At 55.2% G+C, this 57,671-nt stretch carries 50 protein-coding genes (2 of these 50 only partly in view); 24 read left to right on the forward strand and 26 right to left on the reverse strand.

The window, feature by feature from the left end; all coding sequences use genetic code 11:
• The 3 genes in view from kdpC to HZZ01_RS17195 are tightly spaced (at most 54 nt apart) and all read left to right on the forward strand, a layout consistent with a single transcriptional unit that may run on beyond the window.
• Positions 1–5, forward strand: partial view of a potassium-transporting ATPase subunit KdpC gene (gene kdpC / locus HZZ01_RS17185; RefSeq protein ID WP_179898737.1) — the final stretch only. Its footprint begins 562 nt before the window's first position; 5 of the gene's 567 nt are visible here — the last part of the coding sequence; the start codon falls outside the window, past its left edge; the stop codon is at positions 3–5.
• 16 nt (positions 6–21) lie between these two features.
• The gene (gene kdpD / locus HZZ01_RS17190; protein WP_179898738.1) at positions 22–2,697 is read left to right on the forward strand and encodes a two-component system sensor histidine kinase KdpD; all 2,676 of its coding nucleotides are present in this window, start codon (positions 22–24) and stop codon (positions 2,695–2,697) included.
• 54 nt (positions 2,698–2,751) lie between these two features.
• On the forward strand, positions 2,752–3,255 hold the full coding sequence (locus HZZ01_RS17195) for a TIGR00645 family protein (RefSeq protein WP_136199029.1): 504 nt from the start codon (positions 2,752–2,754) through the stop codon (positions 3,253–3,255).
• A gap of 34 nt (positions 3,256–3,289) precedes the next feature.
• On the opposite strand, the gene HZZ01_RS17200 is transcribed toward HZZ01_RS17195, so the two are convergent.
• Complete coding sequence (locus HZZ01_RS17200; protein WP_179898739.1) at positions 3,290–4,258, reverse strand: LysR family transcriptional regulator; 969 nt, start codon at positions 4,256–4,258, stop codon at positions 3,290–3,292.
• Between the two features lie 93 nt (positions 4,259–4,351).
• On the opposite strand from HZZ01_RS17200, the gene HZZ01_RS17205 reads away from it, so the two are divergent.
• From HZZ01_RS17205 to HZZ01_RS17220, 4 genes are all read left to right on the forward strand, one after another.
• A complete protein-coding gene (locus HZZ01_RS17205; RefSeq protein WP_179898740.1) occupies positions 4,352–5,554 on the forward strand; it encodes an MFS transporter in 1,203 nt (400 codons plus the stop codon).
• A 61-nt stretch (positions 5,555–5,615) separates the two neighbouring features.
• Entirely contained in the window at positions 5,616–6,962 is a 1,347-nt protein-coding gene (locus tag HZZ01_RS17210) for a sodium:proton antiporter (RefSeq protein ID WP_179898741.1), read from the forward strand.
• Positions 6,963–6,984: 22 nt separating this feature from the next.
• Entirely contained in the window at positions 6,985–7,329 is a 345-nt protein-coding gene (locus HZZ01_RS17215; RefSeq protein WP_179898742.1) for a hypothetical protein, read from the forward strand.
• Positions 7,330–7,497: 168 nt separating this feature from the next.
• A complete protein-coding gene (locus tag HZZ01_RS17220) occupies positions 7,498–8,394 on the forward strand; it encodes an alpha/beta hydrolase (RefSeq protein ID WP_179898743.1) in 897 nt (298 codons plus the stop codon).
• A gap of 147 nt (positions 8,395–8,541) precedes the next feature.
• Here the strand turns inward: HZZ01_RS17220 and HZZ01_RS17225 are convergent, their stop codons facing one another.
• The 7 genes from HZZ01_RS17225 to HZZ01_RS17255 all read right to left on the reverse strand — a co-directional run bounded on the left by HZZ01_RS17225 (position 8,542) and on the right by HZZ01_RS17255 (position 15,599).
• The gene (locus HZZ01_RS17225; RefSeq protein ID WP_304622177.1) at positions 8,542–9,621 is read right to left on the reverse strand and encodes a porin; all 1,080 of its coding nucleotides are present in this window, start codon (positions 9,619–9,621) and stop codon (positions 8,542–8,544) included.
• A 193-nt stretch (positions 9,622–9,814) separates the two neighbouring features.
• The gene (locus tag HZZ01_RS17230) at positions 9,815–10,561 is read right to left on the reverse strand and encodes a glycerophosphodiester phosphodiesterase family protein (RefSeq protein ID WP_179898744.1); all 747 of its coding nucleotides are present in this window, start codon (positions 10,559–10,561) and stop codon (positions 9,815–9,817) included.
• Between the two features lie 37 nt (positions 10,562–10,598).
• Positions 10,599–11,702 (reverse strand): extracellular solute-binding protein, encoded by a 1,104-nt coding sequence (locus HZZ01_RS17235; RefSeq protein ID WP_179898745.1) that lies wholly within the window; start codon positions 11,700–11,702, stop codon positions 10,599–10,601.
• A 31-nt stretch (positions 11,703–11,733) separates the two neighbouring features.
• Positions 11,734–12,570, reverse strand: coding sequence for an ABC transporter permease (locus HZZ01_RS17240; RefSeq protein WP_179898746.1), 837 nt, complete (start codon positions 12,568–12,570; stop codon positions 11,734–11,736).
• The gene (locus tag HZZ01_RS17245; RefSeq protein ID WP_179898747.1) at positions 12,567–13,436 is read right to left on the reverse strand and encodes an ABC transporter permease; all 870 of its coding nucleotides are present in this window, start codon (positions 13,434–13,436) and stop codon (positions 12,567–12,569) included. The genes HZZ01_RS17240 and HZZ01_RS17245 overlap by 4 nt, the downstream gene beginning before the upstream one ends.
• Positions 13,433–14,533 carry an ABC transporter ATP-binding protein gene (locus HZZ01_RS17250; protein ID WP_179898748.1) on the reverse strand — a complete coding sequence of 367 codons (1,101 nt, stop codon included), beginning with the start codon at positions 14,531–14,533 and terminating at the stop codon, positions 13,433–13,435. The genes HZZ01_RS17245 and HZZ01_RS17250 overlap by 4 nt, the downstream gene beginning before the upstream one ends.
• A gap of 292 nt (positions 14,534–14,825) precedes the next feature.
• Positions 14,826–15,599 carry an inositol monophosphatase family protein gene (locus HZZ01_RS17255; protein ID WP_179898749.1) on the reverse strand — a complete coding sequence of 258 codons (774 nt, stop codon included), beginning with the start codon at positions 15,597–15,599 and terminating at the stop codon, positions 14,826–14,828.
• 300 nt (positions 15,600–15,899) lie between these two features.
• On the opposite strand from HZZ01_RS17255, the gene HZZ01_RS17260 reads away from it, so the two are divergent.
• Positions 15,900–17,030, forward strand: coding sequence for an ROK family transcriptional regulator (locus tag HZZ01_RS17260; protein WP_179898750.1), 1,131 nt, complete (start codon positions 15,900–15,902; stop codon positions 17,028–17,030).
• A 69-nt stretch (positions 17,031–17,099) separates the two neighbouring features.
• Here HZZ01_RS17260 and gorA read toward each other — a convergent pair whose 3' ends face one another.
• Complete coding sequence (gene gorA / locus HZZ01_RS17265) at positions 17,100–18,452, reverse strand: glutathione-disulfide reductase (protein ID WP_179898751.1); 1,353 nt, start codon at positions 18,450–18,452, stop codon at positions 17,100–17,102.
• Between the two features lie 127 nt (positions 18,453–18,579).
• Here gorA and rnz point away from each other — a divergent pair, with 127 nt between their 5' ends.
• Complete coding sequence (gene rnz / locus HZZ01_RS17270; RefSeq protein WP_179898752.1) at positions 18,580–19,491, forward strand: ribonuclease Z; 912 nt, start codon at positions 18,580–18,582, stop codon at positions 19,489–19,491.
• Here the strand turns inward: rnz and HZZ01_RS17275 are convergent.
• Both HZZ01_RS17275 and HZZ01_RS17280 read right to left on the reverse strand, forming a co-directional pair.
• A complete protein-coding gene (locus HZZ01_RS17275; RefSeq protein ID WP_179898753.1) occupies positions 19,488–20,306 on the reverse strand; it encodes a CPBP family intramembrane glutamic endopeptidase in 819 nt (272 codons plus the stop codon). The two genes, rnz and HZZ01_RS17275, sit on opposite strands and share 4 nt — an antisense overlap.
• Positions 20,307–20,312: 6 nt before the next feature.
• Positions 20,313–21,155 carry a 23S rRNA (adenine(2030)-N(6))-methyltransferase RlmJ gene (locus tag HZZ01_RS17280; RefSeq protein ID WP_179898754.1) on the reverse strand — a complete coding sequence of 281 codons (843 nt, stop codon included), beginning with the start codon at positions 21,153–21,155 and terminating at the stop codon, positions 20,313–20,315.
• A 418-nt stretch (positions 21,156–21,573) separates the two neighbouring features.
• Here HZZ01_RS17280 and prlC point away from each other — a divergent pair, with 418 nt between their 5' ends.
• Positions 21,574–23,616: an oligopeptidase A gene (gene prlC / locus HZZ01_RS17285; RefSeq protein WP_179898755.1), complete on the forward strand. Its 2,043-nt coding sequence runs from the start codon at positions 21,574–21,576 to the stop codon at positions 23,614–23,616.
• Positions 23,617–23,624: 8 nt separating this feature from the next.
• The gene (gene rsmJ, locus HZZ01_RS17290) at positions 23,625–24,371 is read left to right on the forward strand and encodes a 16S rRNA (guanine(1516)-N(2))-methyltransferase RsmJ (RefSeq protein WP_179898756.1); all 747 of its coding nucleotides are present in this window, start codon (positions 23,625–23,627) and stop codon (positions 24,369–24,371) included.
• Positions 24,372–24,427: 56 nt separating this feature from the next.
• Here rsmJ and uspA read toward each other — a convergent pair whose 3' ends face one another.
• Positions 24,428–24,865, reverse strand: coding sequence for a universal stress protein UspA (gene uspA / locus HZZ01_RS17295; RefSeq protein WP_010253396.1), 438 nt, complete (start codon positions 24,863–24,865; stop codon positions 24,428–24,430).
• Between the two features lie 413 nt (positions 24,866–25,278).
• Between uspA and uspB the strand changes: the two genes are divergently transcribed.
• Positions 25,279–25,614: a universal stress protein UspB gene (uspB, locus tag HZZ01_RS17300; protein WP_179898757.1), complete on the forward strand. Its 336-nt coding sequence runs from the start codon at positions 25,279–25,281 to the stop codon at positions 25,612–25,614.
• A 37-nt stretch (positions 25,615–25,651) separates the two neighbouring features.
• On the opposite strand, the gene pitA is transcribed toward uspB, so the two are convergent.
• Complete coding sequence (gene pitA / locus HZZ01_RS17305) at positions 25,652–27,154, reverse strand: inorganic phosphate transporter PitA (RefSeq protein WP_179898758.1); 1,503 nt, start codon at positions 27,152–27,154, stop codon at positions 25,652–25,654.
• Positions 27,155–27,396: 242 nt separating this feature from the next.
• Here pitA and HZZ01_RS17310 point away from each other — a divergent pair, with 242 nt between their 5' ends.
• Positions 27,397–28,581: an NAD(P)/FAD-dependent oxidoreductase gene (locus HZZ01_RS17310; protein WP_179898759.1), complete on the forward strand. Its 1,185-nt coding sequence runs from the start codon at positions 27,397–27,399 to the stop codon at positions 28,579–28,581.
• A 7-nt stretch (positions 28,582–28,588) separates the two neighbouring features.
• Here HZZ01_RS17310 and HZZ01_RS17315 read toward each other — a convergent pair whose 3' ends face one another.
• Positions 28,589–29,575: an aldo/keto reductase gene (locus tag HZZ01_RS17315; RefSeq protein WP_179898760.1), complete on the reverse strand. Its 987-nt coding sequence runs from the start codon at positions 29,573–29,575 to the stop codon at positions 28,589–28,591.
• A gap of 292 nt (positions 29,576–29,867) precedes the next feature.
• Here HZZ01_RS17315 and HZZ01_RS17320 point away from each other — a divergent pair, with 292 nt between their 5' ends.
• Together HZZ01_RS17320 and HZZ01_RS17325 are read left to right on the forward strand one after the other, a co-directional pair.
• Positions 29,868–30,065 (forward strand): hypothetical protein, encoded by a 198-nt coding sequence (locus HZZ01_RS17320; protein WP_179898761.1) that lies wholly within the window; start codon positions 29,868–29,870, stop codon positions 30,063–30,065.
• A gap of 1 nt (position 30,066) precedes the next feature.
• Complete coding sequence (locus HZZ01_RS17325; RefSeq protein ID WP_179898762.1) at positions 30,067–30,894, forward strand: hypothetical protein; 828 nt, start codon at positions 30,067–30,069, stop codon at positions 30,892–30,894.
• 55 nt (positions 30,895–30,949) lie between these two features.
• On the opposite strand, the gene HZZ01_RS17330 is transcribed toward HZZ01_RS17325, so the two are convergent.
• A complete protein-coding gene (locus tag HZZ01_RS17330; RefSeq protein WP_179898763.1) occupies positions 30,950–31,969 on the reverse strand; it encodes a LacI family DNA-binding transcriptional regulator in 1,020 nt (339 codons plus the stop codon).
• A gap of 229 nt (positions 31,970–32,198) precedes the next feature.
• On the opposite strand from HZZ01_RS17330, the gene HZZ01_RS17335 reads away from it, so the two are divergent.
• The gene (locus HZZ01_RS17335) at positions 32,199–32,876 is read left to right on the forward strand and encodes an SDR family oxidoreductase (RefSeq protein ID WP_179898764.1); all 678 of its coding nucleotides are present in this window, start codon (positions 32,199–32,201) and stop codon (positions 32,874–32,876) included.
• A gap of 15 nt (positions 32,877–32,891) precedes the next feature.
• On the opposite strand, the gene HZZ01_RS17340 is transcribed toward HZZ01_RS17335, so the two are convergent.
• Complete coding sequence (locus HZZ01_RS17340) at positions 32,892–34,280, reverse strand: sugar porter family MFS transporter (protein ID WP_179898765.1); 1,389 nt, start codon at positions 34,278–34,280, stop codon at positions 32,892–32,894.
• Positions 34,281–34,552: 272 nt separating this feature from the next.
• On the opposite strand from HZZ01_RS17340, the gene HZZ01_RS17345 reads away from it, so the two are divergent.
• The gene (locus HZZ01_RS17345) at positions 34,553–35,212 is read left to right on the forward strand and encodes an epoxyqueuosine reductase QueH (RefSeq protein ID WP_179898766.1); all 660 of its coding nucleotides are present in this window, start codon (positions 34,553–34,555) and stop codon (positions 35,210–35,212) included.
• On the opposite strand, the gene HZZ01_RS17350 is transcribed toward HZZ01_RS17345, so the two are convergent.
• Positions 35,194–35,712, reverse strand: a complete 519-nt coding sequence (locus HZZ01_RS17350; RefSeq protein ID WP_179898767.1) for a helix-turn-helix domain-containing protein — start codon at positions 35,710–35,712, stop codon at positions 35,194–35,196. The two genes, HZZ01_RS17345 and HZZ01_RS17350, sit on opposite strands and share 19 nt — an antisense overlap.
• A 343-nt stretch (positions 35,713–36,055) precedes the next feature.
• On the opposite strand from HZZ01_RS17350, the gene HZZ01_RS17355 reads away from it, so the two are divergent.
• A complete protein-coding gene (locus HZZ01_RS17355; protein WP_179898768.1) occupies positions 36,056–37,078 on the forward strand; it encodes an alpha/beta fold hydrolase in 1,023 nt (340 codons plus the stop codon).
• A 26-nt stretch (positions 37,079–37,104) separates the two neighbouring features.
• On the opposite strand, the gene HZZ01_RS17360 is transcribed toward HZZ01_RS17355, so the two are convergent.
• The 5 genes from HZZ01_RS17360 to uxuA all read right to left on the reverse strand — a co-directional run bounded on the left by HZZ01_RS17360 (position 37,105) and on the right by uxuA (position 44,320).
• On the reverse strand, positions 37,105–38,073 hold the full coding sequence (locus tag HZZ01_RS17360) for a sensor domain-containing diguanylate cyclase (RefSeq protein ID WP_179898769.1): 969 nt from the start codon (positions 38,071–38,073) through the stop codon (positions 37,105–37,107).
• Between the two features lie 102 nt (positions 38,074–38,175).
• Complete coding sequence (hemB, locus tag HZZ01_RS17365; RefSeq protein ID WP_179898770.1) at positions 38,176–39,153, reverse strand: porphobilinogen synthase; 978 nt, start codon at positions 39,151–39,153, stop codon at positions 38,176–38,178.
• 127 nt (positions 39,154–39,280) lie between these two features.
• Entirely contained in the window at positions 39,281–40,786 is a 1,506-nt protein-coding gene (gene proP / locus HZZ01_RS17370; protein WP_179898771.1) for a glycine betaine/L-proline transporter ProP, read from the reverse strand.
• A 450-nt stretch (positions 40,787–41,236) separates the two neighbouring features.
• Positions 41,237–42,850, reverse strand: coding sequence for an EAL domain-containing protein (locus tag HZZ01_RS17375; protein ID WP_179898772.1), 1,614 nt, complete (start codon positions 42,848–42,850; stop codon positions 41,237–41,239).
• Positions 42,851–43,135: 285 nt separating this feature from the next.
• The gene (uxuA, locus tag HZZ01_RS17380; protein WP_179898773.1) at positions 43,136–44,320 is read right to left on the reverse strand and encodes a mannonate dehydratase; all 1,185 of its coding nucleotides are present in this window, start codon (positions 44,318–44,320) and stop codon (positions 43,136–43,138) included.
• A gap of 148 nt (positions 44,321–44,468) precedes the next feature.
• Here uxuA and HZZ01_RS17385 point away from each other — a divergent pair, with 148 nt between their 5' ends.
• The gene (locus HZZ01_RS17385) at positions 44,469–45,146 is read left to right on the forward strand and encodes a FadR/GntR family transcriptional regulator (protein ID WP_179898774.1); all 678 of its coding nucleotides are present in this window, start codon (positions 44,469–44,471) and stop codon (positions 45,144–45,146) included.
• Here the strand turns inward: HZZ01_RS17385 and HZZ01_RS17390 are convergent.
• A complete protein-coding gene (locus tag HZZ01_RS17390; RefSeq protein ID WP_179898775.1) occupies positions 45,135–46,190 on the reverse strand; it encodes an AI-2E family transporter in 1,056 nt (351 codons plus the stop codon). The two genes, HZZ01_RS17385 and HZZ01_RS17390, sit on opposite strands and share 12 nt — an antisense overlap.
• A gap of 278 nt (positions 46,191–46,468) precedes the next feature.
• Here HZZ01_RS17390 and HZZ01_RS17395 point away from each other — a divergent pair, with 278 nt between their 5' ends.
• Positions 46,469–47,692 carry an MFS transporter gene (locus tag HZZ01_RS17395; protein ID WP_179898776.1) on the forward strand — a complete coding sequence of 408 codons (1,224 nt, stop codon included), beginning with the start codon at positions 46,469–46,471 and terminating at the stop codon, positions 47,690–47,692.
• A gap of 75 nt (positions 47,693–47,767) precedes the next feature.
• On the opposite strand, the gene HZZ01_RS17400 is transcribed toward HZZ01_RS17395, so the two are convergent.
• Positions 47,768–48,583 (reverse strand): TIM barrel protein, encoded by an 816-nt coding sequence (locus HZZ01_RS17400; protein WP_179898777.1) that lies wholly within the window; start codon positions 48,581–48,583, stop codon positions 47,768–47,770.
• 419 nt (positions 48,584–49,002) lie between these two features.
• Here HZZ01_RS17400 and HZZ01_RS17405 point away from each other — a divergent pair, with 419 nt between their 5' ends.
• Positions 49,003–50,508 (forward strand): CoA-acylating methylmalonate-semialdehyde dehydrogenase, encoded by a 1,506-nt coding sequence (locus HZZ01_RS17405; protein WP_179898778.1) that lies wholly within the window; start codon positions 49,003–49,005, stop codon positions 50,506–50,508.
• A gap of 119 nt (positions 50,509–50,627) precedes the next feature.
• Positions 50,628–51,446 (forward strand): 5-deoxy-glucuronate isomerase, encoded by an 819-nt coding sequence (iolB, locus tag HZZ01_RS17410; protein WP_179898779.1) that lies wholly within the window; start codon positions 50,628–50,630, stop codon positions 51,444–51,446.
• 82 nt (positions 51,447–51,528) lie between these two features.
• On the opposite strand, the gene HZZ01_RS17415 is transcribed toward iolB, so the two are convergent.
• Both HZZ01_RS17415 and iolC read right to left on the reverse strand, forming a co-directional pair.
• Entirely contained in the window at positions 51,529–52,377 is an 849-nt protein-coding gene (locus HZZ01_RS17415) for a MurR/RpiR family transcriptional regulator (RefSeq protein WP_033784214.1), read from the reverse strand.
• Between the two features lie 491 nt (positions 52,378–52,868).
• Entirely contained in the window at positions 52,869–54,782 is a 1,914-nt protein-coding gene (gene iolC / locus HZZ01_RS17420) for a 5-dehydro-2-deoxygluconokinase (RefSeq protein ID WP_179898780.1), read from the reverse strand.
• 545 nt (positions 54,783–55,327) lie between these two features.
• On the opposite strand from iolC, the gene iolD reads away from it, so the two are divergent.
• Both iolD and HZZ01_RS17430 read left to right on the forward strand, forming a co-directional pair.
• Positions 55,328–57,268, forward strand: coding sequence for a 3D-(3,5/4)-trihydroxycyclohexane-1,2-dione acylhydrolase (decyclizing) (iolD, locus tag HZZ01_RS17425; protein ID WP_179898781.1), 1,941 nt, complete (start codon positions 55,328–55,330; stop codon positions 57,266–57,268).
• Between the two features lie 62 nt (positions 57,269–57,330).
• Positions 57,331–57,671 carry the 5' end (the start) of a Gfo/Idh/MocA family protein gene (locus HZZ01_RS17430; protein WP_013359358.1) on the forward strand. Its footprint extends 670 nt past the window's final position, so only the first 341 of its 1,011 coding nucleotides appear in the window; its start codon is at positions 57,331–57,333; its stop codon lies beyond the right edge, outside the window.

The following is a 57,671-nucleotide window of genomic DNA, read 5'->3' on the forward strand; positions in this document are numbered from 1 at the left end:
TGTAAGGGTGTTAAGGAAGCGATGAACCACGAACCCCAGCGTCCCGATCCCGACGCACTGCTGCAGGCTAACCGCGAAACACATCGCGGCCAGCTGAAAATTTACTTTGGTGCCTGTGCTGGCGTGGGCAAAACCTACGCCATGCTGCAGGAGGCACAGCGGCTGCGTGCGCAGGGTCTGGATGTACTGATCGGCGTGGTAGAGACGCATGATCGGCCGGAAACCGCACAGTTGCTGACAGGATTAACCCTGCTGCCGCGTCGCGCGACCGGCCGTTCGCGTCATGCGGAGTTTGATCTCGATGCCGCACTGGCCCGCCATCCGGCGGTGATCCTGATGGATGAACTGGCGCACACCAACGTAAAGGGCTCACGCCATCCCAAGCGCTGGCAGGATATCGAGGAGCTGCTGGAAGCAGGCATTGATGTCCTGACCACCGTCAACGTTCAGCACCTGGAGAGCCTCAACGATGTGGTTGGCGGCGTCACCGGTATCCAGGTACGCGAAACCGTGCCCGACCCCTTTTTCGATAGCGCCGATGAAGTGGTGCTGGTCGATCTGCCGCCCGACGATCTGCGGCAGCGACTGAAAGAAGGCAAAGTGTACATTGGTGACCGCGCGGAGCGCGCCATCGAAAACTTTTTCCGCAAAGGTAACCTATTCGCCCTGCGTGAACTGGCTCTGCGCCGCACCGCCGACCGGGTCGATGATCAGATGCGCGCCTGGCGCGATCAGCAGGGACGGGAGCGCGTCTGGCACACCCGCGATGCCATTCTGCTCTGCATTGGTGACGACAGCGGCAGTGAAAAGCTGGTCCGAACCGCTGCCCGGCTGGCGGCGCGACTCGGCAGTGAATGGCACGCGGTCTATGTCGAAACGCCCCGGCTCAACCGGCTGCCGGAAGCGCGGCGACGGGCGATTCTGCGCACCTTACAGCTGGCGCAGGAGCTGGGCGCGGAAACGGCCACCCTCTCTGAACCGGATGAAGCGGAAGCGGTACTGGGCTATGCCCGCGAACACAATCTGGGCAAAATCGTCACCGGCCGTCGCCCGCTGCGGCGCTGGCGGCGTGACAGTTTTGCCGAACGGCTGGGCCAGCTGGGTCCGGATCTTGACCTGCTGGTCGTCGCGCTGGATGAACCGCTGAAGGATGCGCCGCATCCGCTGCCGGATGGCCGTGTTACCAGCGAAAAATGGCGTATTCAGCTGCGCGGCGTGATGATGGCGCTGGTGCTCTGCATCGTTGTCACCGCAGCCGGACAGTCGGTGCTGATCAATTTCGATCCCGCCAACTGCGTGATGATCTATCTGCTTGCAGTGGTGATCGTGGCGCTGCGCTATGGCCGCTGGCCGTCGGTGATCGCCACGGTGATGAATATCATTGCCTTCGATCTCTTCTTTGTGGCGCCCACCGGCACGGTGGCCGTCTCCGATCTGCAATATCTGGTGACCTTTGGTGTGATGCTGGCTGTAGGTGTCATTGTCGGCAATCTCACGGCAGGCGTACGCTATCAGGCGCGGGTGGCGCGCTACCGCGAGCAGCGGGCGCGCCAGCTCTATGAGATGGCGAAATCGCTGGGCAGCGCGTTAACGCCGCAGGATATTGCCGCCACCAGCCAGCGGGTGCTCGACGCCACGTTACAGGCGCGCTGCCTGTTGCTGCTGCCGGATGATGAGGGCGAGCTGAAGCCGGTGGGTGATGCGTTACCGGCCAGCGAGCCGGATCGCGCGATTGCGAAATGGAGTTACAGCAAAGGCCAGCCTGCGGGCGCGGGCACCGATACCTTACCGGCGGTGCCTTATCAGATCCTGCCGCTGAAAAGCGGCGCGCACTGCCGGGGTTTACTGGTGGTGGAGCCGCAGAACCTGCGTCAGCTGATGATCCCCGAACAGCAGCGGCTGGTAGAGACCTTTACCGTATTGATCGCCAACGCCCTGGAGCGGATAGCGCTGTCGCACAGCGAGGCGGCCTCCCGTCTCTCGGCTGAGCGTGAACAGCTGCGCAATGCGCTGCTGTCGGCGCTGTCTCACGACCTTCGCACGCCGCTGACTGTGCTATTCGGCCAGGCGGAGATGCTGATGCTCGACCTGGCCAGCGACAACTCAAAATATGTGCCACAGGCGAGCCAGATCCGCGAGCAGACGCTGAGCACCATCCGGCTGGTGAGCAACATGCTGGATATGGCGCGCATTCAGTCGGGCGGCCTCAATCTGCGGGAAGAGTGGCTGGCGCTGGAAGAGGTGATCGGCGGCGCGCTGAGCAGCATGGCTCCGTCGCTGAAAGGGCATGAGGTCCAGCTCGATCTGCCGGATGATATCGTGCTGATCAAAGGCGACAGCACACTGCTGGAGCGGGTCTTCACTAACCTGATTGAAAACAGCCTGAAATATGCCGGTAACAGCGCACCACGCGGCATCCGCGCCTGGCGGGCAGCAACACGGCTGGAGATGGCGGTCTGGGACAGCGGGCCGGGCATTGCCGAAGACGACTTAACCCGGATATTCGATAAGTTCTGGCGCGGCAATAAAGAGTCGGCGGTGCCGGGCGTCGGGCTGGGTCTGGCGATCTGTAAAACCATTATCGAGAGTCACGGTGGCCAGATCTGGGCCGAAAACCGGCCCGAAGGTGGCGCCGCATTTCGTCTCTCGCTGCCGCTGCCGCCCGCCCCTGAAATTTCTGACGAAGGGCTGAAATAACTTCACAGTTGATCGGTTATACTGCCGGACCTGTTTGATTATTCGTGGGATTGTATGGAACGTTTTACCGAAAACCTGATGTATGCATCGCGCTGGTTGCTGGCCCCGGTTTACATTGGACTTTCGCTGGGATTGCTGGCGCTGACCATTAAATTTTTCCAGGAAATTTTCCACCTGCTGCCCAACATTTTCAGCATTGCGGAAAACGATCTGATCCTGCTGCTGCTGTCGCTGGTGGACATGACGCTGGTTGGCGGTCTGCTGGTGATGGTGATGCTGTCGGGTTATGAAAACTTTATCTCTAAGCTCGATATCGACGAAGACAAAGAGAAGCTGAGCTGGCTGGGCAAGATGGACTCCGGCTCGCTGAAAAACAAAGTCGCTGCCTCCATTGTCGCCATCTCCTCGATTCACCTGCTGCGGGTGTTTATGGAAGCGCGCAACGTCGAAAACGACAAACTGATGTGGTACGTGATTATCCACCTGACCTTTGTGCTCTCTGCCTTTGTCATGGGCTGGCTGGATCAAATGTCGCGCGCCGACAAAAAACCGAAGTAACCCTTCTGGCTGCCCGCTGACGCGGGCGCCTGCTTTATCCTTTCCGTTCTGATCCCCCCGAATGACCTTCCGGCTTCGAGGCCGGGCGTGTGCCCGCCAGTTGCGGCATGACCTCTTTAATCATGGCAAAGAAGTGTTGCAGCCTGGCCGGGTAGTAACTCGCCCAGGGATAGGTCAGCCACACCGGCAGCGGCGGTGCCTGCCACGCAGGCATCAGCTGAACCAGGCCGCCATTCGCCAGATCTTCCTGCACCGCCCAGGACGAGACGATCGCAGCACCCATCCCCGCCAGTGCCGCTTTGCGCACCGCATATAAACTGTCGCTGCTCAGCCGGGGGGTAATCGCCAGATTCACCGGCTGGCCATCGTCAATCTTCTGCAACGCCACTTCGTTACGGTAAAAACTGGTCAGTGCCAGCCACGGCAGATCGCGCAGCTGTTCAATCTGCTCTATGGGCGGATGCTGCGCCAGCAGGTGCGGGGCCGCCACCACAATGCGCGGCACTTCGGCCAGCAGAATCGCCACCACTGAGGGATCGGTGGGTGCGCCGACCTGGATAGCGCAGTCGACATTCTCCGCCATAAAGTCGGGCGTACGGTCATTCAGCATCCACTCAATGTTGAGCCGGGGATAGCGGTGCAGGTAGTCCACCAGCGGGGCGATGAGCTGATCCTGACCAAAGGCGTGCGGGGCACGAACCCGCAGCGTACCGACCGGATCGGCGCTGGCACCGGTCAGTTCATCTTCCAGCGCATGCCAGGTCGCCAGCAGCTGTCGCGCCTGGGCGTAGCAGCGTTCGCCATCATCAGTGAGCTTCAGCGCATGCGTGGTGCGCAGGATCAGCTTCAGCCCCAGCCGCTGCTCCAGGGTCTGTAGCCGACGGCTGACGGTGGGCTGTGTCGTACCGAGCTGGGCGGCAGCGGCGGATAAGCTGCCGCTCTCGACGATACGGATAAATGTCTGCATCAGGTCGATGCGATCGCTGCTGTTAGGGTTGTTCATACGTACCACGCATAATGGTTTTGCCTGATGTTAGTCTACCGCGTATAACCGCGATGCGCTTTAATGGTGGTACGAATTGATGAGGATTACAGCATGTCAGCCATACAAACCCAGACTCAAAATGAAACGCTCTCTACGCCACTGGTGTTTACTCTGGCCGCCGGTGCCGGACTCAGCGTTGCGTCGATTTACTACAGCCAGCCGATGCTGGATATCATCAGCAAGCAGTTTAATGCCGGCATTGGCGCAGTTGGCATGGTGCCGATGCTGACCCAGGCGGGCTATGCGCTGGGTATTCTGCTGCTGGCCCCGCTGGGCGATCGCCATGACCGCCGCACCATTATCTTTATTAAAGGCTTATTGCTGGTAGCGGCGCTGCTGCTGTGTGGTTTTTCCGGTGGACTCAGCGCGCTGCTGGTTGCCAGCTTTATCACCGGCCTGACCGCCACGGTGGCGCAGGATATTGTGCCCGCGTCGGCGGCCCTGGCCCCGGAACGCAGCCGGGGTAAAATAGTCGGCACGGTGATGACCGGGCTGCTGGTCGGCATCCTGTTATCGCGGGTGGTCAGCGGAGTGGTGGCGGAGTATTTCGGCTGGCGCACCATGTACATGATCGCCGCGCTGGCGGTGCTGCTGATTACGCTGACGCTGTGGCGGGTCCTGCCGCGCTTCGCACCCGGCACCTCGGTGAGCTATCCGCGGCTGTTGCTGTCGCTGGTGCATCTGTGGCGTCACCATCAGACGCTGCGCCGCGCCGCGCTGGCTCAGGGGCTGCTCTCTGTGGCCTTCAGCGCCTTCTGGTCGACGCTGGCGTTAATGCTCAGCGACCGCTTTCATCTGGACAGTGCGGTGGCCGGCGCCTTTGGTTTAGCCGGTGCAGCGGGTGCCATGGCGGCACCGCTGGCAGGCAGCTTTGCTGACCGCATTGGTCCGGCAAGGGTTACGCAGGCCGGTGCCGCGCTGGTGACAATCTCCTTTGCGCTGATGTTCCTGCTGCCGCTACTGCCGATGCCGGCGCAGCTGGCGCTGATAGTCGTTTGTACCATCGGCTTTGATTTAGGCGTACAGGCCACGCTGGTGGCGCATCAGACGCTGGTTTATGGCCTGGCGCCGGAAGCGCGCAGTCGCCTGAATGCCCTGCTGTTTACCGTGGTGTTCATCGGTATGGCCACCGGTGCGGCGCTGGGCAGTCTGGCGCTGGCTCACTGGGGCTGGAATGGTGTGGTTGCGCTCGCCACCTTAGCCGGTGCAGCTGCTCTTGCGGTCCGCTTCGCCAGCCGTCACCTGAAAAACTGACACCTCGCCCGTCAAAAAATGTGCCAGGCTTATTCATAAACCCAAAATATTGTGGAGTATTATGAACTTTTTAGCCTGGACAGCAGCGACGGGCGGCCTCCTGCTGCTGATGTCGCTGGCTTCCGGTTGGATTCACCGGGGGCCAGTGACCTCATTTGGTCTGTTCCTTATCGCGGGCATGCTGTGCGGCCCGTGGGGATTTGATGTTATCCACCTTGATATCGTCACCCATTCCGAAGCCGTGGCCCATATTACTGAAATCACCATGGCGGCCTCGCTGTTTATCACCGGCCTCAAGCTGCGTCAGCCGCTGCAGAACAACTGCTGGCACACCGGGCTGAAACTGGCTTTTCCCGCCATGCTGCTCACCGTCGGCGCAATGACCCTGCTGGCACACTTCCTGGTGGGATTAGACTGGCCGATAGCGCTGGCGTTTGGGGCGATTGTCGCGCCGACCGATCCGGTGCTGGCGAGTTTAATCTCGGTCAACGATGCGCAGGATGATGATTCGCTGCGGGTGGCGATCTCCAGCGAGGCGGGCATGAACGATGGCTCCGCATTACCCCTGCTGATGCTGGCGCTGCTGCTGTTCAATGGTGAAAGCCTGAGTGGGGCGATGCTGGCCCACTGGGGTGCAGTCGAGGTGCTCTGGGCAATTGGTGGCGGTCTTGTTATCGGGTTTGTTCTGGGACAGTTAATCGGCATGCTGGCAACCCGACTGCGCAATGCTAATGGCGACGTTGCGCCCAATGATTTTCTGGCGCTGGCGCTGATTGCGCTAAGTTATGCGCTGGTGGAATACCTGGGTGCCTCCGGCTTCCTGGCCGCCTTCGCCGCCGGACTGGGGTTACGCCGTGCCGAGCTGGGCGTGTTTCGTCGCCATCAGCCTGACGATCTCTCTGACGACGAGCGTGTGTTGCCGTCTGAGGCGCTGGTGAATCCTAACAAACGACTGGCGCATCAGGGCGACAACAATATGGTGAAGTCGATTGGGTTTGTAGTAGGCGACGCCCTCTCTTTTGGCGATACTATTGAACGTTTACTGGCGGCTGGCATGATGGTGGTGCTGGGCGTCACACTGGCGCAGCACTGGAATATCTATGGCGTGCTGATTGGCCTGGTGCTGTTTGCGGTGGTGCGACCGCTGGCCGTGTGGCTGGTGACAGTACGCGCCGGACTCCCGCTGGGGCAGCGTCTGCTGATTGGCTGGCTGGGTATCCGGGGAATTGGCAGCCTGAACTATATCGCCTATGCCTGGACGCACGGCATGCAAGGCCCGCAGATGGAAATCATGACGAATATGGCGTTAACGCTGGTGGTCTGCAGCGTGGTGGTTCACGGCACCACCGTGACGCCGCTGCTGAACTGGCGTCAGAAGCGCCTTGAAGCCCTTCAGCGCAAGGTATAACCCGAACAAACAGGAGTTAAGAATGAAAGTGACTCAGATAGTGCTGCTGAGCATCCTCGCCACCGGCAGCGCGCTGGCGGCGGACGACACTGACACCGAGCAGAATGTTTACGCCAGTCAGCTGTGCCACATTGTCAGCGGCGAAAAAAAGGTCGCGAGTGCGGATCAATATGTTGAACAGATGAAATCTTCAGTGGCGCGCAGTCAGTCATCATCGGCGATGAATCAGCCCGAATTTGATGAAGAGTCCGCGCGTGAAGTGGCCAGTGCCTGGCTGCAACTGGGTGACGATGAGCGTGCCAAACTGCGCGTCAACGAACAGCAGTGTGAGCAGGCCGTCATGGCGCAGTTCCAGCAGGAAGATTAACCACCCTGAATGAGATAAAAACGCGCCTGCCGGGCGCGTTTTTTTATGGCTTTTGACACTCGATTGCGTACATAATCGCCACCCATGGCACCAGACTTGCATTGATTCATTCTTCTGCAGCCTGCCGCACCGGTTTGCTGACACTTCGGGCTTCACAAAACAGGCATTATGATTACGCGTCGACGCTTTATACTCGGCACGGGAGCGCTCGGGCTCTCCATGACCACCGGCAAATTATTTGCCCGCGATGACATTATTCCCCTCTGGCCGGATGATCCGCCCGGCGGCGGCGGCCCATCCGGCCAGTTGAAGATTAACAGCACGGGTTCCTGGTCAAATATCGTCAGCCCGGCAATTCAGCGGTTTAAACCGGAAAATCCGAATGGTGAAGCGGTATTAATTGCCGCTGGCGGCGGTTATCGCTGGATCGGCATGGGACGTGAAGCCTGGCCGGTCGCGCGCTGGCTCAATGCCAATGGCTATACCGCCTATGTGCTCAGCTACCGGTTGCCGCATGAGAAGTGGCAGGCGGGTCGGCTGGCGCCGCTGCAGGATGCGCAGCGTGCCATCCGGCTGGTGCGATCCTTTGAGCGCAAGGTGCACGTACTGGGCTTCTCGGCCGGTGGGCATCTGCTGGGGATGGCGGCGGCACGGCCGGATTTTGAATCGTATCCGGCCATCGACCCGCTGGATGAAGTGGTGCCGAAAGTTGACAGCGTTGGCCTGATCTATCCGGTCATTACGCTGGAAGCGCCTTATCAGCACACCAATACCCATCTGATGATGGTCGGTAAAAATGCCACGCCGCAGGATGAGGCGAACTGGTCAGTGCAGAACTATGTAACCCGAAAGTATCCGCCAACGTTTCTGGCGCAGGCCGAGGACGATCACACCTCCAATCCGTTTAACACCGAACTGATGCGCGACACCTGTCGCCGTAACCGCGTGCCGGTTGAACTGATTCAGATCAGCAAAGGCGGACATGGGTTTGGTCTTGGCAAGGCGGGCAGCCCGGCAGCCCTGTGGGATCAGGCGTATGTGCGCTGGCTGGATCAGGTGAGCTGAGTTGCACTGGCGCGGTGCGTCGCTGCACTCCGCAGCCCTGTTATCATTTCCCATGCGGCTGACATAAAAAAGCCGGCATTAGCCAGCCTCGCTAAATTAGCGATTTTCAGGACAGAAGCAATACCGCACAAAACATGATCAGCCTGGTCAGAACTGATAGGTCAGGCCCATGCCGATACTGTTTTTCGTCGTAATGCCGGTGGCACGCGTAAAGTCATTTTCCTTCAGCAAGTTAATGCGGTAGTCCACGTAGGTCAGCATGTTCTTGTTGAAATAGTAATAGGTGCCCACTGCAATATATTTCTGCATCGTCTCGTTGCCCCCGGCAAAATTCCCTGCGCCCTGCAGGTTTTCGCCACGCTGGGTAACAAAACCCACAGAAGGGCGCAAACCGTTCAGGAACTGGTACTGCGCAATCGCTTCAACGTTATGGGTTTTGTCGGCGACCTGTGCCAGCTGCCCATAAGGCGTAACGTCATTGGCTTCGCCATACATTGCGGCCAGATAGATCTGGCTGGCATCATATTTTGCAGAGGTTACCCAGGCGGTGGCTTCGTCTCCCTGTCCGTCAGCTTGCTGAGTCAGCGTCCGTTTTGCTTTCATCCCTGCCGCCGCAATGCTCAGCCCATCGGTAATGCTGTAAGTCAGGCCAGCACCGTAACCATCCCCGTTAGCCAGTCTGGCGGTTGCGCGGTCATTTTTCCCTTGATACTGCAGGGTTAGCTTTAATCCACCCCAGTCCGGAGAGTGCCATGTCGCGAGGCCGGTTGAGCGTTTTGACAGGAAGTTATCGTTAGTGGTCATGGTGCCGGAACCGTAGACCGGTGCCATATCCGTATAGGCAGAAGCAACATACAGTACCCCAAAGCTACGGCCATAATCGAACGAGCCGAAGTCGACCATTTTCAGACCTGCAAAGCCTAAACGTGTGGCATTACCCGTTTGTGCATCGCTAGCGCCTTCACTGTGATTCAGCTGGAAATTATATTCCCATTGACCATAACCGGTAAGCTGATCATTAATTTGCGTCTCACCTTTAAAACCCAGTCGTGCATAAGAGTTGTCGCCATCTTCTGCAATATTATCTGAGAAAACATGGCGCGCATCAACTTTACCGTACAGGTCGAGCTTATTTCCATTTTTATTATAAATCTCGGAAGAGTATGCAGGAAATGAGATCAGAAAACACATTGCATACGGCGCGATTTTTTTTATTTCATTGTGCATATCATCTGCCCTTATCAGTTAACTGAAGTATGAGGATATTACCGCCCAGGGCGGCATTTATTTCGATATCACTTTCGTCTTTTTTAATAAATAATAAAATGGTTATAATGGCCATAAAGGCTATGGCCACTTTCTATAATAAATTCCCCTGGTGTTATTGCATTCCTGCAGCGTATTTCCTGGCGATTTTTTATTAAAAGGTTAAGTCGGGTATATCGCTTAATACTGTTTGTGCGCCTGCATCAATATATTTTCGGGCAAGAACCGGGTCATTGATCGTGGCAATCGCGAATTCAATACCTGAACGGGCCAGTCGCGCCAGGTCTTCGTCCGTCGCGAAGTCACCCAGGAAATGCAGGATCTGGCAATCTGTTCTGGCGAGGAGCGCCGCGGGGTCTTTCGGCGGGATGCAAACCGCCAGCCCACGCGGTACGTCAGGCATAAGCTTTGCGGCAACCTGCAGCGAAATCTCAGAGAAGCTGCTGATAAATAACTTCTTCTCGTTTGCTGGCCACAGTGACTTCAGCTGAGCGATCGCTATCTCCGCCGTTTCCACTTCCTGCCCGGAGGTGGGTTTGATTTCCAGTTGCAGCCCGACGCCTTTATCCAGTACAAAGCCGACAGTTTCAGCCAGCGTAGGCACTTTCACGCCCTTGAAAAGGTGGCCGTAACACACCCCAGCCTCCAGCGACCGAATCTCTTCCAGAGTTAAATTCGCCACATAGCCTTTGCCATTCGTTGTCCGGTTTACGGAATCGTCATGAATAATGACCGGTTGCATATCTTTGGTGAGTTTGACATCCACCTCAATCCACGTCGCGCCGCGTTCAACAGCCGCCTGAAACGAAGGTAGTGTGTTTTCCGGTGCCAGCAGTGGTGCGCCCCGATGGGCAATCAGGCGTGAGTTCACTACACGTGCAGGTTGTTTTTTGGTCGACATTCCTGGCTTTACCTTCTGTTAGGGTTTTATCGCAGGTCTACCTGAGCAAAACCTGGTTAGAAAATTCGGTTCTGACTTCATCACCCAGCGGTTTAGGCATGAACTGAGTGCCATAAACGCGCTCTTTGTTGTTGATTAGCCCCGCATCGCGATTCACTTCTTTGTTTTGAGGGGTAATGCCGTAAACCTGTTGGAACAGCCGTTGGGTGGTGGGTAGCGTCAGCCAGTGAATAAACAGCAACGCTGCCGCTTTATGGGGGGCGTTTTTGGGTATCGCCACCATATTTCCGCCACCGGGCATGCCGAAATCGGGGATATAAAGCCGGATCGTTTTCGGGACTTCACCGTGGTTTTCTAATCCCATCAGGTAATCTTCCCAGGCGGGAACCAGCAGGAATTCACCGCTGACCAGTCGGGTGATGCTGTCGGCATTGGAGGCCGTAATGATGTAGTTGGGGCGCTGCTGTTTGAACCACTTCCAGGCGGGCTGAAGAGCCGTCAGGCTTTTTACGTCCGCATCGCCTTTCGTGAAATCAAAACCCGGTACCAGTGTGCGCGTCACCGATTCAATGAAGGCCGGGCCGGATCCGCCGTTTTCAACGTTGAAGCCAAATTCCTGACGATGACTCTGCAAAAAAGCCGTAATCTGCGGCAGTGTTCGCGGTAACTCACTTTCTTTCAGGCGGCGCGAATCGTAGGCCAGACCGGTCTGGTTGCCCCAAAATGCCACGCCATAGCCTTTACTGTCCGTTCCCTCAATGGTGTAGTTCAGGGTTTTGCCTGCCGGCAGCAGTGTATTAATCGGGCCAAAAAACGTTTGCTGAGGTGATACGGTCCCGAAGGCCCCGCCGCCAATCGAAAACAGATCAATATCACCCGTATCCCGTCCCCGGTCTGCCATGAGTTTATTAATATTGCCCTGTAGTGTACCTTCCGACAGGGTAACGCTAATACCGTACTGTTTTTCAAACAGGCTGACCTGCTCTTTTAAACGGTCCTGGTAATACCATTGATACCAGGTTAATTCCCCTTCTTTTTTCGCCTGTTCGACAATCTGTTCCCAGTTCATCGTGGTTAAATCCTGAGCCTGGCTATAGAAAGCCCCAGCCAGCAATAATATTGCAGCAACGAGTCTGAACATATGTTTCCCCAATAACGCGAATTAAAGACTGTCAGCCTTTTCCTGCAAAGGCGGCGACAGGATTTCTTGTCAGTAATTTTTCTGCAATCAACATTAAAATGACATTCGGTATAACCAGCATTAAAGAAATGACCGCCGCATTGGGTCGAATAAAGTTATAACCCAGATAAGAATACAGAATGGTAGGGACGGTAATAAAATCGGGTGAGCCAACAATGAAACTTATGGCGAACTCTTCTATTGATAACGTAAAAACAATAATTAATGCAGCAAATATTCCCGGTTTCAGGGTGGGCAGGCAGGCCACTAAAAAACGGTTTATCACCGAAGCGCCCATATCTCGTGCCGCATCAAGCGTATCCTGGCGTATCTGCGAAAACGACAGGGTCATAATGCGTACGGCATAAGGCATCAGGATAATAATATGCCCTGTCAAAATGCCGCCAAACCGGCTGTGAATACCCACTACGTTGAGCAACATGGAAAAAAACAGCGCAACGACAAAGCCCGGAACGATAAGCGGCAATAAGATCGCATTCTGTAAAAGGTCTTTGCCCGTAAACGACATTCTGCCAAACGCCCACGCGGCAGGCAGAGACAGCACCAGCGTGCACACGGAGACGGTTGCCGCCAGTAAATAGCTGTTCCTGAGCGCCTGCGGTAACGCGGTCGTGGTCCATACTTCCACCCAGCGGCCCAGTGAGAGAACCGGCGGCAGAGCATCTGGCCATGCCCACGGATGGGTTTTATCGACCAGTGACCACAGGACGGTCAGGATCAAGGGAATAACCAGCCACAGCATAAAGAGAGCGGTGATAATGATCATCATGACGATCCGCAGCGGGGATAAGGTCTGTCTGGCTTTCATGATCGCTGTTCTCCGGCTTGTTGTAGCCACTTCGCCAGGGCGGCAAGCACGACTGCCCCGACAAAAGCCGCCAGCATTAAAATCACCGCGACAACGGCCGAGAGATTCCAGCCCTGCGCGCTCATTTCAGGGAAGCGCAGCATGTACTGCGAAAGCGAGAACACGCTGGTCGGGCCCGCAACGACCTGGAATGAAAAGTCACCCAGGGCACCGATGAAGATCAGTACCAGCGATACCTGAACGGACTTGATAGATAAGGGCAGGATGATCTGTAATAACCGGGCAGTCTTGCCAGCACCCAAATCCTGCGCGGCATTAAAAATTTCGTCGCCAATCGCGCGCAGGCTGGCGGTAATGATAAGCAGTGCATAGGGAAGCTGTTTCCAGACCTGCAAAATAATCACGCCAATTCCCCAGCGGTCATTCTGCATTCTGATGGGGTGAGAGATGATCCCCAGCTTGAGCAAGCCCAGGTTAATAAAGCCCTGCCAGGAAATCAGGTTGATAAACAGCAGTGCAGCTACCAGCCCGTGTACCATCAGCGGGGCTTTGAGTAAGCCGCCTATCAGCAGCGAGCCGGGGAAAGGCTTTCTCAGCCACAGTGCCAGCGGAAGCGCCAGGGCAACGGATAGCACCGCGCTGATGACGCCGATTCTGAGCGAATAGTCTGTCGCGCGCCACAGCTGGCTGTCATTCAGAATGGTTTGCCAGTACTGAAGCGTGAAGTGCGCCGGTGCGCCAAAATTAAACAGGCCAACGGATTGCGTCAACGCCATGATCACAATCAGCACCATAGTGATGATTACCGGTGCGACTGCGGGCAGGACCAGCCACCAACAGAGCCTGTTCCGGTTGCGCGTTTTCATAAATAGCTTTCCCGTAAAAAGCGGATCTTATCTGGCGCAATAGAGAAATTTACATTGTCACCTTCGCGGATGGGGTTTTTACCGACCAGCTGGATACAACACGGATATTCCGTTTCTTCATGGCCCAACGGATGAACCTGAAGTTCAGAAAGGTTGCCCAGAAAACTGACTGCACCGATCCCGAAGGCCAGCGTGTTTTTCCCGGTACCGTGTTCGCTCAGCAGGGCATCCTCAGGGCGCCAGAAGGCATAGACCTTGTCCGATACGGGCGGCACAGGGCTATGGATTTCCATTTCGCCCAGTACGCACGCAATGCGATAAATACCGGTGCTGCTGTCGCTATCCAGTACGCGGGCTTTCATGACGTTAGCCTGACCGACAAAACCAGCGACAAAGCGGTTTATCGGGGAGTAATAGATCTCATCCGGCGTACCGGTTTGTTCAATCTTTCCGGCATTCATGACTACCACAACGTCCGACATCGACAGGGCTTCTGCACGGTCATGGGTAACATAAATGGCGGTAAACCCATGGGAGCGCTGAAGCTGTCTGATCTCCAGTCGTACCTTGTCGCGTAATTTGGCATCCAGATTTGACAGCGGCTCATCAAACAACACGATTTCCGGACGCACGGCCAGGGCTCTGGCCAGCGCCACGCGCTGCTGCTGACCGCCGGATAACTGCGCTGGCATTTTAGGCAAATGCGCATTCAGCGATACCTGAGCGGCGGTCTGCGCTACACGATCGTGAATGTCCGTTTTTGCCATCTTCATCTGCTTTAGACCAAACCCGATATTTTCAGCAACGGAAAGGTGAGGGAAAAGCGCATAGGACTGAAAGCACATCGCCGTGTCGCGATGTTCAGGTTTGACATGATGCATGTCCTGCTGGTGGATCAGTACTTCGCCACTATCAAGACTGTAAAAGCCGGCAATAACTTTAAGCAGCGTGGTTTTGCCACAGCCAGAGGGGCCAAGCAGGGAAACAAATTGCCCTTTTTTGGCCTGCAGTGAAATGCTGTTCAGCGCGACAAAATCGTCGAACGTCAGCATGGCATTGTGGATTTCTAGCGTATTCACGTTGGACTGCTCCGTCATAAAATACCAGGTGATTCTAAATTAATGCGATATGCATAATAATTCGGCATATTGAATTTTAGCAATTTCAGACAGGTTAAGAATTTATTAACTTTTTAAAACCAACTAATAACAGTGAATTGGATTTTTACTTTGAAGTCGTATGTTTAACGTGCTAAATATTTTTATGCGTTTCGATTAATATTCAGGATGAAAAGTAAGGCGATTCTAAAAGAATGCCTGTAGAGGGCAGGACAGCGGGAAGACGCTGTCCTTAAATGCAGTGATAAGGTAAGTCCGGGGCAATGCGTGGTCAGGCAGGAGTAAAACGAGGATAAGGGATAAACCGGGCGGCAAGGCGGTTCATTTCGGGTGTGCCGACACTCACATGTGTGCTGCTTTTTTCCTGTGTGCCGGCAAGATGCGCATCCAGTCCCGCCGCTTTACAGAGGGCATAGCCCGCAGAAACGTCCCACATGCTGCTGAAACATTCCTGATAACCGTCGACGTAACCCAGCACGCTGAAGGTTAAACCTACGGTGGCACAGCGATAGCGCACGACATTCCAGCCGTCGTCCCGATAGGCCTTTTCAATACAGAGCTGATGGGTGAAATCCCATGATGGACTGTCACCCATCGCCACAGTTTTAAGCCCTTCGGCAACCACAGGCCGTTCAAAGGGTTCACCATTCAGATAAACCCCTGTCTCTTTGCCGCCGCTCACCATGAGGTTTAAAACGGGATGCACGATCACGCCCATAACCGGCTCGCCATCGTGTACATAGCCAACAGAAATCCCCCACAATGACGAGCCGCGCAGGAAGTTACTCGTACCATCAATAGGATCAACAGACCAGTAGCTGGCGCTGAGCTCACCGCCATGCTCTTCACCGATAATAGAATCCTGGGGGAAATGGTGTTCCAGACGCTGCCGAATCAGATTTTCCACTTCCCGATCGGCTTCACTGAAGACATCCTGCGGCCTTTTTTCGCAGACCGCTAATTCCCTCAGCTGTCTGAAATAGTTAAGAGCCAAAAGTGAGGCCTCTTGTGCGATGCGTTCAGCCACCTTTAAGCGCGTTTCCATTGTTTACCTGATGCATAAAAAGAAGTGTGTGGATCCAGACAGAACCCTGTGCACAGTGCAAGTACCCCTCCGGGCATAAGGCTCGCTTTTAATATAATGCGCATTGCATCATATTAGAGTGTCTCTTTGTTATGTTTCACTATTATGATGCTTTTATGATCGGAGAATGCAGGGCAGGAAAGGCTGAAAATCAGTACATTTTACTAAAAGGTAAAGGCACAGCCCTTTACTATTCGTCATGCATAAAAGCATGCTAGGGTATTAACAGAACCCATTAATAAATACGGTGAGGACAACGCTGTGGTTCATGGATATTCCGCTGGTCGTGACGTCGAACTTAATCGCAGTGAAAAACTCATTCTGGAGCTTGTCCGCCGCAATGATGGCATTTCCCGCTCCTCGCTGGTTTCGCAAACCATTCTGAATCAGTCATCTGTTCACCGCATTGTTGATACGCTGACCGAAAACGGCTTTCTCAGCCTGGGGGAATCACCGTCCCAGGGAAGAGGTAAGCCCAGCCCGTCATTATCACTGAATGCGAATGCGCGTTATGGTTACGGCATCTCTATTAACTCAGACAGCGTTGCCGCCAGTCTGATTAATTTCCGCGGCGGTATTACAGAATACTGCGTACTGGATACGCATCCGCACGACCCTGCCCGTACTTTACTCAATATCAAACATCACTATCTGGATACCTTAAAACAATACGGTATTTCGCCAGAAAAAATCTGTGGTGTGGGATACAGCATGGCGGGCTTTCTTTATGATTCACGAAAGTATTTCAATCCGCCTGAACCTTTAAAAAACTGGATGGGCATCGATCTGCGCCGTGAAATTACCATGTTATTTGATCGGCCGGTATGGATTGAAAATAACGCCACGACGGCGGCGCACGCTGAAGCCTTTTTAGGTGCCGGGCTGAAATACGATACGTTTGGTTATCTCTCTTTTAATTATGGATTCGGCGGTGGCATCGTGATTAACGGTAAACCGTTTCAGGGTGCATTTGGTAATGCCGGGGAGATCAGCCGTATTTTTACGCCGGAAGAGGGCAAGCTGCGGCCGGCTCTGGGGATCCTGATCGATCGGTTACGTCACGGCGGTATTGAAATTAAAGATATTCGCGATCTCAATCATAAATTTGATCCGGCCTGGCCGATTGCGCAACAGTGGGTAGAAGACGTAACACCAAACCTGCATCGGGCAATGGATGCGATGAATGCGGTGATCGATCCCGCTGCCATTATCTTAGGAGGCGAAATTCCCCGTAAGCTGGGCGAGATGTTCTTAGCCATGCCGCGGACTTGTTCGGGTAAACGCTGGGATATTTCTGCGGAATATCCGGATATTTTGCTAAGCGCCATTGAGGGGGACAGTTCGGCACTGGGCGCGGCGTTGACGCCGTTGCGGGAAACCTATTTTCATTAAGGCCGTTACCCGCAGATCAACGTTTCAGCGAGTAACGGTAAGTCATGCGCATGACCAGGGAGTAAGTTGCTAGCGCATCGTCACAAACTCTTCTGCTGCGGTCGGGTGGATCGCCACGGTGTTATCAAAGTCTTTCTTGGTGGCACCCATTTTCAGCGCCACGGCGAAGCCCTGTAACATTTCATCCATACCGAATCCGATACCGTGAATGCCGACAATTTTCTCGTCTGCGCCCACACAGACCAGCTTCATGCGGCACGGCTGACGATGCTGGGTGACGGCGGTGTACATGGCGGTGAACGACGATTTGTAGACCTTCACCTGGTCATCGCCATACTGTTCGCGTGCCTGAGGCTCGGTCAGTCCCACGGTGCCAATCGGCGGGTGGCTAAACACCACGGTCGGGATATTGCTGTAATCCAGATGTTCGTCCGGTTTGTTGTTAAACAGACGCTCAGAGAGACGGCGACCTGCCGCAACCGCCACTGGCGTCAGCTCAACCGCACCGGTGTTGTCGCCCACGGCGTAGATGCCTGACACACTGGTGTTCTGGAATTTATCAACGCTGATATAGCCTTTGTCGTTCAACGCCACGCCAGCGGCTTGAATGTTGAGATTGTCAGTTTCAGGCTCACGGCCAATCGCCCATACCAGGCAATCCACGGTATAGTCACTGCCGTTTTCCAGCTGCAGCGTCAGGCTGCCATCGCCGTTTTTAATCACAGCTTTTGGAATGGATTCTGTGTGCAGCGCCGGGCCTTCAGTGTTCATCACCTCGACCAGCGTCTCAGTGAGCAGCGGATCGAAGCTGCGCAGCGGCGCATGTTTACGCACGAACAGGTGAGTTTCTGAACCCAGCGCGTTCACCACGCCTGCCAGTTCGACCGCGATATAGCCTGCACCGATCACCGCGGTGCGTTTTGGCAGGGCATCCAGTTCGAAGAAGCCATCGGAATCAATACCGTACTCCGCACCCGGAATGTTGGGGTGAACCGGACGACCGCCGGTGGCGATCAGAATATGGTTGGCTGTGATAATCTCGCCGTTAACTTCAACGCTGTGCGCATCGACAAAGCGGGCAAAGCCTTTGATGACTTCAACCTTGTTTTTACCCAGTACGTTGTCGTAAGAGTTATGGATGCGATCGATGTAGGCGCTGCGGTTTTTCACCAGTGTGGCCCAGTCGAAGCGATTCACGGTAGTGTCGAAGCCATAATCCGGCCCGTAGAGATGGATCGCTTCGGCGATTTGCGCGGCATGCCACATGATTTTTTTCGGCACGCAACCCACGTTCACGCAGGTGCCGCCCAGTTCTTTCGCTTCAATCAGGGCGCATTTCTGGCCATACATAGCTGCACGGTTAATCGAGGCGATGCCGCCGCTGCCGCCGCCAATGGCGAGATAGTCGAAATGTCGGGTCATTGAAGTATCCATCCGGTTGCATAAAAAATTGGGGTTGAGTGTAACGCTGCGGGTCGAAATGACGCAAAGTTTGCGCCTATGATTGTAATAGGGTTCTGTTTTTTATTCGCTTACAGGGAAGCATACCATGCACCTTACTTTTCTCGGCACCGGCGGCGGTGCTCCCAGCCTGCAACGTAACGTGACGTCCATTGCTTTTACCCGCGCGCTGAGTGGTGAAACCTGGCTGTTCGACTGCGGGGAAGGCACGCAATTACAGTTTATGCGCTCCAGCCTGAAACCGGGCAAGCTGGATAAGATTTTTATCACTCACCTGCATGGCGATCATATTTTCGGACTGCCAGGATTACTCACCAGCCGGTCGATGGCCGGACTGACCTCACCGATGACGGTCTATGGCCCCAAGGGATTAAAAACCTTTGTTGAGACAGCGCTGTCGATCAGCGGCTCCTACACCGACTACCCGCTGACCATTGTTGAGATTGAGGCGGGCTGGACGCTGGATGACGGTGAGTTTCGTATCAGTGCCTGGCCGCTGAGCCATCCGGTGGAGTGCTTTGGCTACCGCATTGAACAGCATGACAAACCCGGCCTGCTGGATGCCGCGCGGCTGAAAGCGGAAGGGGTACCACGCGGTCCGTGGTTTCAGCAGCTGAAACAGGGTGAGTGTGTGACGCTGGAGGATGGACGGGTGGTCAACGGTGCTGACTATCTGGGCCCGGCAACACCCGGCAAAAAGCTGGCCATCTTTGGCGATACCGCACCGACCGAGGTCGCGTTGCAACTGGCGGCGGATGTTGACCTGATGGTGCATGAAACCACGCTGGAGGCGGTAATGGTGGAAAAAGCCAACGGGCGCGGGCACTCCACAACGCTGCAGGCTGCCGACGTGGCAAAGCGCGCCGGGGCAAAAAGGATGATCGCCACCCATTTCAGCTCCCGCTATCTGGCAAAGGACATGAGCCGCCTGCTGGCAGAGTGCCAGACCATTTTTCCCTGCACCGAGCTGGCCTCGGACCTGGCCGTCTTCACTGTTTAGTGATGCAGTGCCGGATAAGTAAACAGCAGCAGATGGGTGAGGTTAAGAGCAAAGTGCAGGGCGGTCGCCAGCCATAAACGGCCGCTCCAGTGCCACGCCAGACCGTAAAGCAGACCAGCCAGAGAGGCGAAAACAACCAGCAGCACGCCGCCCTGGATATGTGCCAGCCCGAACAGCAGCGAACTTAACAACAGCGCGGGCATACCGCCTAACGCCTCTCTCAGCCGCTGTTGCAGATAGCCCCGGAACAGCGCCTCTTCGGCCAGCGAGACGAAGAACAGATTCGCCAGCATAAACGCGGCCAGCCACGGCGGATTGTGCGGCTCAAACGCCAGCCCTCCCAGCAGCACGGCGCTACCCAACAGCAGCGGCACGGCGGCGATTAACGCGAGTGCGGCTACCCATGGATAACGCGGCGGGCAGGCACGAGCGCGGAACAGCGTCGGCAGGCAGGCCAGCAGCACAAAGGGGATTAGCGCTTTATCGAAGTTGAAGGAAAAACTGAACGGCAGGCTCTGCGCGCCAATCTTTACCTCATCGATCTGGAGGGGATTGTTAAAGCCGGGCAAGAGATGGAGTAACAGTCCCAGCGAAATCAGCACCAGCAGCGCTTCGCTCAGGATGTGTAGTCGGGAATGCATCGGGTCAAAGCGGCGCAGTGCGACCAGTGCGGCGATTCCCGCCAGCAGCGGTAACACCGGCCACGTCAGGACCTGATGATAAAACCCCAGCAGCGCGGCGAGCGCTAACAGCAGTAACGCCAGCCGCCGTGCGGGTTGCAGCGCGCCCAGCGCGCCTGCCAGCAGAAGCCACATGAGGATTTATTCAGGAACGATCTGATTCACCGCATAGTGACCCGTTCCGGTCGGGACCAGTTTCTGGTGCAGCCACGGCAGCAGGGTATTCATCTGCTGGGCCAGCTTCCACGGTGGGTTAATCACGATCATGCCGGAGGCGGTCATGCCACGCTGATCGCTGTCCGGACGGGCAGCCAGTTCGATCTGCAGAATATTGCGGATGCCAGTCGCTTCCAGGTCGCGCAGCATATGTTTGATCTGCTGGCGTAACACCACCGGATACCACAGCGCAAAGACGCCGGTGCCAAAACGCTTATGGCCTTCCTGAATGCCTTTCACTACTGCCTGGTAGTCGCTTTTCATTTCATACGGCGGATCGATCAGTACCAGACCGCGACGCGACAGGGGGGGCAGTTTCGATTTTAACTGCTGATAACCGTCGGCACGATCGACGCGCGCGCGGTCATCTTTGCTGAATTCGTTACGCAGCAGCGGATAGTCGCTGGAGTGCAGCTCAGTGAGTTGCAGTCTGTCATCTTCACGCAGCAGATGACGGGCGATCAGCGGCGAACCCGGATAGTAGCGCAGCGTGCCACTGCGGTTCAGGGCACGAATCGCATCAAAATAGGGTTGCAGCAATTCCGGCGCATCCGGCTGCTGCCAGATACGAGAGATGCCTTCCAGATATTCACCGGTGCGCTCGGCGTGCTCGCCGCTCAGCTGATAGCGACCTGCGCCCGCATGGGTATCAAGGTAGAAAAACGGTTTCTCTTTCTCTTTCAGCGCCGTGATGATCAGGCTCAGAACGGTGTGCTTCAGCACGTCGGCGTGGTTGCCAGCATGGAAGCTATGGCGATAACTCAGCATTGTTTATCCTGTTGAATGTATAAGGTTTTAATTGATGGAAAATCAATTTATACCAATTATTACCCCACGTATTACCCACAGAACGACGCACAGCAACCGATGCAGGAAAAGCATGAGAATCGGCGATTATATCAGGGATGACCGGCTGATGGGCCAGAAGCGTGATAACAAATCGGGATTGCTGGGCGCGGTTCAGGGTGGCGAGTGAGGTTTGTGGTTTCCAGACGCGTAAATCTGCCTGGTGCGCCAGTCAGCATCCCGGGCATCAGACAAAAGCAGGCATCTTCCGTGCGGTGATCCGCGCGTTTCTTCCTCACCTCATCCTGGCTGCCATTGATTTTCACTACACTAAGCCGCATGTTACTTAGATTGCGTTGCGCGACCCGCTGCGCCCCATACATCTCTAAAGGACTGTGCTATGACCAATCCGCTACTGACATCTTTTACGCTACCGCCTTTTTCTGCCATTCAGCCTGAACATGTGGTGCCTGCCGTGACGGAAGTGCTGAGCCACTGTCGCGCTGAAGTTGAAAAAGTCGTTGCACAGGGCGCGCCCTATACCTGGGATAATCTGGTTCAGCCGCTGGCAGAAACCGACGATCGCCTGAGTCGTATTTTCTCACCGGTCAGCCATCTTAACGCGGTAAAAAATAGCCCGGAGCTGCGTGAAGCCTATGAGCAGACGCTGCCACTGCTCTCAGAATACAGCACCTGGGTCGGTCAGCATGAAGGCCTCTATCAGGCGTATCGCAACCTTAAAGAGGGTGATCAGTACGCGGCTCTGGATCTGGCGCAGAAGAAAGCGGTCGATAACGCCCTGCGTGATTTTGAACTCTCCGGTATTGGTCTGCCAAAAGATAAACAGCAGCGTTATGGCGAAATTGCCGCGCGCCTCTCTGAACTGGGTTCGGCTTACAGCAACAACGTGCTTGATGCCACCATGGGCTGGAGCAAGCTGATCACTGATGAAAGCGAGCTGGCGGGTATGCCGGAAAGCGCGATGGCGGCGGCGAAAGCACAGGCTGAAGCCAAAGAGCAGGAAGGCTGGTTGCTGACGCTGGATATCCCAAGCTATCTGCCGGTCATGACCTACTGCGACAACGCCGCGCTGCGTGAAGAGATGTATCGCGCCTATGCGACGCGCGCCTCCGATCAGGGTCCGAATGCCGGTAAATGGGATAACGGCCCTATCATGGCGGAAGAGCTGGCGCTGCGTCACGAGCTGGCACAGCTGCTGGGCTTTGACTCCTATGCGGATAAATCGCTGGCGACCAAAATGGCGCAAAGCCCGTCCCAGGTGATCGACTTCCTTAATGACCTGGCTAAACGCGCCCGTCCGCAGGGTGAAAAAGAGCTGGAGCAGCTGCGCGCCTTCGCCCAAAAAGAGCATGGCGTCACTGAACTGAATCCGTGGGATCTCACCTATTACGGTGAAAAGCAGAAGCAGCATCTCTACACCATCAGCGATGAGCAACTGCGTCCTTACTTCCCGGAGGAGCGTGCGGTTGCCGGTCTGTTTGAAGTGGTCAAACGTATTTACGGTATCAGCGCGAAGCAGCGTACCGATGTTGAGGTTTACCATCCGGATGTGAAGTTCTTCGATCTGTTCGATGAAACCGGTGAACTGCGTGGCAGCTTCTATCTCGATCTTTACGCCCGCGAGCACAAACGTGGTGGGGCGTGGATGGATGACTGTGTGGGTCAGATGCGTAAAGCCGATGGCAGCCTGCAGAAGCCCGTTGCTTACCTGACCTGTAACTTTAACCGTCCGGTGAAAGGCAAACCTGCGCTGTTCACCCATGACGAAGTGATTACTCTGTTCCATGAGTTTGGTCATGGCCTGCACCATATGCTGACCCGCATCGAAGCGCCTGGCGTTTCCGGTATCAGCGGTGTGCCATGGGATGCGGTCGAACTGCCAAGCCAGTTCATGGAAAACTGGTGCTGGGAACCGGACGCGCTGGCGTTTATCTCGGGTCACTTTGAAACCGGCGAACCGCTGCCGAAAGCGTTGCTGGATAAAATGCTGGCGGCGAAGAACTACCAGGCCGCGCTGTTTATCCTGCGTCAGCTGGAGTTCGGCCTGTTCGATTTCCGTCTGCACACCGAGTTTAATCCGGAGAAAGGCGCGCAGATTCTGGAAACCCTGCGTGAAGTGAAAAGTCGCGTAGCGGTTGTCCCGAGTCCGGAATGGGGCCGTTTCCCGCACGCCTTCAGCCACATCTTTGCTGGCGGCTATGCGGCGGGTTACTACAGCTATCTGTGGGCAGACGTGCTGGCGGCGGATGCTTACTCCCGCTTCGAAGAAGAGGGCATCTTCAACCGTGAAACCGGTCAGTCCTTCCTGGATAACATCCTGACACGTGGCGGTTCTGAAGAGCCGATGGAGCTGTTCAAACGCTTCCGTGGCCGTGAGCCGCAGCTCGATGCGATGCTGGAACATTACGGCATTCAGGGATAAGTCGGTTCGTGAAAATCTGTTTACTCGATGAATCAGGCGCCGGAGACGGCGCCTTATCACTTTTAGCGCAGCGCTGGAAGCTGGAGCACGATGAAGCGTCGCTGCTGGCGCTGGTGCAGACCCCAACGCACCTTGAACTGCGCAAACGTGATGAGCCTAAGCTGGGCGGTATTTTTGTTGATTTCGTCACGGGTGCAATGGCACATCGCCGTCGCTTCGGGGGTGGACGCGGCGAAGCCGTCGCCAAAGCGGTGGGTATCAAAGGCGGTTACCTGCCGGACGTGGTCGACGCCACTGCCGGACTGGGACGTGATGCATTTGTGCTGGCGGCGCTCGGTTGCCGGGTGCGAATGCTGGAGCGCCATCCGGTGGTGGCTGCGCTGCTGGAAGATGGATTACAGCGCGGTTATCAGGATGCGGAAATTGGCCCATGGCTGCGCGATCGCCTGACGCTGATTCATGCGGCCAGCGCGCAGGCGCTGGGTGATATCACACCGCGGCCAGATGTGGTCTACCTCGATCCGATGTACCCGCATCGCCAGAAAAGTGCACTGGTGAAAAAGGAGATGCGGGTCTTTCAGTCGCTGGTGGGGCCGGATGAAGATGCGGATGCACTCCTGGAACCGGCCCGTCGGCTGGCAAAGAAACGCATCGTGGTAAAACGGCCAGACTATGCACCGCCACTGGCAGGTGTGGTAACGCAGGCGGCGGTCGTCACTAAAAGCCATCGCTTTGATATTTATCCCCCGCTCTGAACGTATAAAAAAAGCCGGCTTCAGGCCGGCTTTATTCATTTCGTTACGCGACTGACTTATGCCTCGTCTTCATCGCGCAGCGGCACAATCAGCATGTCGATGTGCACGGTGTTGATTAGCTGACGTGCTGAGGACATCAGCTTACTCCAGAAATCCTGATGATGACCACACACCACCAGGTCAACATCATATTTCCTGATCGCATCAACCAGAACCTGGCCGAGGTCGCCACTGCCGCTCAGCGTCTCACTGATCGGATAGCCTGCCGCATCTGACAATCCTTTCAGCGCCGCATGCGTCTCTTCAGATATGCGTTTCTGCATATCCCCTAAGTTGACATCAATCAGACCGGTGTAAAGGTCGGAGTAATTTACATCAACGTGAATCAGGGAAATTCTGGCATCGTACGGACGAGCCAGCGAGACGGCCTTATCCACCAGCAACTGGCTTTCGGGAGAAAGGTCTACTGCAATCAGGATGTGTTTATAAGCCATGATAAAACTCCTTTCACGAGATTAAGGATGGCATCCGGTGTTCCTGCCGCGTCACAGCTTAGCGAAATCCCTTGCGCGAGCGGGCGATGAGCGCCACCAAAGTGTCTACCTGCATTGCAGGTGATGATGTTGTTATGCCCTGAGTATAGCCTTCTCTCACTGTAAATGCTGCCGTTGCCGCCTGGCTTATGAATAAGATCAAGGCTATGCCGGTTTTACTCGCGCTGAACGAAAATCATCGTTGGAAAAAATGTAAAGAAATCTCCTACACTGAAAAAAGGCGGACCGGTTCACAGCCGCTCAGGAGGTCGAAAACTTTCGCAGTCCGGTGATTCAGTGGCTGGTTTTTTCTGCAGGCGGACTCGGTGTCTGACACGGGGTCTGTTTGCGATCCCAGCCGGGAGGGGGAGAATATGATCAGCAATATTGCGCTTTTTTGGGCTCTTTGTGTGGTGTGTATCGTGAATATGGCGCGCTATTTTTCGTCTCTTCGCGCGCTGTTGGCGGTATTACGGGGATGCGATCCGCTGCTGTATCAGTATGTCGATGGGGCAGGTTTTTTCACCTCTCACGGTCAGCCGAGCAAGCAGGTGCGCCTGGTCACCTATATCTGGGCAAAGCGCTATCTTGATCATCATGACGATGAGTTTATCCGACGCTGCGAGCGGGTTCGGGGACAGTTTATTCTGACCAGTGCGCTGTGTGGATTGGTGGTCATTAGTCTGGTGGCGCTGGCAATCTGGCATTAAAAAAGGGCGACTTGCGTCGCCCTTTTGTCAGCTGGCATCACACCAGTTTTAAGGCAATCCAGTAGAGCGAACCTGACAGCAGAATACAAACCGGCAGGGTGAAAATCCACGCCATGGCGATGTTCTTGATGGTCCGGCTCTGCAATCCACCACCGTCGACCAGCATGGTACCGGCTACCGATGAGGAGAGGATATGCGTGGTGGAGACGGGCATGCCGGTATAGCTGGCAACGCCAATCGACAGCGCAGCTGTTACCTGTGCTGACATTCCCTGTGCATAGGTCATGCCTTTTTTACCAATCTTCTCACCAATGGTGGTGGCAACACGACGCCAGCCGATCATGGTACCGACGCCCAGCGCCAGTGCTACGGCCACAATAATCCAGATAGGCGCATACTCGATGGTGCCAAGCAGGTCGCTTTTCAGCTTATTGAGGAAGCGTTTGTCATCTGGCGAGGTCTCTTCCAGACGGGCCGCTTTGTCGGCGGTATCCGAGATACACAGCAGCAGACGACGCATCTGACCGCGTTGATCAACCGTCAGCTGATCGTAGCTCTGCAGATTATTCAGCAACACCTGAGCACGCTGTACCGCTTGCAATGCGCGCGCGCTGTCACAGTGGAACTCCTTCGGGCTGGACGCAGGCACTTCTTCCGGCGTTGGCAGCTTAGGCGGTGCCATCTGGATGATGTGGTTCAGCGAGGCATTATGCTGCTGGTAATACTGTTCCAGGTGATTGACCGCATCGCGGGTACGCGTGATGTCATAACCGGAAGCATTCATATTCACCACGAAACCGGCCGGTGCCACGCCAATCAGGACCAGCATGATCAGGCCAATACCTTTCTGACCATCATTCGCACCATGCGAATAGCTCACACCAATTGCCGAAACAATCAGGGCGATACGGGTCCAGAACGGCGGCTTTTTCTTGCCATCGATCTTCTCGCGGTCAGCAGGCGTCATATGAATACGCGCACGCTTTTTGGTATTGCTCCAGTAGCGACGCAGAATAAAGATTAAGCCGCCCGCCATCGCCAGGCCGACAATCGGCGACAGGATCAGAGAAAGGAAGATGTTCAGGACTTTCGGAATGTTGAGCGCATCAACCACCGAGGTTCCGCTCATCAGGGCGTTGGTCAGACCGATACCGATAATGGCGCCGATCAACGTATGGGAGCTGGAGGCCGGCAGACCGAGATACCAGGTGCCGAGGTTCCAGATAATCGCCGCCAGCAGCATAGAAAACACCATGGCGAGACCGTGAGCCGATCCAACATTTAATAACAGATCGGTAGGAAGCATATGAACAATAGCGTAAGCGACACTCAATCCACCGAGCAGCACGCCAAGGAAGTTGAATACACCCGCCATCACCACAGCAAGCTGGGCACGCATGGCACGCGTATAGATGACCGTCGCAACTGCGTTGGCCGTGTCGTGGAAACCGTTGATCGCTTCGTAAAACAATACAAACAGCAGGGCAAGAACCAATAACAGACTCGTACTGAGGTCTAGACCAGCAAACAGATGTAGCATAACGTTACGCCATTTTTGGAGGACATGAACGCGGCGCATTATCCGCGACAACGTGCTGTATGGGAAAGGAAAATATAGTGCTAATTTAACCTTTCGCTGTAAGGCTTAAGGATAACCCAGCGAAAAAGGGTTAGATATTAGACAGATACAATATGACACATTTACGGCAATTTTTTGACGCTGGCGTCTCAGTGAGCAGATCACTACAATCTGCGCCTTTCCAGTAAAGTGAGTGAACCGCAGTGGAACAGTTTGACGTTATCATCATTGGTGCCGGAGCCGCAGGGCTGTTCTGTGCCGCTCAGGCCGGACAGCGGGGTCGCCGCGTGTTACTGCTGGATAACGGCAAAAAGCCGGGCCGTAAAATTCTGATGTCTGGCGGTGGCCGCTGCAACTTCACCAACCTCTATACCGAACCGGCGGCGTATCTGTCGCAAAATCCTCACTTCTGTAAATCGGCGCTGGCGCGTTATACCCAGTGGGATTTTATCGATCTGGTGAATCGCCACGGGATCGCCTGGCACGAGAAAACCCTGGGCCAGCTCTTCTGCGATGATTCCGCCCAGCAGATTGTCGATCTGCTGCTGGCCGAATGTGACAAAGGCAATGTCACCCTGCGGTTGCGCAGTGAAGTGCTCAGCGTGGTACGCGATGACAGCGGCTATACCCTGCAACTCAACGGCAGCACGGTTCAGGCGGAAAAGCTGGTTATCGCCAGCGGCGGTCTGTCGATGCCTGGCCTGGGTGCCACGCCGTTTGGCTATAAAATAGCGGAGCAGTTCGGGCTAAGCGTCTTTCCGACGCGGGCGGCGCTGGTGCCTTTCACCCTGCACAAGCCGCTGCTGGAGCAGTTGCAGACCCTGTCAGGCGTCGCGCTGGAGACTACGATTGACGCGCAGGATGGCACCCGCTTTAAAGAGGCGATGCTCTTTACCCACCGGGGTCTCTCCGGTCCGGCGGTATTGCAGATTTCCAGCTACTGGCTGCCGGGTGAGTTCGTCACCATCGATCTCTCACCCGCCACGCCACTTGAAGCCTTTCTGACGGCGCAGCGTGAAGCACATCCGAATCTGAGCCTGAAAAACAGCCTGGCGAAAATCCTGCCGAAGCGTCTGGTGGAAGTCCTGCAGGCGCTGAAGGTGGTGCCGGATATCACCCTGAAGCAGCTCAACAGCAAACAGCAAACCGAGCTGGCGCTGTCACTGCACGCCTGGCGCATCCAGCCAAACGGTACCGAGGGATATCGTACTGCGGAAGTGACGATCGGCGGCGTGGATACGACGCAGCTCTCCTCAAAAACCATGGAGGCGCGCGCGGTACCGGGGCTTTACTTTATTGGTGAAGTGGCCGATGTCACCGGCTGGCTGGGTGGATATAACTTCCAGTGGGCCTGGAGTTCCGCCTGGGCTTGCGCCCAGGCGTTGTAACGCGCGTTTACCAGCGCTGATGCACGTGAGGCGCGATCTTCTCCTGATAGATCTGTTTCAGCGCCATCATCGTTTCCGCAGAGAGCGCATCGACGTCGCTGGCACGGGCATTGGCTTCAGCCTGCTCGCGGTTTTTCGCGCCAGGAATCACCACGCTGACATCCTCGTTCATCAGGATCCAGCGCAGCGCAAACATCGCCATAGTCGTGTCGCCAGTAACAAAGCGGCGAATCTCCTCAACAGCCTCCAGTGCCACCTCATAAGGCACGCCGGAAAAGGTCTCACCTTTATCAAACGCTTCGCCATTACGGTTAAAGGCGCGGTGGTCGTCAGCGGCAAAGACGCTGTCGGCGCGCATTTTGCCGGTCAGCAGGCCCGACGCCAGCGGCACACGGGCAATGATGGCCACATCACGGCGTTTCGCCTCACGTAGCAGCAGTTCAGCCGGACGCTGGCGGAAAATGTTATAGATGAGCTGAATTGACGAGACGTTTGGAAACTCCAGTGCCTTCAGGCCTTCCTCAACTTTTTCTACGGAAACACCGTAGTGACGGATTTTTCCGGCCGCGACCATCTCATCCATCACCGCAAAGACGTCCGGATTGTAGTAAACCTCGGTCGGTGGGCAATGCAGCTGCACCAGATCCAGCGTGTCAGTCTGCAGATTTTCTCGTGAGCGATCGATAAATGCGTTGAGGTTTTCGGCGTTGTAGCCCTCGGCCACGTGCGGTGAAAGGCGACGCCCCAGCTTGGTAGCCACAAACGGGCGCTCACCGCCGCGCTCATTCAGCACCTCTGCAATGATTTTTTCGGAGCGTCCATCGCCATAGACATCGGCGGTATCAATAAAGGTGATGCCCGCATCCAGCGCGGCGTTTAGCGCGGCTTTGGCATCCTCCATGCTCACTTCCCCCCAGGTTCCGCCAATAGCCCATGCGCCAAAGCCAATTTCGGAGACGCGCTGACCGGTACGGCCCAGTGTTCGTAGTTTCATGCAAACATTCCTCGATGCGTTTCAGACAGGGTGACAGAAAGCGGTTAACCATTGAGCTTAGCGCGTCCTGACGGAGAGGGGATTTTACGTTATTGCCGATCAGCCCGGTAAAAATGCGATTCTGCTACAGCAGGCCGCTGGTTACGTTGAAGATTTCAGTGAAAAATGGCATGAGCAGGGTGGCTGTCGCTTCGCTAATTTCTTGATTTTAAGAAATTTCACCCGAAATTAAACAGGCAAGAGTGTGGATTCAGTCACATACTTCAATTTTCAGGCCAACAAGTGGATCGCTATGTTTAAAATTATTAAGTCGGTCTTTGCCAGTCCCGATAAGTTTCTGCAGATCATGACCCGTCAGGATATCAACGATTCAATCGCTGAAGGTGAGCGCATCATTATTGATGAGAACGGCAATATCTCGGTCAACACGCTGAGCGAGGAAGTCCACGAAGATTTTGCCCGCCATGTGAATACATTAAAGGGAGTGTGAGGTGGGTACCGCAATATTCATGGTGTTAATGGTCAGTGGTTACTGGTACACCAGCCGCGATTTAAACAGCCGCTTTAAAATCCGTCGCTCGTCGGGCTGGGATGTCTACTTCCTGGTCGCGCTCTACGGCTGTATTTTTGTTCTTCAGGGTGTCTTCGCCACCGGCATCATCTGGTTACTGTTGCTCTGTATTTCCGGCATTGCCAACGCCGTTCAGATGATCCCCGGCGTGCATCTGAAGTGGCAGGTAGAGTTTATGAACTGGAGCTTCCTGGGCATCCAGGCTCCGGTGGTAATCATGCTCGCCTTTTCCATCCTGCTCTGCCTTTATCGCTCAAACTGGGCAGGCAGTGCACGGCTAAACGTTTCAGGTCGTAAAGACCTCTATCAGCAACTTTCACGCTCCAATGGTGTGGAACAACTGCTGTTTCAGTGCATGGAAGAGGGTGAACTGGCATGGATTACCATGAAGTCGCGCCGCATTTACATCGGCATGATTCATGCCTCGACGTTTGAATATGAGAGCACCAAAAACATTGTACTGATCCCGATGCTGAGCGGATACCGCGATAGCAAGACACTGAAGCTGGCAGTGGAACACAACTACAGCAAGTGGTACGCGGAGCATGACATCACGCTCGATTCGAAACCCAAAGATGCAATGTCGTTCCGCAAAGTGATCATGGTTGAGCAGATTGAGAGTCTGTCACTGTTTGATCCCGCCAGTGCCGCCGCACTTTCAATGGGACATCCGCAGGAAGTGGAGAAGAGTCAGGGTAACGATGACGCAGACAGCCCGGATGATAAAAGCCGGGATGCTGCGGGTTAAAAGCTCGATCGGTTTCCCCTGATGATGTGACATCGTCAGGGGAAACCGATCCCCCTCACGCCATATTTTCCGCTGTAAAGAGCCGAAACGCGACTTTACCCGCCTGATAGACATCCGGTTGATAGCCGGTTTCCAGATGACTCAGCATCAGATCAATCGCTAACCGGGCATGCTGTTGAGCATGCTGATCCAGGGTAAAGGCCACTTCATCGTTCAGCAGCAGCTGGCGAGTCACCTCATAAAGCTCATGCGTGATGTAGGTGCATTTACCCAGCAGCTGATGAGCGCGCAGGGTATCGCTGACATCGGTATTGCCCATGCCAGTGTTGTAGACGCCCGCAATCGCCTGCGATGGTTTCAGGTTGCGGGCCAGCACGCTGCGGATAGTTTCCCGCTGATCCTGACCCGATAGCACCTCACGCAGATGACGCTGCGGCGCACGCTGTTCCATCGACTCCCGGAAACCGGCGATACGCTGGCGATGGGCGCGATAATCAAAGCGGCCGCTGACCATCAGAATGTCACCGGGCTGGCTCACTGTTTTACTCATCAGTAATCCTGCCGTACGGCCCGCCTGATACTGGTCGATGCCGACATGACACAGGCGGTCAGCATCGGGCAGATCGGTAACGATGGTGATCACCGGCACATTGCGGCTGCGGCACAGCGCAAGAGCGCGATAGATGGGCGGCGAATCGTGTGCAAATACAATGATGCCGTCGCGGGTACTGCTGCGGGCGATAATGCTTTGCGCCAGCTGCTCAGGCTGCGCTTCAGCCACCAGGGTTTTGTGCAATTTCAATCGGCGATAGCCAAGCTGACTGGCGACCTCGCTGAAATGGGTAGTGAGCTGCTGAAAAAAGGATGAGCCGTTATTACTGAGGAACACCTCGATTTGCCACGGATGCTGGTACTCTTCTGGCAGCAGGCGCTTGAGTCCCACTTCGCGCGCAGCTTTCAGGACCTTGCGGCTGGTCTCCAGCGACACGCCGCCACGCTCATTCAGCACCCGATCGACCGTCGCGATCCCGACGCCCGCCATTTTTGCCACCACCTCTAAGGTGAGCTTTTTCATTCAGACTCCACGGGAAAAATGGCGACTAATTGCTGCCTGCCAGACTGTTTATCTCTTCTAACCGGTTAAAAGTAAAAGATAAAGCGATTTAATGATGGAAACCCATCATCAGTGCTGTGCCGCAAGGTTTTTACCGGCAGTGCGGTCCTCAGGCTAAAAAGCACAGCGAGCCGCTGTCCTGGCGGAATACCCGTTAAGCTTGTAGTGGGACAATTAACGAGGAATGAATATGGCTCAGCAAAAAGAGGTTCTGATTATTGGCGCTTCACGCGGTATCGGGCTGGCGGTAGCACAGGCGTTTGCTGGTGAGGGCTGGCAGGTCACGGCGACGCATCGCAGTGGCATTCCGGAGCAGGGCAACAAGCCAGACATTCACTGGCATGCGCTGGATATGACGCACTCATCGGCGGTTCAGCAGCTTGCCAGCCAGCTCAGTGGCAGGACGTTCGATGCGATTCTGATCAACGCCGGGATTTCCGGGCCTTCACACCAGAAGGTGTCGCAGAGTGACGATCAGGATCTGGCACAGCTGTTCCTGACCAATGCGATAGCACCGGTTCGCAGTGCAGAGATTCTACTGCCGCTATTGAAGCCGGAAGGCGTGCTGGCGCTGACCTCCTCTCAGCTCGGCAGCCTGAATGAAAACCCGCAGGCGCAGATGCCGATTTATTCGGCCAGCAAAGCCGCCCTGAATATGCTGAGCCGCACACTGACACCGGCAGTTGACGCACAGAGCGGGACGCTGCTAACGCTGCATCCCGGCTGGGTGAAAACGGATATGGGCGGTGAAAGCGCGCCCCTGACGGCTGAAGAGAGCGCGGCCGGTATCGTCCAGCAACTGACCCAGTGGCGCGGACGTGGGGGTCATCACTACGTTGATTACGCCGGCCAGCAGCTGCAATGGTAAGTTGATACGGGGCGGTTACGCCCCGATGTCACGTAGTGCTTTGCCTTTCATCAGGTTGCGTTCAATGTGCTCCAGCGTCACATGTTTGGTCTCGGGTACCAGCATCAGCGTCAGCACGATAAACACCAGATTGAGCGCGCCGTAGAACCAGAAAGTGTTGGCATTTCCCAGCTGATCCAGCATCGTCAGGAAAGTCGCACCCACAATCATATTACCGACCCAGTTAGTGGTGGTGGAGGCGGTAATGCCGAAGTCACGTCCTTTCAGCGGCTGGATCTCTGAACAGAGCAGCCAGATCACCGGTCCGGCCGCCATCGCGAAACCGACGATAAACATCAGCAGCATGGCGACAGCAAAGTATTTACGGAAATCGGTTTCGACGCCCATGTGCAGCAGCGTTCCCAGCACACCCATTCCCACCGCCATCACCAGAAAACTGGTGGTGAGCATCGGCTTACGACCCCAGCGATCGACAAAGAAAATCGCAATCAGTGTGGCCAGCATGTTGACCAGCCCGACAATCACCGTGCCCCACATCTGCTCACTGGTGCTGGAGAAGCCAGCGATGTTGAAGATTTTAGGTGCGTAATACATCACCACATTCATACCGGTAAACTGCTGCATCACCTGTAGCAGCATGCCGAGCCACACCGCGCGGCGGAAATTACCATTAGAACGGAACAGCGACCAGCCACGTTGCTTCACCTGCAGGCTCTCACGAATCTCTTCCAGCTCCTCCCGGGCCTGCTCGCTGCTGTTACGCAGCCGATCCAGCACCCGCTGCGCCTCGTTAAAGCGTCCGTGCGCCGCCAGCCAGCGCGGGCTGTTGGGCAGAAACAGCACGCCGATAAACAGGATCACTGCCGGAATGGCGATAACGCCCAGCATCCCGCGCCAGTTGCCGCTGTAGCTGAACGCGGTGTCGGAGAGATAAGCCACCACGATGCCGGTGGTCAGCATCAGTTGATACATCGAAATCATTGAGCCACGAATGCGTTCCGGCGCAATCTCCGCCAGATAGAGAGGCGCGGTGTAAGAGGCGATCCCTACCGCCAGACCCAGCATCACGCGGGCACAGACCAGCGACTCCACATCGGGTGAAAAGGCTGACCACAGCGAGCCAATCACAAACAGCGTCGCGCCTGCCAGCATGCTTTTCTTGCGCCCCAGCTTTGATGACATCCAGCCCGCCGCCAGCGCGCCCAGCGCCGCACCAAACATCATCGAACTTACGACCCATTCCTGCTGATGGTTAGTGATCTGCAAATCCTTCGCCAGAAACGGCAAGGCTCCGGCAATGACGCCGATATCCAGACCAAACAGCAGACCGGAGAGTGCCGCCATAAAACAGACGAACCAGGTAAAGCGATTCTGTTGATTTCCCGATTTTTTTGCCGCAACCATGCCGGTCTCCTTACGGTGATGTCATGTCAATATTGTTAATGTTATGTAAACATAGTCGATACCAGTGTGGCACCGATCACACTTCCGGCCATGGCTGAGGTTGCACTGGATTTTACGTGACAATAAAGCACTGAAGATCAACCGCGTGGCACCGGGAGTCGAAGACTGCAGCAGAGGCATGAATATGCAAAGCAGAGGATTCGGTTCAGATTTTGCAACTGTCCGCCTGCGGCATTACACTGCCGCTTTTCTGCCATTGATTGAAGGTGCTTATGTCTGAACCTTTCCAGCGTCAGCCGCTGCCTTTGCCGGGCGGCCATAAAAAAGTGCTGCTGCACTCCTGTTGCGCACCCTGTTCGGGTGAAGTAATGGAAGCGATGCTGGCATCCGGCATTGAATACACTATCTATTTCTACAACCCGAACATTCATCCGCTCAAGGAGTATGAGCTGCGCAAAGAGGAGAATATTCGCTTTGCAGAAAAATTTGGTGTGCCTTTTGTTGATGCGGATTACGACCGGGATAACTGGTTTGAACGGGCGCGTGGGCTGGAGTGGTCACCGGAACGGGGTGAACGCTGCACCATGTGTTTTGATATGCGTTTTGAGCGCACGGCACTCTACGCCCACGAGAACGGCTTTCCGGTCATGACCAGTTGCCTGGGTATTTCACGCTGGAAAGATATGAAGCAGATTAACGACTGTGGTGTCCGTGCAGCGGCAGCGTATCCGGATCTGATGTACTGGGATTTTAACTGGCGTAAAGGCGGCGGATCGTCGCGCATGATTGAAATCAGTAAACGTGAGAGTTTCTATCAACAGGAATATTGTGGCTGCGTTTATTCACTGCGCGACACCAATCGTCATCGCGTCACCCAGGGACGTGAGCGTATTCAGATTGGCGTACAATATTATCAGCCGGATGAATCCTGATTAGCGTAAAGTGCAGAAGCGTCTGCCTGCGCATATCCGCGCACTAAGGGCGTAACAGATCGGACTGTTACGCCACAGCTCTGCTTCAGGCTTCCAGGCCGCACGTAACTGCACCGCGCACAGGGATCATCAGTGTCACTCATCTGCTGCTTCGCCTCGTCGTTCATCAGACGTTTACGGCAGGCGCTCGGCGTACAGCCCATAATCTGCTTAAACGAGCGGGTAAAAGATTGCTGGCTTTCAAAATGGTATTTCAGCGCCAGGCTGATAATGGGCGTGCGGCTGTTTTTTAAATCGTTTATACAGGCATTGAGCTTTTTCTTACGAATATAACGCGCCAGCGTTTCATTATGATAACGGGCAAAGAGCTTCTGTAAGTACCACTTAGAGTAGCCGGCCTTTTCTGCAATATCATCAACACTTAAGCGCTGATCCAGATTATGATTAATCCACTCAGTGATTGAGATAATCACACTCTCGTTATATTTATTTTCGTTCATAGATACCCCGCTATTTAATTCAGGAATTCTAATTAATTTATCTTAATGTGCTTATTCTTTGCGTAAAGTTTTTTCAGTATTTGAATCGTTATCTCTGATGATATTCATTTGAAGGATAGTTATTAATAAATAAGATGAATTGTGATTAATCTGTTTGTAATTATAGGTGAATGGATAATTCATTCAGCCAGAGAATAATTAAAACGAAGCATTATTCTGCTGTCAGTCTCCGGCTTAACCCTGTCAGCGCCCGTGTAATCAACGCGATAGCACAGCCCATCAATAGATTTTTGGCTGTGACATGCCAGGCTTATGAGTCACCTTTAACCTGGAGAATCCCCGGATGAGCCCGACATACGCGCTGAAAAAACCGCTTGCCGCCTTGCTCACCTCGCTGGCTTTATTTGCTCATGCCCCCGCTAGCGCCACGCCTGTCTATGGCGAGCAGCTTGAAGGATTTAAATACCCTTATCCTTTGCAGCATTTTGATTTTCAGTCCCAGCAGCAGCCGCTGAGTATGGGCTATATGGATGTGAAACCGACGCAACGGGCTAATGGCAAAACCGTGGTGCTGATGCACGGTAAAAACTTCTGTGGCGCGACCTGGGAAGAGACTATTCGCGCACTGAGCCAGCAGGGATATCGCGTTATCGCGCCCGATCAGATTGGCTTCTGCAGCTCGACCAAGCCCGCCAGTTATCAATACACCTTTCAGCAGCTGGCGGAGAACACCCATCAGCTACTTGCCCGGCTGGGTGTAGATAAGGCGGTAATTGTGGGTCACTCTACTGGCGGGATGCTGGCAACGCGTTATGCGCTGATGTATCCGGAACAGACGCAGAAGCTGGTGCTGGTTAACCCGATTGGGCTGGAGGACTGGAAAGCCAAAGGCGCGCCATGGCGCTCGGTGGATCAGTGGTATCAGCGCGAACTCAAACTCAGCGCAGAGGGCATTAAGAAGTATGAGCAGAAGACTTACTATGTCGGGCGCTGGAAACCGGAATATGATCAGTGGGTCGATATGCTGGCCGGACTCAACAGTGGGCCGGGTCATCAGAAGGTGGCATGGAACTCGGCCTTAATCTACGACATGATTTTCACGCAGCCGGTATTTTATGAATTCGGCGATCTGAACGTCCCGACGACTCTGATGATCGGCACCTCAGACACCACGGCCATCGGCAGTGATATCGCCTCTGCGGAGGTGAAAGCCCGGCTGGGTGATTACGCGGTGCTGGGGAAAGAGGTGGCAAAACGCATTCCGGGCGCGCGCTTAATTGAATTTCCCGGTATGGGACATGCGCCGCAAATGGAAGAACCGGCAACGTTTAATCAGACGCTGCTCGACGATCTGGCCCGGCCCTGAACCGTCAGGCGCTGCGGCGCCTGACCTTACACCGCGATGCGTTTCTGCTTTTTTCTGAGGTACATCTGCTCATCGCTGTCGTGCAGCAACTGCTCCAGCGACTGCGGGTTTTCCGCGTCAAACTCCACCACGCCGGAAGAGAATTGCAGGCGGTAACGACGGTTCAGGCTGATCGACTGCTGTTGCAGATAATGGTCGAACTGTATGAGTAGCGTTTCACTCTGCTGCTGCTGCAGGCCATTAAACAGCACAACAAACTCATCGCCGCCCAGACGGGCAAACAGATCGGAATGCTTGAACACCACTTTCATCGCATCAGAGAAGTCCATCAGCGCGCGGTCGCCTTCGCGATGGCCCAGCGTGTCATTAATCTGCTTAAATTTGTCGAGATCGAGGAAGGTCAGGCTGGCGGGACGGTTTTTCATCCGGCACTCATTCAGCACCATCTGACCCAGCGTCATAAAGCCGCGGCGATTGGTAATCTGCGTCAGTTCATCACAGGTGGCGGTCTGAAAGGCCACCAGTTCCGCTTCCGCCATGGCGGCCAGGTCGCGCATCGTGGCCTGGTCCTCTTCATTAAATTGACGTGGCTCACGACCAATAATACAGAGCGTACCCATTTTAGCGCCGCCTGGCGCCCGCAGCGGACAGCCCGCATAAAAGCGAATGTGCGGATCGCCTGTCACCAGCGGATTATCATGAAAGCGTTCATCTTTTAATGCATCTTCAACAATCATGATCTCATCCTGCAGGATGGCATGGGCGCAGAAAGAGATGTTCCGGGGCGAGCCTGTGGGTTCATAGCCCTGAGCGGATTTAAACCACTGATGATCGGCTTCCAGCAGGCTGACTAGCGCGATAGGAACGTCATACAGGCGCCGTGCCAGCCGGGTTAAACGATCAAAACGTTCTTCCGCTGGGGTGTTCATGATGTTCAGCTTACGCAACTGCGATAAACGTTGTGCCTCATCGGCAGGGATTTCAGGTGCTTTCATCACAGAGCCCTTTGTTTTCTAGCTGAAGCCAGGTTCTGGTGTTTGCCTTACAGCGAAGAAGAAGAGCGTGATATCACGACCACGCTCTTTATGAGGAGGGGATCAGAGCACTTTTTGTTCGGCGAGATCAAGGGCGAAATAGCTGAAAATGAGGTCCGCACCGGCACGTTTAATCGCACCGAGACTCTCCAGCACCACATTACGCTCATCAATGGCACCAGCCTGTGCGGCAAATTTGATCATCGCGTATTCACCACTCACCTGATACGCCGCCAGCGGCAGTTCGGTGCGTTCACGGATGTCGCGCAGGATATCCAGATAAGCGCCTGCCGGTTTCACCATCAGTGAATCTGCGCCCTGCGCCGCATCGAGCAGCGATTCGCGGATCGCTTCACGGCGGTTCATCGGGTTCATCTGGTAGGTTTTACGATCGCCTTTCAGTGCGGTACCCGCTGCTTCACGGAACGGGCCGTAAAACGAGGAGGCGAACTTGGTGGAGTAAGACATGATGGCGGTCTGGGTAAAGCCCGCAGCGTCCAGTGCCCGGCGAATCGCCTCAACCTGGCCATCCATCGCCGCTGACGGAGCGATGAAATCTGCACCAGCTGCTGCGGCTACCACCGCCTGCTTGCCCAGGTTTTCCAGGGTAGCATCGTTATCGACGCCGTGATCACACAGCACGCCGCAGTGGCCGTGGCTGGTGTATTCACAGAAGCAGGTGTCAGACATCACGATCATTTCCGGCACGGTATCTTTGCAGATGCGGGACATGCGCGCCACCAGACCGTTTTCGTTCCAGGCATCGCTGCCGGTGGCATCGGTATGGTGCGAAATCCCAAAGGTCATCACCGAGCGGATACCTGCTTTGGCGATACGCTCAATCTCATAGGCGAGACGTTTTTCCGGAATACGCATTACGCCAGGCATCGCCTGAATCGCTTTGTAATCGTCGACTTCTTCTTCAACAAAAATAGGCAGAGCTAAATCGTTCAGGGTCAGGGAAGACTCCTGAAACATTTCACGCATCGAGGCGCTGGCGCGCAATCTTCTTGGGCGCTGGATAAGGGAATAATCAGACATTTTCATTCTTACGCAGGTGAAAAAAGTAACAACAGTTTACTCTCTTTGCCCGCGAGGTATGAAGGTTTGTGTGCGGTAAGAGAGGGGGAAAAGGGCTCTCCCGCCGGGCGGCGGGAGAGCAGAACAATTACTCGTTAATATCCGGATGCTGCTGCACCAGGTTTTTACGTTTCGCTTCCAGACGGGAGATCTCTTCGTCGATATCTTCGATTTTGTGCTCGATATTATCGTGATGCTCCTGCAGGATTTCGCGCGCTTCTTCCATATCTGACGCTGCCGGTGTCGCGCCTTTCAGCGGCTTATTGGCCGTTTCTTTCATGTACAGACCGGTAATCAGACCAATGACCGCCACCACCATCAGATAGTAGGCTGGCATGTAGAGGTTATTCGTCGTTTCCACCAGCCAGGCGGCCAGAGTAGGCGTCAGGCCCGCAATCAGTACCGAAATGTTAAACGCACTCGCCAGCGCACTGTAGCGGATATGGGTCGGGAACATGGCAGGCAGTGACGAAGCCATCACGCCAGTAAAGGCGTTGAGGATCACCGCCAGAAGCAGCAGACCGCCAAAAATCAGTCCCAGCACGCCACTGTTAATCATCATGAAGGCGGGAATCGAGAAAATCATCAGGGCAATACTGCCGATAATGACAAACGGACGACGGCCAAAGCGGTCACTCATCATGCCGATCATTGGCTGAACAAACAGCATACCGATCATGATGGCAATAATAATCATCACGCCGTGGTCTTCGCTGTAGTGCAGGTTATGCGACAGGTAGCTCGGCATGTACGTCAGCAACATGTAGTAGGTGACGTTAGTGGCGATAACCAGGCCGATACAGGAGAGCAGGCTACGCCAGTGTTTGGTCGCAATCTCTTTAAATGAAACCTGCGGACCATCCTGCAGGCCTTCGCGGTCGCCCTGTTCCAGTTTGTCCACGTGCTGCTGGAATGCCGGGGTTTCTTCCAGCGCATGGCGCAGATAAAGACCGATAATGCCCAGCGGCAGCGCGACGAAGAACGGCAGACGCCAGCCCCACTCAAGGAAGCTCTCTTCCCCGATAATGGAGGAGATCAGCACCACCAGGCCCGCGCCGAGCACGAAGCCCGCAATCGAACCAAAGTCGAGCCAGCTGCCCATAAAACCGCGTTTGCGGTCAGGCGAGTACTCGGCCACAAAAATTGAAGCACCGGTATATTCACCGCCCACCGAGAAGCCCTGCGCCATCTTCGCTAACAGCAGCAGAATCGGTGCCCAGATGCCGATGGAGGCATAGGAGGGTATCAGGCCGATACAGAAGGTACTGACCGACATGATGATAATGGTGATGGAAAGGATTTTCTGACGACCATATTTGTCGCCCAGCATCCCGAAGAACAGTCCACCCAGCGGGCGAATAAGAAATGGAACAGAGAAGGTGGCAAGCGCCGCGATCATCTGAATACCCGGCGAGACGTCCGGGAAGAACACTTTACCCAGCGCATAGGCGACGAAGCCATAAACACCGAAGTCGAACCACTCCATCGCGTTACCCAGAGAGGCCGCGGTGATAGCTTTACGTAAACGAGTATCATCGATGATAGTAACATCATCGATCCCAATTGGTTTTACACGCTTCCTACGCAATTTCATAGAATTACCCTGTAATGGAACACAAAAGTTCTCAACGGCGCGAGCCGTGGTGAGTCATCAGATCGCTGCGTTGAGAAATTTAAGCATAGCCGTAAATAAGCGCTATTTACGCGACGGCTGACACAATAATTACGGTTGTTATTATTGCGAACAGCGACAGAGTATACCGTTTTTGTGTGATATCTGTCATGTTTGAGCTAAAAATGGCCTCCAGAGAGGTGATTTTTCGCTGTTTAGCTCCACAAAAAAATTATCACTCTGCGTGACGACCGCCGTTTTTTTCAGCAAATCAGAGGATATGACAAGGATTAAGGAGGGAGGCAGACACCGTAGGTGGTTAAACAGTATACAAAGCCGGGCACCAGGCGGGGCGAATGCGTAAAAAATGGAACGCCGGAAAAGGAGATTGATGAGCTATTCAGCCGGAAACCTGGTCAGTTCAGATTGAGTTCAGACAGTGCCCTTTGGTCGGGCATCAGGAACGTGCTCCTGCTCCTGCTCAACCGGCTGGTCACCCGCGGCGGCCAGCCAGGCGATGAACGCCTTGTTGTCCATTGGGCGTGCATAATAATAGCCCTGGATATAGACCACGCCGCGCCGTTGCAGATAGCTAAACTGTAAGGCGGACTCGACGCCCTCCCCAAGCACTTCCAGTTCCAGCTCATTGCTGAGCTGAATAATGACATCCAGCACCGGGGTTCTGCCTTCCAGGGATTCAATCGCGTTGATAAAGCCGCGATCGATCTTCAGATAATCCAGGGTGAAGGTCTGTAAATAGCTGAGCGAACAGTTACCGGTCCCAAAATCATCAATGGCGACCTTCATTCCACAACCGCGAAGCTGCTCCAGCTTGCGAGCGACCTCAGCGCCATCTTTTATCAGGCTTCGTTCGGTCAGCTCCAGGGTAATCAGGAACTGCTTGTCTTTTATCCGCTCGGCAAACTGCAGCATGTCGTCGACAAAGTCAGGATGCTGAAGATGATCTGCTGCCACGTTGATGGCCAGGTGGAAATGGGGTTTAACCTCCCAGTCCATCACATCCTCTGCGATTAAATTGAGCAGATGGCGGGTCAGCGGCACAATCATCCCTTCCGCTTCTGCTGCGCCAATGAAAATATCGGGCCGCACGCCGTTACCGTCTGGCGTTGTCCAGCGCAATAATGCCTCTACGCCGCTGCAGCGTTGCAGCCGGTTGTCATAGACCGGCTGATAATGCGCCCTGAACTGGTCGCTGTTGATTGCCCGCCGAATCTCATCGCGCCATGAAATACGTCGCTGAAGCCAGTTCGCCATCAGCATCATCAACAGAATCGAGAAGATAGCCGCCATCGGCATGATGATAAACATCACCTGACGCCATGCGGCGATCAGTTCAGAAGGCGAGGCAATCAGGGTGACAGAGAGCGGATAGCGGGTTGACCTGGCCTGATAAATCATCGGTTCAAACCAGCTGGACGCGGCGATTTGTGGATTGCCAAACGCAATCGGTGCACCGTCGCTGAAGTTCATGCTGAAATGATAGTGATGGGTGCTGTTGATAGCGCGCATAAAATCGATCAGATACTGGCCATCAATCATTGCCCAGAATCCCTCGCCATCGGGCAGGTCGCGCATAAAAATCACTGCCGGACGATCGGGAACGCCAGATGTTCTGGCAATCGACAGGCTCCACCAGGCTTTTCCGGTGACGGGCGCGTCGCGCAGGATCATATCCTTCAGGAAACCAGGCTCTGCTCCATAGGCTGAAGAACAGGCAATTCTGTTTTCTTCCATTTTACCGACGCCGCGGAAATAGGGATTCAGTGAGGCGATGCGCTGCAACTGATTTTGAATCTGGCTGCAGGGCTGGTGCTGAAACTGGCGCAGCTCGGTAATCATATCCCAGGCGCTGTCGCTCATTCTCTCAGCCTGAGATAACAGCGTATTTGCAGCGCTCACCTGCTGCTGCCTGACGGTGTGGCGCGCATCCAGGGCGGTAAAAAAAATGCCAATAATCAGAGGCAGCACGCCGGAGATAATAATCACCAGCCTTGCGTAGTCGCGTTTTCGTTTCAGTAGCGGCACTGCTGAATCCTCTGAGTATTATTTGTTCAATGCAGGGAGCTAATTAGTCGCGCAGCATAGCATTTCTCCGGGCCGGGCAGATTAGCGTTTCTGCGATCAACAGAACTGACCCAGGTCAATTATCGACCAGACAGGGCATTTATTGACAGGTTGTTTTGCTTTCATTGGGGGGCAGCAAAAAAATCAGGCGAGAAAGTGGAACTGCCAGGGAAAAGGGCAGTTCGCCGCAGCGGGTGAAGAAGATCCTGGCCCGTCAGCGGACGGGCGCAGGGTAAGACACATTAACTAATCGGCAAAATAGATCTGTTTCAGCGCTACTTCAACACCGCGCAGCTCAGCAAGTCCTTTCAGGCGGCCAATGGCGGAATATCCTGGATTGGTGCGCTTATGCAGGTCGTCCAGCATCTGATGGCCATGATCGGGACGCATCGGTATCGCCCGCTGATTGCCCGCCCGACGACGGCGCTGCTCTTCCGCCAGAATAACCCTGATGACGCCGACCATATCGACGTCGCCCGCCAGATGAGCTGCTTCGTGGAAGCTGTCAGGGTTCTCCTCACGCTTAGTGGCGCGCAGGTGGATGAAGTTGATGCGGTCAGCATATGTTTCCGCCATCTCAACCAGCGCATTGTCGGCACGCACGCCATAAGAGCCGGTGCAGAAACAGAAACCGTTGTGGAGACTGTCCACGGTTTCTTTCAGCCATTGCATATCTTCCTGCGTAGAGATAATGCGCGGCAGGCCGAGAATAGGACGCGGTGGATCATCCGGATGCACCGCCAGTTTAATCCCCACTTCCTCTGCCACGGGTACGATGGCACGCAGGAAGGTTGCCATATGCTCGCGCAGTTTCGCTTTGTCGATGCCGTCATACTGCGCCAGCTGCGCCTGAAACTGCTCCAGGGTGTAACCCTCTTCTGCGCCTGGCAGACCGGCGATAATATTGCGGACCAGGGTATTTTTCTCTTCTTCACTCATCGCGGCAAAGCGCGCTGCGGCGGCCTGCTGCCCGGTAGCGCTGTAATCCTTCTCCGCACCGGGACGCTTGAGCAGATAAAGTTCGAAAGCAGCGAAGGCGTCGGCATCGAAGCGCAGCGCTTTTGCGCCATCCGGTAGCGTCCAGGCGAGGTCGGTACGCGTCCAGTCCAGCACCGGCATGAAGTTGTAGCAGACAGTATCAATGCCGCAGGCGCCCAGATTACGTATCGACTGCTGATAATTAGCGATATAGCGGAGGAAGTCACCACGCTGGGTTTTGATCGCCTCATGGACCGGGATGCTCTCCACCACCGACCAGACCAGACCTTTTTCCGCCAGCAGAGCCTGACGCGCTTTGATCTCCTCCACCGGCCACACCTCGCCGTTAGGGATATGGTGCAGGGCCGTCACGATACCGGTCGCGCCCGCCTGACACGCATCATCCAGTGAAACCGGATCATTCGGGCCGTACCATCGCCATGTATGTTCCATTTTTACTCCTTACTGTGATGTGGCCCAGTGGTCAGGCCGCTGGACCAAGAGTAGGATAGTGGATAAAGCAGGGCCGTGATCGGGATCGCAGCATGACAAACTGCATCGACGAAGAGATCGGTTTTAAATGCAATGAGAGGAGAGGCTGATGACGCTACCCGTCATAAAAACCGAGCGGCTCTACCGTCAAATCGCCAACGTTATTATGGCCGGCATTACGCGCGGTGATTTTGTCGCCGGTGGCCTGCTGCCACCGGAGCGCGAGCTGGCGAAACAACTGGGTGTCAGCCGCTCGTCAGTGCGTGAAGCACTGATTGCGCTGGAAATGACTGGCTGGGTCGATATCCGCACGGGCAACGGCGTTTACGTCGCGCAGCCGCTGCCGCAGGCCGCCGTTCCGCAGGAGAGTTGCAGCCTGCAGGATCTGCTTCAGGCGCGTGAAGCGTTTGAGGGGATGCTGGCAGGATTTGCCGCACGGAACGGCACCGCCGGGCAGCGGGCGGCATTGCTGGCGCTGACCGCCGAACTGCAGCAGTACAATGAAAACGATGCGGCCTTTCTGGAGCAGGACAAGCGCTTCCACCTGCTGATCAGCGAGATGAGCGGCAATGATGTGTTACGCGACCTGCTGGAGCAGTTATGGAACCGGCGTCACAGCCCGCATGTGCAGCGACTGGAACGCCATTATGCCGATAACAGCTTTGCGCAGGAGATGAACGCTGACCATCAGCAGATCGCCGATGCGATTGTGGCGGGTGATGAAGCCGCAGCCCGCCAGGCGATGGAGAGTCATCTGCAGCACGTCCAGCAGCGGCTACTTGGTTAATGCCCGCGCCCGCTTAGGTCGTCCGGTGCCCAGCATAATCGCCAGACGGCTACCGCCTGGCGTGGTCTCCATCAGGATTTTGGTAATGCTGGTGAGCGGCACCGAGAGCAGCATACCGACCGGACCGAGCAGCCAGCCCCAGAATATCAGCGACAGAAATACCACCAGCGTTGATAAGCCCAGGCCGCGACCCATCAGACGTGGTTCCAGCATATTGCCGAACACCATATGAATCGCGGTAAACAGTGCCGCCACCATCGCAGCATCAAACAGGCTGTTCAGTAACAGCGCCTGCAGAAAGGGCGGAATGCCGGCAATAATCGGGCCGATGTTGGGAATGAAGTTGAGGATAAACGCCACAACAGCCCACAAAAGCGCAAATTTCACATCCAGCAGATAGAGACTCAGCCAGACGGCGATGCCGGTGATCAGACTCACCAGGGTTTTCAGCGCCAGATAGTGCGTCACGCCTTTCAGCGCTTTATGCAGCCCGGCGATACGAATTTTGGGGTTCACCAGCGCGTTACGCATTTTGTAAGGCAGGTGATGGACCTCAAACAGCATAAAGACGACGGTCAGCACCAGCAGTACGGTATTGGTCATTGCGCCGGAAAAGCCGCTCAGCGCCACGCTTGCCAGGTTCATCATGGTATTCGGGTCGAAACGCTGTACCAGCGCATTCGTTGAAATATTGAGATGAAAGCCCGCCGCCAGATGTTGCAGCAATGTCATTTTCTGCTCCATCGTGGCGCGCAGTTGCGGGTAGAGATCAGAAAACTCGCTCATGGAGCTGGCAATAATCGCACCCAGCAGCAGGATACCGCAGAAGATCACGGTAATGACCAGACCAATCGCCAGTCCGCGGCGGAAGCCACGACGCATCAGCATCGTCACCAGGGGATTCAGCACAATCGCAAAGAACGCCGCCAGCAGAAGCGGGACCAGAATATCGGACGCTGCCCGAACCCCGGCGAGGATGATGACCAGCATCGCCAGTTTTATCAGAATATTTTGTCCGATCTTTTCCCGTTGCAGCTCGCTCATTCTCTCTCTCGTAATGTAATTTGGCTGCTGAAAGTGTAGCTGAAAGAAAATTAACAATCTGATTTATCAGAGAAACGGTAAAGCGCGGCGGCAAATGGGTGGGGTAATCAGCGCCACATTACTCAGCTATAGCGGCAGCGCAGCGACCTTCTTTTTTCCCGCTTTTCCCGCCGTTTTCATCTGCCTGATAACCGCGCCATTGTGATGCGCGGGTGGCGAAAGCGGGTATAGTTAAAGGATTAACCTTATCATTCAGCCAAATACGAGCGCGAGGACGCATGCCTGAACAGCCTGCAGTGGAACAGAACGTCCCATCCGGAAACCTGAATATCTCTCTGCTGATCCTCTCTATAGTGGCGTACAACTTTGCCAGCTATCTCACCATTGGTCTGCCGCTGGCAGTGTTGCCAGGCTGGGTGCATGACCAACTGGGCTTCAGCGCGTTCTGGGCGGGACTGGTAATCAGCCTGCAATATGTGGCGACGCTGCTGAGCCGGCCACACGCCGGACGCTATGCGGATAGCTGGGGACCAAAGAAAGTGGTGGTGACGGGACTGGTGGGTTGTCTGATCAGCGGATTGTGTATTCTGCTGGCCGCCCTGATCGCATCACCGATATGGAGCCTGACGCTGCTCTGCATCGGCCGGATGATTCTGGGCGTGGGCCAGAGTTTTACCGGCACCGGCACCTCATTGTGGGGGGTGGCGCGGGTTGGTTCGCTGCACATTGGCCGGGTCATCTCCTGGAACGGTATCGTCACCTATGGCGCGATGGCAATCGGGGCACCGCTCGGCGTGGTGATCTTTCAGGCAGGTGGCCTGCTGTGGCTGTCGCTGGTGATTGTGGCTATCTGTGTGGTGGGCATCGTCTGCGCTGTGCCGCGTCCGGCCGTAAAAGCCAGCCGGGCCAGACCGCTGCCGTTTCGGGCTGTGCTGGGAAAAATTGCCGGTTTTGGTGCGATTCTGGCGATGGGATCGGCGGGTTTTGGCGTTATCGCCACCTTTATTACCCTGTTCTATCAGGATAAGGGCTGGGAAGGAGCCGCTTTTGCGCTTTCCCTGTTCAGCATGGCTTTTGTTGGCGCACGCCTGCTGTTTCCCAATGCGATTAACCGCTACGGCGGTCTGCGGGTCGCCAGCGTTTGTCTGGCGGTTGAGGCTGCCGGACTGTTTCTGGTCGCCGCTGCGGGTAATCCCTGGATGGCAAACGCGGGTGCCTTTCTGACCGGGGCCGGATTTTCTCTGGTGTTCCCGGCGCTGGGCGTGGTGGCCGTAAAAGTGGTGCCGCAGCAGAATCAGGGCAGTGCCCTGGCAACCTATACCGCCTTTATGGATCTGTCGCTGGGGATTACCGGGCCACTGGCCGGATTCATCATGAATTATGCGGATGTCTCACGCGTCTATCTGCTCACGGCGCTGCTGGTCTGTGTTGCGTTTTTCTGTACGCTGCGCCTGTTGCGGCGTCAGGGATCGCTGCCAGCAGCAGACGGTTCTTCAGAATAAAAAAAATGGCCCAGTAGCGGGCCATAACGTCTTTTCAGACACAGATAAACGGATAAATGTGGGATGCAACAGGCTTTATGCCTGCAGCAGTTCAATACTGTGGCGGATCTGGCGTTCAGTCTCCGCTGGGGTCCAGCTGTGGAGCTGGCCGGAGAAAGGCTCAAAGGAATAGACGCCCCTGTAGCCGAGCATCTCCAGCCGTTTAACCTGTACCACGCTCTTCAGCACATCGTTATCACTCAGCATGATGCGTTCTTCGTCGGTCAGCTCGGCGGTCGGACGTTGATCTTCAACGCCTGACAGGTGCACCAGTCCAATCTGGTCAATATCAATGCTCACCGGGAATTCCTGTTCAGCATTCTCATAGAGATGATGATGAAAGGTATCCAGCAGCAGCTTAAAGGGCACGCCTGCCGCAGCGATCAATGCCTGCGCCTGCACGGTCGAACGCAGTGAGCTGACCGGAAACCCCAGAGGCTCCACCAGCCCCAGAATGCCATAGTGGGCAAAGCGCGGCGCCAGCTCCTGCATTGCCGCCTGTGTCTGCTGAGGCGATACGGTAATCCCCTCATTCAGCGGACACATCACCAGCGCTTTCGCACCAATCTGTTGTGCCGTCTGTAACAGCGCCTCGGCCCGGCTCAGCAGCGCGTCATCAATACGGTTAAACGGATAGAGCGCATTAATGCTTATGATATCAATGTGATACCTGTCGATCAGGGCGCGCAGCTGATCGGTGCTGAGATCGTCAGTAACGCTGCCGCCCGGCATATCATTACGCAGTTCAACCTTGCTCAGGCCCAGACGCTGAACCAGCTGAAAGAAGGCTTCCAGCGAGAGCCGGGGCGCAATTTTGCGGTTAATACAAAAACGAGTGGGATCAATAGCCATGTGCTGACTCCGGGACAGGAGATGTTGCGGCTAAAGAAAACATTTATTTCATTAATAGTGAATTATGAAATGTAAATTATTAGATCAGCCTCGCATTAATTTCATATTTCGTTTCATCTCTATCCATAAACACTGGATCGACTTCGCAGTAATACCACCGATTCATGTGACAATCATTTCCCTGCTGAGCTTAGTCTGGCCGCTGATAATGGCCTCGTCCCCTCATCATGTTTTCCATGACAGACGGATGGAAAAATGCGATCTGTGCCGCTAAAAGCAAATTTTTCAAAAAGAACTATTTGAAAAATTTATTCCACTGTAATAGCTTCTTAGTACGCTTTCAGGTTTGCCGGGTCAGGCAGTGTGGCAGGCCACAGGGTCTGTCTGCAGCGAACTTAACCATCTTAAGAGGCAACATCATGACAATCATAGGTAACTTTATTGGCGGTAAAACCACTTTCAGCGCCAGCAACGAAACCATCCCTGTTTACGATCCGGCAACCGGCAAAGTGGTCCGTGAACTGACGCAAAGTACCGCTGATGAAGTGGCTCAGGCAATTGGTGTCGCGCATGACGCGTTTTCAGCCTGGTCTAAAACCTCACCGCTGCGTCGCGCCCGCGTTCTGTTTAACTTTAAAGCGCTGATGGAGCAGCATCGTGATGAGCTGGCAGCGCTGATTGTCTCTGAGCATGGCAAAGTCTGGTCCGATGCACTGGGGGAACTGACGCGTGGCATTGAAGTCATTGAGTTTGCCTGCGGAATTCCTCATCTGCTCAAAGGCGAATATTCCCCGAACGTCGGCGGCGGCGTTGACAGCTTCTCGCTGATGCAGCCGGTCGGCGTTGTTGCGGGCATTACGCCGTTCAACTTCCCGGCGATGGTGCCATTGTGGATGTTCCCGATCGCACTGGCCTGCGGTAACACCTTTGTGCTGAAGCCACCGGCGCTGGATCCGTCTGCGGCCGTGCGTATGGCTGAACTGCTGACTGAAGCGGGCCTGCCGGATGGCGTATTTAACGTGGTGCACAGCTCTAATGAAGATGCTGAGCAGCTCTATAAAGATCCGCGTATTGCCGCGGTGAGCTTCGTCGGCTCTTCAGGCGTCGCTGAGCATATCTATAAAACCGCCAGCGCCCACGGCAAGCGTGTGCAGGCATTTGGCGCGGCGAAAAACCACGCCATCGTCATGCCGGATGCCGATCTGGATGCCACCGTTAACGCCATCATGGGCGGTGCGTTTGGTTCTGCCGGTGAACGCTGTATGGCACTGCCGGTTGTTGTCGCCGTGGGCGATGACACTGCCGACAAACTGATTGCCCGCCTGACACCGCTGGTGAAAGCGCTGCGTATCGGCCCGGGAATGAGCCAGGGTGCCGATGAAAATGAGATGGGTCCGGTTGTCTCTGCCGCGCATCAGAAGAAGGTGCTGGGTTACATCGACAAAGGCGAGCAGGAAGGCGCGAAGCTGGTGGTCGATGGCCGTAACGTGCAGGTTGCGGGTCATGCAGAAGGTTACTACGTTGGCGGCACGCTGTTTGATAATGTCACTTCGGAGATGGTGATCTGGCGTGAAGAGATTTTTGGGCCGGTGCTGAGCATCATGCGCGCACCGGACTACGACAGTGCACTGCAACTGGTTAACAGCCATGAGTTTGGCAACGGCAGTGCGATTTTCACCAGCAACGGTCACACCGCGCGTGAGTTTGTGCAGAACGTTGAAGCGGGCATGGTGGGTGTCAACGTGCCGGTTCCGGTGCCGATGGCATTCCACAGCTTCGGTGGCTGGAAACGTTCTGTGTTTGGTGCGCTGAATGTCCACGGGCCGGATGGCGTGCGCTTCTATACGCGCATGAAAACCGCCACCGTGCGCTGGCCGTCCGGTCAGCAGACCGTGTCTGAATTCAGTATGCCAACCTTAGGCTAATTTATTTCAACGTCGATCACGGTGTGCGACCGGCAGGATACTCTGCCGGTCGCTTTGTTCGCTGGCATTGCGCCCGCGTAACACTCGCCGTGTTAATCGTGACAGAGAGGAGGATCAGGATGTCTTTACTGTCGAAAGCACAGGCCCCTGACGCGCAGGGCCGTATTCAGCATGTCACGCCTGAGCGCGCTGGCTGGCGTTATGTAGGGTTTGATGCTTATCTGCTGAAGAAAGGGGAAACCCTGCGTCTCAACAGCGGTGATAAAGAGCTGTGTCTGGTGCTGGTGGCCGGGCTGGCCTCGGTGAAAACCCGCCATGCTGAGTTTTCTGGTATTGGTAAGCGCATGTCGCCATTTGAGCGCGTGCCGCCTTATTCCGTTTATGTGCCGCATGACGATGAAGTTGAAGTTTACGCTGACAGCGATCTTGAACTGGCGGTCTGTAACGCGCCCGGTCAGGGAAATCTGCCTGCACGACTGATCGCGCCAGCTGATGTTGGTGTTGAGCATCGCGGAAAAGGGCGCAACCAGCGCCTGGTGCATAACATCCTGCCCGACACTGAACTGGCTGACAGTCTGCTGGTGGTTGAGGTTTATACCAACGAGGGTGATACCAGCTCTTATCCCAGCCATAAGCATGACCAGGAGGAGAGTGAAAACGAAACCTACCTGGAAGAGACCTACTATCACCGTTTCGATCCGGAGCCTGGTTTTGCCATGCAGCGCGTCTACACCGACGACCGCTCACTGGATGTCTGTATGGCACCCTATAATCGCGACGTGGTAATGGTACCGCGCGGCTATCACCCCGTGGCGACGCTGGCAGGTTATAACAACTACTATCTGAACGTGATGGCAGGGCCAGTACGGTTGTGGAAATTCAGCTGGGAGAAAGATCACGCCTGGGTGAACAGCGACAGCTATCCGCGCAAAGCGTAAGTCACTGCGTTTTTATCAGTGCGTGGATAGCATCAAAAAGGGCAGCCGATTAGGCTGCCCTTTTTACTGTGCGGAACGCAGGTTACTGAGCCGAACTATCGGCATTGTTCAGAGCCAGTGACACCGCCAGCGTCTGCGCCAGGCAGAGTGAGGCAACCTGCGAACGGAAGCCATCGACCTGCGCTTCGCGTACCACAAAGCAGACATCGCTGAAAGCGGCCAGCGGGCTGACCTGGCTGTCGGTAATAGCAATCTGATGCGCGCCACGTTTGGCACCCATTTCCACCACTTCGACCGCTTCACGTGCATAAGGCGAGTAGCTGATCGCAATCACCACATCTTTCGGGTTTACCAGGCTGAGCTGCTCGGTAAACATCCCGCCCAGGCCATCAATCAGAAACGCGCGACGCTCCAGGTGACGCAGCGCGTATACCAGATAGGAGGCGACGCTGAAAGAGCGACGCAGGCCGATCACATAGATGTTCTCCGCCTCATTCAGCAGTTTTACCGCCTTGTTCAGTTGCTCAGGATTAACCTGCATCGCCAGCTGCTGCAGTGCCTGGCTGTTGACCATAGTAAAAACGTTAAGGATCTCTGCCGGACTTTCAGGCGCACTGGCGCTGTCATCCGTGGAGGTCTGACGAAACAGACGCGCGCGCTCGGTATAGTTGACCGTCTCCTCCATCAGGTGCTGACGAAAAACCTGTTTCATTTCGTTGAAACCGCTGAAGCCAAACGCATTCGCAAAACGGATCAGTGTCGACGGCGGCACATCGGCCTGCTGGGCAATGGAGGCGACGGTGTCGAAAGCAATACTGTTACTGTTATCAAGGATGTAGCGCGCAACCTGTTTAAGACGCTTGCTCAGCGTTTCGTAGCGGCGACGAATATCGTCCTGCAAGAGAGAAAGTTGGGTGGGATTATTGTTCATCACTTCTGCCCGTATAATTAGAATAATGGCTGCATAATGAGCGCTATATTATCAGATGGATGGAAAATTTCATTTCTTTGCGTCAACGATGCAGTTTATTTCATGGCTTTATGAAATGGTTCACAGATTAGCTTTAGCGCCCGATGCGTGACTTTTCGCGAACAATGTCAGGATGAAAGCCGGGATGAAATGCCAGCAGGCTGGGAGGGTAACCAGTAAAAAACGCCATCCCGGTTGGGATAGCGTGATGAAAAAGTCTGTCTCTGCGTGCTATGAGTTCGCGCCGGCGCAGGTAACATGGTCAGATTGGAAAGTCGCTTAAGCCATCCATGGCCGCTCATCCCGCGCCGTCCCTGGCGCGGGACGCTTTGCTCCTCTGACCATGTTACCTGCGCGTTGAGCTTATTTGTTGCTGCAACATTTACCCTGCCTTGAGTAAGTCAGCAGTCTGAGGCCATCGCGGTTGAGACAGGTCATAGCAGAGCAGCAAATCAGGCGCGGGCAGCGCGCCAGTACTCAATCAGCCGCAGATAGTTGCCTTTTACGGTTTCTATCAGTGCCTGGTCGTCCAGTTCACCCTGTAACCACTGGCGCGAAGGCTGGCCAAAGATGGTGCGACCCACCGCAAAGCCTTTCACCCACGGCGCCCTGGCCGCAGCCGCAAAGCCCGCTTTAAGCTTCTCTTCGGGTGCATCCAGACCGAGTAACAGAATGCCGCGACAGTGGGGATCCTGCTGCTCAATCAGCGTGCTGATTGCCTGCCAGCTCTCTGCCGACAGCGGTGGCAGTTTCCACCAGTCAGGCTGAATGCCCAGACTGTAGAAATGCGTGAGCATATCAAGGTAATAGGCTTCATTCTTATCCGGATTGCTTTCCGGCAGAATGACCTCCAGCAACAGTTCATGACCGCTTTTGTTACAGCCATTCCAGACGTCGAGCACCACATCATCCTGCTCTTTACGCAGTTCAGCGCTGTCATGGGGATGATAAAACACCAGACATTTCACTACGTGCTCGGCTGGCCAGTCGATCAGCTGCGAGCCAATGTTGCCATGCTCCAGGCGCAGCGGACGTGAGCTCGGCAGCTCAATCGGGCGGCCAATCCACCAGTTCTTACCGGTGATGGCATTCAGCGCTTTCTGTCCATAGGTGGTATCCGCCAGAATGCCGCTTTTGTTCTCTAAGCCCGCCTCTCCGGCAGCCTGCTGAGCGGCTTCCAGCAGCAGCAGTTTCAACTGTGGAATGCGGCTCTCGTCGACACCGGCTTCCTGCGCCATGTCCGCCAGCTGTTTGCGATGATCAAAAGCGAAAACGTTCAGCTCGGGCCACGCCTGCTTGCGGGTGGTCACGCGGTGAAGATGGTTAAGGCGGCTATCAAGATCGGGACGTTTCACCGCTTTGTCGCGGCTCAGGAAGTCATCCAGTTCCGCTTTTGTTGGCATGGCAGGGGCACAGCCGTGGCGTGAAACCACCAGCGCTCCGCAGGCGTTGGCGTAACGGCATGCCTGCTCCCAGCCTTCATCATTCAGCCAGCCGCGCAGCAGGCCAGACATAAAGGCATCGCCTGCGCCCAGCACATTGAGAACCTCGACGCGCACGCCAGTGTGCAACTGAGTCTCTTCCCAGCTATCCGGAATATCCCCTTCAAACACCACGCAACCCAGCGGACCGCGTTTGCAGACCAGCGTTGCCTGACTTGCCTTACGCACGTTCTTCAGCGCAGTCAGGGTGTCGGTGCTGCCACCGGCAATATGAAACTCCTCTTCGGTGCCAACGATCAAATCGAAGTAGTGCACCACTTCCTGTAACTGCTGCGTAACCTGGGAGGACTCAATGAAACGCGTTTCACCGTCACCCAGAGAGGTCAGTCCCCACAGGACGGGGCGGTAATCAATATCCAGCGCCGTGCGCAGACCGTTGCGGCGGGCGATATCCAGCGCTTTCAGCACGGCTTCACGCGTTTGTGGATGCGATAAGTGCGTGCCGGTTACCGCTACCGCACGGGCAGAGGTAATAAAGGTTTCGTCGATATCTTCCGGCACCAGCCCCATATCAGCACAGTTATCACGGTAGAAAATCAGCGGAAAAGTCTCTTCATCTTTAATCCCAAGGATTACCATGCCGGTCAGACGTTTTGCATCGGTGATCAGGGCATCGGTGTTACAGCCAACACGCTGCAACGCTTCACGCAGAAAGCGACCATTATGCTCATCTCCCACCCGCGCCAGCATCGCCGATTTGAGCCCCTGAATCGCGGTGCCATAGGCGACGTTGCCCGACGATCCGCCCAGATATTTCGCAAAGGAGGTAACATCTTCCAGTCGCGCTCCGATTTGCTGGCCATAAAAATCAACGGCGATGCGCCCGATACAAATCACATCAAGCGGCTTCTGTTGTGTACTCATACCTGTGGTTTCCTTCTGTGATTAGCAGAGCGGGCGGGCGAAAAGACCGACACCATGTGCGCTCTGCTTCCGGGTCTGTGGGTGTCTGACGAACGATAGGGGAATTATGAGGAATAAAAATTCCATATTCAATACGAAATGAAATATCCATCGCAATTTTGTGAACCAGTTAAAACTCCTGATTCCCTTCCGCCTGCGCCGTCTCTGTCGTCACGATGTGCGGTATGTCAGGGTTGTGAAGGGGATCGCAGGAATCCGCACGCCAGTCAGGCAAGCTGCCGCATTGAAATGAATTTTTTCATCATGCACCACACTCTGTTAAACGTTCCAGATTTCTCTTCTGCAATCCCCCGCCAGACCTGAAGCAGGCATTAAATTTGATCTCACTCGCAAAATGAAATGTTTCTTCTGTAATCGTGTTTTATGAAAAATATATTTGTTTATAATCGCCTCACGTTTCAGTTATTCCGGTCGCCTTTTCCGCCGATGACAACGCCTGGCGTGCTGTCGCGGAAGTCGGGGTCCACCAGCATGTAAGGAAGAATATGGGCACTATCAGACTGACCACGGCACAGGCGCTGGTTAAATTTTTAGATAATCAATTTATTGATGTCGATGGCGTTGAAACGAAGTTCGTCAAAGGCATCTTCGCGATCTTCGGACATGGCAACGTGCTGGGTCTGGGCCAGGCGCTGGAACAGGATAGCGGCGATCTGATGGTTTATCAGGGCCGTAATGAACAGGGTATGGCCCATGCCGCCACCGGCTTTGCCCGCCAGTCACTGCGTCGCCAGATTATTGCCTGCAGTTCATCCGTGGGGCCTGGTGCGGCGAATATGATCACTGCCGCCGCGACGGCTACTGCTAACCGCATTCCTCTGCTGCTGCTGCCCGGCGACGTCTTCGCTACCCGCCAGCCCGATCCGGTGCTGCAACAGATTGAGCAGAGCTACGACCTCAGCATCAGCACCAACGACGCCTTCCGCGCCGTCAGCAAATACTGGGATCGCGTCAGCCGCCCGGAGCAGCTGATGTCCGCCTGTATTAATGCCATGCGCGTACTGACCGATCCGGCAGAAACCGGCGCGGTCACGCTCTCTCTTCCACAGGATGTGCAGGGTGAAGCCTGGGATTACCCGGACTATTTCTTCCAGAAACGCGTGCACCGTCTGGATCGCCGTCTGCCGGTGGCGGCGCAGCTGGCGGATGCCCTGACGCTGATAAACCGTAAGCGCAAGCCGATGATTATCTGTGGCGGTGGTGTGAAATACTCCGAAGCAGGCGAGGCGCTGCGCCAATTTGCTGAACGTTATCAGATTCCTTTTGCCGAGACGCAGGCGGGCAAAGGGACGCTGGTCTCTGACCATCCGCTGAATGTCGGCGGCGTGGGTGAAACCGGCTGTCTGGCCGCCAACCTGCTGGCAAAAGAAGCTGATTTAGTCATCGGCATCGGCACCCGCTACACCGATTTCACCACCGCATCGAAATGGATTTTCCAGCATCCCGATGTCAGCTTCCTGAACATCAACGTCAGCAACTTCGACAGCTACAAGCTGGATGGCGTGCAGCTGCTGGCCGATGCCCGCGAAGGGCTGACCGCGCTCACCGCCGCGCTGGCCTCACAGCACTACAGCAACGACTGGGGCAATCAGATTGAGCAGGCGCAGAGCCAGCTGCTGAAAGAGACACAGCGTGTCTACCAGGTGGAATATCACGATGGCGACTTTGTGCCAGAGATTGCTGACCATCTCGACCGCGAAGCGGTGTTCGCTGAATTTAACCGCCTGACGCAGTCGCTGCTGACGCAAAGCAGCGTGCTCGGCACCTTAAACGAGCAACTGCCGAAAGACGCCGTGGTCGTCGCGGCGGCAGGCAGTCTGCCGGGCGACCTGCAGCGCGTCTGGCGCACCAAAGATTACAACGCCTACCACGTCGAATATGGCTACTCCTGCATGGGTTATGAAGTGAATGCCGCGCTGGGTGTGAAGCTGGCGCAACCGCAGCGCGAGGTCTATGCGCTGGTCGGTGATGGCTCCTTTATGATGCTGCATTCAGAGCTGGTCACCTCAATTCAGGAAGGGGCGAAAATCAACGTGGTGCTGCTGGATAACATGACCAACGGCTGCATCAATAACCTGCAGATGGAACACGGCATGGACAGCTTCACCACCGAGTTCCGCTTCCGTAATCCCGAAGGCGGCAAGCTGGACGGCGGCTTTATTCCGGTCGATTTCGCCGCGATTGCTGCCGGTTATGGCTGCAAAACCTATCGCGTCACCACGCTGGAGCAGCTCAAAGCGGCGCTGGAAGATGCCCGCACTCAGACGGTTTCCACCCTTATCGACATCAAAGTGCTGCCTAAAACCATGATCCACAAATATTTCAGCTGGTGGCATGTCGGTGTGGCGCAGGCCTCGAAAACCGAACGTGCGCAGGCGGTGGCGGACACGCTCAACAGCCATCTGGATCAGGCGCGCAAATATTAATTTCCGGGCCGTGCTGCGGCCCGTTTTCCTCTTCTCCGTACGAACCCTACACAGGTGTAATTATGACTTTGAAACTTGGCGTCATCGGTACAGGTGCAATTGGTCAGGAACATATTCGCCGCTGCAGCCATGTGCTGCAGGGTGCTCAGGTGGTTGCCGTCTCTGACATTAATGTCGACGGCGCGCGTGCCGCACTGCAACGCCTGAACATTGAGGCGGAGGTGTTCGAAAATGGGCACGATGTGATTCAGTCGCCGAATGTTGATGCGGTGCTGGTCACCTCATGGGATCCAACCCATGAAGAGTTCACCTTAGCGGCGATTGCCGCCGGTAAACCGGTCTTTTGTGAGAAGCCGCTGGCGATGAGCGCCGAGGGCTGTCGCCGGGTGGTGGATGCCGAGAT

Source organism: Pantoea sp. WMus005, from assembly GCF_013415305.1.
Classification (GTDB): domain Bacteria; phylum Pseudomonadota; class Gammaproteobacteria; order Enterobacterales; family Enterobacteriaceae; genus Pantoea; species Pantoea rara.

What these genes read in the sequence shown, in the direction of transcription:
- kdpD (WP_179898738.1), top strand. Translation starts at nt 22, where the DNA reads ATGAACCACGAACCCCAGCGTCCCGATCCCGACGCACTGCTGCAGGCT.
- HZZ01_RS17195 (WP_136199029.1), top strand. Translation starts at nt 2,752, where the DNA reads ATGGAACGTTTTACCGAAAACCTGATGTATGCATCGCGCTGGTTGCTG.
- HZZ01_RS17200 (WP_179898739.1), bottom strand. Translation starts at nt 4,258, where the DNA reads ATGAACAACCCTAACAGCAGCGATCGCATCGACCTGATGCAGACATTT.
- HZZ01_RS17205 (WP_179898740.1), top strand. Translation starts at nt 4,352, where the DNA reads ATGTCAGCCATACAAACCCAGACTCAAAATGAAACGCTCTCTACGCCA.
- HZZ01_RS17210 (WP_179898741.1), top strand. Translation starts at nt 5,616, where the DNA reads ATGAACTTTTTAGCCTGGACAGCAGCGACGGGCGGCCTCCTGCTGCTG.
- HZZ01_RS17215 (WP_179898742.1), top strand. Translation starts at nt 6,985, where the DNA reads ATGAAAGTGACTCAGATAGTGCTGCTGAGCATCCTCGCCACCGGCAGC.
- HZZ01_RS17220 (WP_179898743.1), top strand. Translation starts at nt 7,498, where the DNA reads ATGATTACGCGTCGACGCTTTATACTCGGCACGGGAGCGCTCGGGCTC.
- HZZ01_RS17225 (WP_304622177.1), bottom strand. Translation starts at nt 9,621, where the DNA reads ATGCACAATGAAATAAAAAAAATCGCGCCGTATGCAATGTGTTTTCTG.
- HZZ01_RS17230 (WP_179898744.1), bottom strand. Translation starts at nt 10,561, where the DNA reads ATGTCGACCAAAAAACAACCTGCACGTGTAGTGAACTCACGCCTGATT.
- HZZ01_RS17235 (WP_179898745.1), bottom strand. Translation starts at nt 11,702, where the DNA reads ATGTTCAGACTCGTTGCTGCAATATTATTGCTGGCTGGGGCTTTCTAT.
- HZZ01_RS17240 (WP_179898746.1), bottom strand. Translation starts at nt 12,570, where the DNA reads ATGAAAGCCAGACAGACCTTATCCCCGCTGCGGATCGTCATGATGATC.
- HZZ01_RS17245 (WP_179898747.1), bottom strand. Translation starts at nt 13,436, where the DNA reads ATGAAAACGCGCAACCGGAACAGGCTCTGTTGGTGGCTGGTCCTGCCC.
- HZZ01_RS17250 (WP_179898748.1), bottom strand. Translation starts at nt 14,533, where the DNA reads ATGACGGAGCAGTCCAACGTGAATACGCTAGAAATCCACAATGCCATG.
- HZZ01_RS17255 (WP_179898749.1), bottom strand. Translation starts at nt 15,599, where the DNA reads ATGGAAACGCGCTTAAAGGTGGCTGAACGCATCGCACAAGAGGCCTCA.
- gorA (WP_179898751.1), bottom strand. Translation starts at nt 18,452, where the DNA reads ATGACCCGACATTTCGACTATCTCGCCATTGGCGGCGGCAGCGGCGGC.
- rnz (WP_179898752.1), top strand. Translation starts at nt 18,580, where the DNA reads ATGCACCTTACTTTTCTCGGCACCGGCGGCGGTGCTCCCAGCCTGCAA.
- HZZ01_RS17275 (WP_179898753.1), bottom strand. Translation starts at nt 20,306, where the DNA reads ATGTGGCTTCTGCTGGCAGGCGCGCTGGGCGCGCTGCAACCCGCACGG.
- HZZ01_RS17280 (WP_179898754.1), bottom strand. Translation starts at nt 21,155, where the DNA reads ATGCTGAGTTATCGCCATAGCTTCCATGCTGGCAACCACGCCGACGTG.
- prlC (WP_179898755.1), top strand. Translation starts at nt 21,574, where the DNA reads ATGACCAATCCGCTACTGACATCTTTTACGCTACCGCCTTTTTCTGCC.
- uspA (WP_010253396.1), bottom strand. Translation starts at nt 24,865, where the DNA reads ATGGCTTATAAACACATCCTGATTGCAGTAGACCTTTCTCCCGAAAGC.
- uspB (WP_179898757.1), top strand. Translation starts at nt 25,279, where the DNA reads ATGATCAGCAATATTGCGCTTTTTTGGGCTCTTTGTGTGGTGTGTATC.
- pitA (WP_179898758.1), bottom strand. Translation starts at nt 27,154, where the DNA reads ATGCTACATCTGTTTGCTGGTCTAGACCTCAGTACGAGTCTGTTATTG.
- HZZ01_RS17315 (WP_179898760.1), bottom strand. Translation starts at nt 29,575, where the DNA reads ATGAAACTACGAACACTGGGCCGTACCGGTCAGCGCGTCTCCGAAATT.
- HZZ01_RS17320 (WP_179898761.1), top strand. Translation starts at nt 29,868, where the DNA reads ATGTTTAAAATTATTAAGTCGGTCTTTGCCAGTCCCGATAAGTTTCTG.
- HZZ01_RS17330 (WP_179898763.1), bottom strand. Translation starts at nt 31,969, where the DNA reads ATGAAAAAGCTCACCTTAGAGGTGGTGGCAAAAATGGCGGGCGTCGGG.
- HZZ01_RS17335 (WP_179898764.1), top strand. Translation starts at nt 32,199, where the DNA reads ATGGCTCAGCAAAAAGAGGTTCTGATTATTGGCGCTTCACGCGGTATC.
- HZZ01_RS17340 (WP_179898765.1), bottom strand. Translation starts at nt 34,280, where the DNA reads ATGGTTGCGGCAAAAAAATCGGGAAATCAACAGAATCGCTTTACCTGG.
- HZZ01_RS17345 (WP_179898766.1), top strand. Translation starts at nt 34,553, where the DNA reads ATGTCTGAACCTTTCCAGCGTCAGCCGCTGCCTTTGCCGGGCGGCCAT.
- HZZ01_RS17350 (WP_179898767.1), bottom strand. Translation starts at nt 35,712, where the DNA reads ATGAACGAAAATAAATATAACGAGAGTGTGATTATCTCAATCACTGAG.
- HZZ01_RS17355 (WP_179898768.1), top strand. Translation starts at nt 36,056, where the DNA reads ATGAGCCCGACATACGCGCTGAAAAAACCGCTTGCCGCCTTGCTCACC.
- HZZ01_RS17360 (WP_179898769.1), bottom strand. Translation starts at nt 38,073, where the DNA reads ATGAAAGCACCTGAAATCCCTGCCGATGAGGCACAACGTTTATCGCAG.
- hemB (WP_179898770.1), bottom strand. Translation starts at nt 39,153, where the DNA reads ATGTCTGATTATTCCCTTATCCAGCGCCCAAGAAGATTGCGCGCCAGC.
- proP (WP_179898771.1), bottom strand. Translation starts at nt 40,786, where the DNA reads ATGAAATTGCGTAGGAAGCGTGTAAAACCAATTGGGATCGATGATGTT.
- uxuA (WP_179898773.1), bottom strand. Translation starts at nt 44,320, where the DNA reads ATGGAACATACATGGCGATGGTACGGCCCGAATGATCCGGTTTCACTG.
- HZZ01_RS17385 (WP_179898774.1), top strand. Translation starts at nt 44,469, where the DNA reads ATGACGCTACCCGTCATAAAAACCGAGCGGCTCTACCGTCAAATCGCC.
- HZZ01_RS17390 (WP_179898775.1), bottom strand. Translation starts at nt 46,190, where the DNA reads ATGAGCGAGCTGCAACGGGAAAAGATCGGACAAAATATTCTGATAAAA.
- HZZ01_RS17395 (WP_179898776.1), top strand. Translation starts at nt 46,469, where the DNA reads ATGCCTGAACAGCCTGCAGTGGAACAGAACGTCCCATCCGGAAACCTG.
- HZZ01_RS17400 (WP_179898777.1), bottom strand. Translation starts at nt 48,583, where the DNA reads ATGGCTATTGATCCCACTCGTTTTTGTATTAACCGCAAAATTGCGCCC.
- HZZ01_RS17405 (WP_179898778.1), top strand. Translation starts at nt 49,003, where the DNA reads ATGACAATCATAGGTAACTTTATTGGCGGTAAAACCACTTTCAGCGCC.
- iolB (WP_179898779.1), top strand. Translation starts at nt 50,628, where the DNA reads ATGTCTTTACTGTCGAAAGCACAGGCCCCTGACGCGCAGGGCCGTATT.
- HZZ01_RS17415 (WP_033784214.1), bottom strand. Translation starts at nt 52,377, where the DNA reads ATGAACAATAATCCCACCCAACTTTCTCTCTTGCAGGACGATATTCGT.
- iolC (WP_179898780.1), bottom strand. Translation starts at nt 54,782, where the DNA reads ATGAGTACACAACAGAAGCCGCTTGATGTGATTTGTATCGGGCGCATC.
- iolD (WP_179898781.1), top strand. Translation starts at nt 55,328, where the DNA reads ATGGGCACTATCAGACTGACCACGGCACAGGCGCTGGTTAAATTTTTA.